We start from the raw sequence: 56288 nt of genomic DNA, 5'->3' as shown, positions 1-56288 counted from the left end.
ATGAGGGCGCTGAGAGTGCGGAACAGCCGCAGACCCTCGAACCTGATCCGGGTGATGCCGGCGTAGGGAGTCGAGACTCGTCCCCTCCTACGTGTGGGAGGTTCCACAGATGCGTGCACTGCGCACCACCGCCATCCTGGCGGTCGCCACGTCCACCCTCGCCCTTGCGGCGTGCTCGTCCGATGACGGCGACGCCGCCGAGCCGACCGGGCAGCCCAGCGATGCCCCCACCGATTCCTCCAGCAGCTCCGAGTCGCCCTCCGCCGATGCCTCGGCCGTCACCGTCGTGACGCACGACAGCTTCGCGGTTCCAGACGACGTCTTGGCCGCGTTCGAGGAGGAGTCCGGTCTCGAGGTCACGTTCGTGCAGCCCGGCGACGCCGGCGTGCTCGTCAACCAGCTGATCCTCACCAAGGACGCGCCGCTGGGAGACGTCGTGTTCGGGGTCGACAACACCTTTGCGTCGCGAGCGATCGACGAGGGTGTGTTCGCCGACTACGAGTCCGGCGCCCCGGCGGCCTCGGACGCCTCCGAGTACGCGGTCGCAGGCTCGCAGGCGCTCACCGCGATCGACTACTCCGATGTCTGCCTCAACTACGACATCGGCTGGTTCGAGGAGTCGGGCCTCGAGGTCCCCGCGGGACTCGGGTTCCTCGCCGACCCGCAGTACAACGGCGTCATGTCGGTCACGAACCCCGCGACCTCGTCGCCCGGCTTGGCGTTCCTGCTCGCGACGGTCTCCGAGTTCGGCGAGGACGGCTGGGAGGACTACTGGCGCGCGCTGACGGACAACGACCTGCGGGTGACGTCGTCCTGGTCCGACACCTACTTCGTCGACTTCTCCGCTCCCAACTATGGAGGCGACTACCCGGTGGTGCTGAGCTACGCGTCCTCACCTCCGTCCGAGGTGATCGACGGCGAGCCCACCACCGCGGCGCTGCTCGACACGTGCTTCCGTCAGGTCGAGTACGCGGGCGTCCTCGAGGGCGCGGCCAACCCGGAGGGCGGCCAGGCCGTTGTCGACTGGATGCTCTCGGACGAGTTCCAGGCGTCCGTTCCCGAGAATATGTACGTCTACCCCGTGTCGACGCAGGTCGAGGTTCCCGCCGAGTGGGCCGAGTTCGCGCCTCTCGCCGACGACCCCCACACGATGGACCCCGAGACGATCTCGGCGAACCGGGACGCCTGGATCGACGCCTGGACCGCGATCGTCATCGACTAGCCCAGGCACGAGGAACGCGTTGAGGGCCGCCCGGCTCCACCACTCGCTGAGGTGGTGGGCGCTCGCTGCGGTGCCCCTCGCGTTCCTCGGCCTGTTCTTCCTGTGGCCGCTCGTCGCCGTCCTGGGCCGCGGGCTGTTCGACGGCGGCTTCGACCTGGGCGGCCTTGCCGACGTGGTCGCGTCATCGCGGACGGCCGATGCGGTGGTCACCACGCTCGCACTTGCGGCGGCCGGAACGGCGGGGTCCCTCGCGCTGGGCCTTCCGGGCGCGTACGCCCTCTACCGGCTGCGGTGGCCCGGTCAGCGGGCGGTGCGGGCCATGGCCGCCGTGCCGTTCGTGCTCCCTACCGTGGTGGTCGCCGCCGCCTTCACGGCGCTGTTGGGGCGTTCCGGACCGCTGGGAGGGCTGGGAATCGACCAGTCGGCGACCGCGATCGCCGCGGCCCTCGTGTTCTACAACGTCGCGGTGGTGATCCGCGTCGTCGGCGGCACCTGGGCGGGCCTGGACCCCTCGACGGCCGATGCGGCCCGCACCTTGGGCGCCGACCGTCGCCGCGCGTTCGCTCACGTCACCCTGCCCGCCCTCGCCCCGGCCATCGGCTCTGCTGCGGCAGTGGTGTTCCTGTTCTGCGCCACCTCCTTCGGGGTCGTGCTGGTGCTCGGCGGCACTCGCGTGCGCACCGTCGAGACCGAGATCTACCTGCAGGTGAACCAGTTCCTCGACCTGCGCGCCGCGGCGGTGCTGTCGCTGCTGCAGCTCATGTTCGTCGCCCTCGCGCTTGGCGGCGCCGAGTGGGCGAGGCGCCGCCGCGAGCGCTCGCTGGGCACGCGCCGGCTCGACGGCACCCGCTCGCCGGGGGGCCGCGACCGCTGGGTGGTGGCGGGGATCCTGGCGGTGCTCGCGGCGGTGCTCGCCACGCCCATGTGGGCGCTGGTCGAGCGGTCCCTGCGCACCGCCGATGGCTACGGACTCGACCACTACGCGGCGCTGCTGACCGAGTCGGGCCTCGGCGGGCTTCCGGTGCCGATGTGGCAGGCAGCCGTCAACTCCATGGTGGCGGCGTCTGTCGCCACGGCGATCGCCACCGGGCTGGGACTCATCGTCGCCGCGCTCCTGACACGGCGCACGGGGCGGTCCACGCTGCTCGACTCCGTGGTGATGCTTCCGCTCGGCGTGAGTGCGGTGGTGGTGGGCCTGGGAATGCTGCTGACGCTGAACCGCTCCGTGCTGGGGGTCGACCTGCGCGGCTCGTGGTGGCTCGTGCCGATCGCCCAGGCGGTCGTCGCCCTGCCGCTCGTGGCGCGCACCCTGGTGCCCGCCTCCCGCGGAATCTCCCCGCAGATGCGGGCGGCGGCCGGGACCCTGGGCGCCTCTCCGTGGCGGGTGTGGCGCACCGTGGATTGGCCGCTGCTCACAAGACCATTCGGGCTGGCTGCAGGATTCGGCTTCGCGATCGCCCTGGGGGAGTTCGGTGCCACGACCTTCGTGGCCCGCCCGGACCACCCCACGCTCACCACGGCGATCTATCGCCTGCTGGGCCGCCCAGGGATCGAGAGCATCGGCATGGCGTTCGCGGCCGCGGTGGTGCTCGCGGCCATGACCGCAGCCGTCATGATGGCGTCGGAGGGTCTGCGGACCCAGGTGGGAGCGGACCTGTGACAGGACTCGACGTGAGGGACGTGACCGTGACGTACCCGGGGCGACCGCCGGTGGTGGCGGTCGACTCTGTGTCGCTGACGGTCGAACGCGGAGAGATCCTCGCGCTGCTCGGCCCATCCGGATGCGGCAAGTCCTCATTGCTGGGCGCGATCATCGGCACCGTGCCTCCCGCATCGGGCGCCGTGCACTGGGAAGGCGAGGACCTCACCGCCATGCCGGTGCACCGCCGCCAGTTCGGCATGGTGTTCCAGGACGGCCAGCTGTTCCCCCACCGCACGGTGGCCGGCAACGTCTCGTTCGGACTCGAGATGCAGCGCACCCCTGCCGCCGAGCGTGAGGAACGAGTCGCCGGGCTGCTCGAGATGGTGGGCCTCACCGGTTACGAGGAGCGACCAGTCACCGATCTCTCGGGAGGCCAGCGACAGCGCGTGGCCCTCGCCCGATCCCTCGCCCCACGCCCACGGCTGCTCGCGCTGGACGAGCCGCTCTCGTCCCTCGACGCGAGCCTCAGGGCGCGACTGGCGGGCGAGGTCAAGAGCATCCTGCTTGCGGCCGGCACCACAGCAATCCTCGTCACCCATGACCCAGACGAGGCGGCGTCCATCGCGCACCGTGTGGTCCAGATGGAGGATGGGCGACTCCTGTAGGCCGGTCGGCCCATCCCGTCCTACACCCGGCACCCGGCACCCGGCCCGAGCGAACACCGCACTCGGATCATCTGCGACTCGGGCGGTCCGCGGGTGCTCAGCGATGGCGAGCGCGCTCAGTCGATCCGAGTCCCGTGTACGCGCCTCAGCAGTCGCAAGCGATGCGCTGGCCACCGACGGCGGCCGGAGCCGTGAGCGGATCGGGGGCGCGAGTCGCGTCCACTTCCACGCGCCGACCCTCGACCTCGATGACCCGGTCGACCGGGAGCCCCTCGCGAGCCCAGTACTCGAACCCGCCGATCATCTCCTTCACGGGGTAGCCGAGCCCGGCGACCATCAGTCCGGCACGCGTCGCGCCGTTGCACCCCGGCCCCCAGCAGTACACGACGATCTCACTGCCGGGCGCGGCGACCTCGGGAATGCGCGCCGCGAGCTGCGCCTTGGGAATATGGTGGGCGCCACGGGCGTGCCCCTGGTCCCAGGCCGCCTGGTCGCGCGTGTCCACCAGCACGAGCCGCGCATCGGCCGCCTCGAGCGCGGCGTGGACATCGGACGGATCGGTCTCGAAGGCGAGCTTGGCCGCGAAGTGCGCGGCCGCATCGGCGGGTGTCGTCATGGTCAGGAGGCTACGCGCAGGCCTGCGGGCCAGTCGAGCAGTGCCTGGCACCTCGGCGCACAGGGTGATCCGACGGCAATGTTGAGTGTCACCGACTCAACTTTGAGCCCTGCGGCTTGACACCTCGCGCGTCACGTGGATACTTGAGCGTAGGCGGCTCAAGTTGCGGGCCGGCAGACGTCGCGATCGGAACGATCGCACAAGAAGGAGGACACCAATGTCACGAGCAGTAGGCATCGACCTGGGCACCACGAACTCCGTGGTGACCGTCCTGGAGGGTGGCGAGCCCACCGTCATCGCCAACGCCGAGGGCGCACGCACCACCCCGTCGGTGGTGGCGTTCTCGAAGACGGGCGAGGTGCTGGTCGGCGAGATCGCCAAGCGCCAGGCCGTCACCAACGTGGACCGCACCATCGCGTCCGTGAAGCGCCACATGGGCACCGACTGGTCGCACGAGATCGACGGCAAGAAGTACAACGCACAGGAGATCTCCGCGCGCATTCTCGGCAAGCTCAAGCGCGACGCCGAGGAGTACCTGGGCGAGAAGGTCACCGAGGCCGTCATCACCGTCCCCGCCTACTTCAACGACGCCGAGCGCCAGGCCACCAAGGACGCCGGCGAGATCGCGGGCCTCAAGGTCCAGCGCATCGTCAACGAGCCCACCGCCGCCGCGCTCGCCTACGGGCTCGACCGCGGCAAGGAGGATGAGCTCATCCTGGTCTTCGACCTGGGTGGCGGCACGTTCGACGTGTCCCTCCTCGAGGTCGGCAAGGACGAGGACGAGTTCTCCACGATCCAGGTGCGCTCCACCGCCGGTGACAACCGCCTGGGCGGCGACGACTGGGACCAGCGCATCGTCGACTTCCTCATCAAGGAGGTCAAGAACTCCGAGGGCATCGACCTGGCCAAGGACAAGTCCGCGGTGCAGCGCCTGCGCGAGGCAGCCGAGCAGGCCAAGAAGGAACTCTCGAGCGCGACCAGCACCAACATCTCGCTGCAGTACCTGTCGATCGGAGAGAACGGGCCCGTCCACCTGGACACCCGTCTCACCCGCGCGCAGTTCCAGGAGATGACCAAGGACCTCCTCGAGCGCACCAAGGCACCCTTCAACCAGGTCATCAAGGACGCCGGCATCAAGCTGTCCGAGATCGACCACGTGGTGCTCGTGGGCGGCTCGACCCGCATGCCCGCGGTGACCGAGGTCGTCAAGGAGCTTACCGGTGGCCAGGAGCCCAACAAGGGCGTCAACCCCGATGAGGTGGTCGCCGTGGGCGCCGCACTGCAGGCCGGCGTCATCTCCGGCGAGCGCAAGGACGTGCTGCTCATCGACGTCACCCCGCTGAGCCTCGGCATCGAGACCAAGGGCGGCGTGATGACCACGCTCATCGAGCGCAACACGGCCATCCCCACCAAGTCGTCGGAGGTCTTCTCGACCGCCGAGGACAACCAGCCTTCCGTGCTGGTGCAGGTATACCAGGGTGAGCGTCAGTTCGCGCGGGACAACAAGATGCTCGGCACGTTCGAGCTGGGCGGCATCGCTCCGGCCCCGCGCGGCGTGCCCCAGATCGAGGTCACGTTCGACATCGACGCCAACGGCATCGTGCACGTGGGCGCCAAGGACCGCGGCACCGGCAAGGAGCAGTCGATCACGGTGACCGGCGGCTCGGCCCTGTCCAAGGAAGACATCGAGCAGATGGTCAAGGACGCCGAGGAGCACGCGGAGGAGGACAAGAAGCGCCGCGAGGACGCCGAGACGCGCAACAACGCGGAGACCTTCGCGTACTCGACGGAGAAGATTCTGTCCGAGAACGAGGACAAGGTTCCCGCCGAGACCGCGGACGAGGTCAAGACCGCGATCGCCGACGTCAAGACGGCGCTCGAGGGCGACGACGTGGCCGACATCAAGGCCAAGCACGACGTGCTCGTCGAGAAGGCGCAGAAGATCGGCGAGGCGGTCTACGCCGCCCAGCAGTCTGAAGGCGCCGAGGGTGCCGAGGGCGCACCGGCCGGCGACGGCCAGGAGACCACGCCCGACGCCGACGACGACGTCGTTGACGCCGAGATCGTCGACGACGAAGACGACAAGAAGTAGCACCGCCACCCGGCGGGCGTGGGGCTGCACGCCCCACGCCCGCCGCCGCGGCCGCTCACGGAGGCTCACATGACTGACAACAACCAGACACCCGACGAGAACCCCCGGCCCGATCAGGGGGGCGACAACGACCCGCTGGCCGATGCGGAGGCGATCGTCAACGAGGCGGCCGCCGGCATGAACGACGGCGAGTATGGGGATGCCGACGCGGACGAGCAGGGCGCGGCCGATGCGATCGATCGCGCCCAGCAGATGGCCGCGGAGCACCTTGCGGACCTGCAGCGACTCCAGGCGGAGTACGTGAACTACCGCAAGCGCGTGGACCGCGACCGTGAAGCCGCCGGCGACGTCGCCACCGCGAAGGTGGTGGAGGCGCTGATTCCTGCACTCGACGACATCGTGGCCGCGCGTGAGCACGGCGACCTCGAAGAGGGGCCGTTCAAGGCCATCGCCGCCAAGGTCGAGGAGGCGCTCGGCCGCTTCGGCTGGTCGACGTATGGCGCGGCCGGCGAGGAGTTCAGCCCGCAGCTCCACGAGGCGCTGATGTCTCAGCCCTCCGCTGACGTCGAGGTCCCGACGGTCCAGCACGTGGCCCAGCCGGGCCACCGCATCGGCGAACGAGTGGTGCGCCCCGCGCGCGTCATCGTGTCGCAGCCCGAGTAAGGTCCAAGCGAGCCGAGAGGAGGCGGGCAGTGACGAGTCAGGACTGGTTCAGCAAGGACTTCTACGCGGCGCTGGGCGTCTCCAAAGATGCGAGCGCGGACGAGATCAAGAAGGCGTACCGCAAGCTCGCACGCGACCTCCATCCGGACCGGCACCTCGGCGACACGACGTCGGAGGAGCGCTTCAAGGAGGTCGGCGAAGCGTACGGCGTGCTGTCCGACCCCCAGCAGCGCCAGCAGTATGACGCCGTGCGGGCGATGGGCGGCGGAGGGCCGAGGTTTCAGGCCGGAGGCCCGGGCGGCGCGGGCTTCGAGGACGTCTTCTCTGGCATGTTCGGCGGGGGCGCCGGTGGGCCGGGGGCGCCCGGCGCCGGCGGGCCGCAGTACCGCGCACAGGGCTTCGAAGACATGTTGGGCAACCTGTTCGGCGGCGGCTTCCAGCGCGGGCCGGTCAAAGGCACGGACATCGCGGCCGCGACCGAGGTCTCGTTCCGCCAGGCCGCCGAGGGAGCGACCATCACGCTGCGCACGGCGACCGGCGACATCACCACCCGACTTCCCGTGGGGGTTCGCGACGGCCAGAAGATCCGGCTGCGAGGCAAGGGCCGGCCCAGCGCGAACGGCGGACCGCCCGGCGATCTGCTGCTCACGGTCCGCGTCGCCAAGCACCCCGTGTACTCCGCTGACGGGCGCAACCTGCGGATCGCCGTGCCCGTCACCTACGACGAGGCCGTGCTCGGCGCGACGGTCGAGGTGCCCACGCTGGACGGCGGCCGCGTCAAGGTCAAGATTCCCGCAGGCACCCCCAGCGGCAAGACGCTGCGACTCAAGGGACGCGGGCTCCAGGCGAAGGAGGGCGCTGGCGACCTGCTCGTGACGGTCGAGGTCGCGGTGCCGAGCCGCCTCACCCGCAAGGCCAAGGAGGTGCTGCAGGCATTCGCACTGGAGACCGCCAAGGACGACCCGCGCAAGGACCTCTACCGCGACGCGGTGAAGTAGACCGGCCGATGCGCGCATCGGCGATAGATTGATCGCACCGCAGGTGCGGCCAGGGAAGGAGGCGCCGTGGACACTCCCGATGTCGACGAGCCCGTCTTCCTGATCTCGGCCGCAGCCGAGCTCGCGGGCATGCACGCGCAGACGCTCCGGCAGTACGACCGCTTGGGGCTCGTGATCCCGCGGCGACGCCCCGGCGGCGGCAGGCGGTACTCCCTGCGCGACGTGGCCACGCTGCGTCAGATCCAGCGCATGAGCCAGGACGAGGGCATCAACCTCGAGGGCATCAAGCGCATCCTCGCGCTGCAGAAGCGCGTGGACCGGCTCGAGACCGAGGTCGAGAAGCTGCGACCACGCGCCGACACCGGATCGCGAGTCTTCGCGTCCGGCCCCACCGGCTCCGTGGTGATCGTCGAGCGCGGCAGGCGCGCCCGCAAGGACGAGGGGCGTTCGCTCGTCCTGTGGCGCTCTGCGTCGCGCCACGCGCAGGATTGAGTCGCTCGCGCGTGACGGCTCTGTGGCTGGCCCCTTGACGGCTGACCGTCGCCGGTCGAGCATGAGCCCATGGCCGATTCAGAGTCCCCCCACACCCACCATGCGCCCGACTACATCGAGATCCCCGCGACCGACCTCCACGCCTCCGAACGCTTCTACGAGGCGGCATTCGGATGGCGGATGGTGCCGTACGGCCCCGGCTACCGCGGAATCGTCGCGGCTGACGGCCGGGAGTGCGGCGGACTGTCGGAGGTAGGGGTCGTCCAGCCCGGCGGAGTGCTCGTCGTGATGTTCTCACGCGATCTCGAGGCCTCGCTCGGCTCGGTCCGTGCCGCGGGTGGCGCCATCACCCGCGAGCCGTTCGACTTCCCCGGCGGGCGCCGGTTCCACTTCACGGACCCCAGCGGCCTCGAGCTCGCGGTGTGGGCCCTTCCCTGACCGGCGCATCGGCCCTCACGCCCACGGCGAACAGCCGCGCAGTTGTCACAGGACGGACCTAGTCTGTCGCCATGGCGAATGACAACGCAGTAGAGGCCCAAGGCCTCGTCAAGAGCTTCAAGGACACGAAGGCCCTGCGAGGCGTCGACCTCACGGTGCCGCGCGGCACCGTGCTCGGAGTGCTCGGCCCCAATGGCGCCGGCAAGACCACCGCGGTCCGCATTCTTGCGACGCTGCTGCACGCGGACGGTGGAAGCGCCCGAGTGGCGGGCTTCGATGCCGAGCGTCAGCCGGCCGAGGTCCGCAAGCGCATCGGCCTCACCGGGCAGTACGCCTCGGTGGACGAGGAGCTCACGGGTCGCGAGAATCTGCTGATGATCGCGGCGCTGCTGAACATGCGCAGTGCCGATGCCAAGGCTCGCGCGAAGGACCTGCTGTCATGGTTCGACCTCACCGAGGCTGCCGACCGCACCCTCAAGACCTACTCCGGCGGCATGCGGCGGCGCCTGGACCTGGCGGCGTCGCTCACCGGGCACCCCGAGGTGGTGTTCCTCGACGAGCCGACCACGGGCCTCGACCCCGCCAAACGCGAGGACATGTGGGACGTGGTGCGGGACATCGTGGCCCAGGGCACGTCCGTGCTCCTCACCACCCAGTATCTCGAAGAGGCCGATGCCCTGGCGGACGACATCGTGGTGATCAACCACGGTCAGGTGATCGCGCATGACACGGCGCACCACCTCAAGCGCGTGGTCGGCTCGCAGACGCTCCGCGTGCGACCTGCGGACGCCACCGATGCCCAGGCCGTGCGCGCCCTGCTGGCCGGGGTCGCCGCCGACGGTGCGCCGATCGACGAGCACCGGCCAGGTGAGTACTCGGTGCCCGTCGTCGACGACGGCGCCCTGGCCGATGTGGTCGCACGGCTGCGTGGCGATGGCATCCCCGTGACGGAGCTGTCTCTGCAGCTGCCGAGCCTCGACGAGGTGTTCTTCACCCTCACGGGAGAGCGACAGCGAGTGCCCAGCGAGGCGCACGGCAGCGAGGAGACGGCATGACCACCGAGAGCGTGACGCGTGCCGTCGACATCATCCCCCGCGGCCCCATCGACGTGTTCCGGCACTCGTGGGTGCTCGCCAAGCGGTCGCTCGTCAAGACGTGGCGAACACCGGAGGGCCTGATCGACGTCACCCTGTCGCCCATCATGTTCACCCTGCTGTTCACGTACATCTTCGGAGGAGCGATCGCGGGCTCCGCAAGCGACTACCTGGTGTTCCTGATCCCGGGCATCATCGGGCAGAACATCGCCTTCGCATCCGTCGGCATCGGCATCCAGTTGAACTCGGACATGGCGAAGGGCATCTTCGACAGGTTCCGCGCCCTGCCGATCTCGCGGATCGCTCCCCTGCTCGGCGCAGCGCTCGGCGACGTGGTGCGGTACGTGCTGCTCATCACGATCATGGTCGGCACCGGCTACGTGTTGGGCTATCGCATCGCCACCGACATCGTGAGCTTCCTGGCCGGCTGCCTGCTCGCGATCCTGTTCGCCCTGTGCCTCGCGTGGGCACCCATGCTGGTGGGGCTCATCGCACGGTCGGAGAGATCGGTCCAGGGAATAGTGTTCATGACGCTGTTCCCATTGACATTCGCGTCGAGCGCCTTCGTCGACCCGTCCACCATGCCGGGCTGGCTCGAGGCGTTCTCCAACGCCAACCCGCTCACGCACTTGATCGAGTCGCTGCGCGCACTCTGGGGCGGCATGGGCGAGTGGCAGACCCACGTCGCGTGGACCCTGGCCTGGTGCGTGGGACTCGTCGTCGTGTTCGCGCCGCTCGCGATCCGCGCCTACAACAGGCGGGCGTAGACCCTCCCCCTGAAACGGGGAGAGGGTCTGGCACCGCCCTCAGCGCGGTGCCAGACCCTCGTCCGGGGTTGCGTTCCTACCGCTGCAGCGACTCCACGAGCTCGCATGCATACGTATGGGTACCGGGGAGAGACTCGATCCACACGCGCGGTGGCTGACGCATCAGACTGTCGACCTTCATGGCCGTAGCCCGGTCAGACAGATGGTCCCGCAAGGACGCGAGGCCCGCACCGAGCGTCTCGCCGCGCTCAACGAGCACCGCGTAGAGTCCGTCGCCCAGCCGTGCCATCGGGTGGCCCTCGCCATAGGCGCCGCGAAGAGCGGCACCCGTCGCAGCATTGCGCGCCATGCGCTGCCACGGATCAGTGCTCTCGACGGAGACGTCGACCATCACGAGAGCATAGGTTTCGCCCACCGCCTGCGAGAGGCGCGCTGCGGCGCCGTACACCTCTGCGAGTCGCTGCGAGAGGTACTCAGCGGTGCCCAGGCCAGACTCCGCATCCGTCATCGTCGGTACGTCCATGGTGGGGATGGTCCCTGCGGTCCATCCCTCGCACAAGGCGCGGATGGAGCGGATCGGCGCTGACTCGAAGCCAGCGGCGCGGAACAGCACGGCCATGTCGTCGATCGCCTCGGTGATGCCGACGCCGGCGGCGGAGCGCGCCTGGCCAAGTCGGTAGGCAGCGGGAGCCGTGTCGAGACGAGCCTCGAGGGCCTCGACGAGCGCCTCGGTCGCAGGGGTGTACCAGTCCCCAGGGCGCAACCACACCGAGTCGATGCTCGCGCTCTCCCACCGCTGCAGGAGCGCGGGCGCACCTGGCACGGGGAGTTGGGTATCACTGCTCATGCTGGATGAGACGCGCGTGCGGCGCCACTATGACGCGAAAGTCTGGAGAAACTTCCGTCCCGTTCGCGGCGAATGTGACCTATTGCCCTTCCCACCTCTTGCTTTGCGCACCTACTTACAGGGAACATAGATCCACGTTCCTCGGAGTTGCCGTGGAAGGGGCCCCTGTAGATGACATCTGAGGCGATCGCGCTGTGGACGGAAACGTCCAGCGATCCCGAGCTGATCGCCGGCGTGCGTGCCGGCGACTCGGCGGCCTTTGGCGTGCTCTACGAGCGGCATGCGGACGCGGCTCGGAAGGTCGCGTATCAATATACGAACTCCCCGAGCGACGTCGACGATGTCGTGTCGGAGGCGTTCTCACGGGTGCTGCGCGCCCTGCAGCGAGGCGACGGCCCGGACCTTGCCTTCCGCGCCTACCTCTTCACCATCGTGCGGCGCACCGGCATGGACATCATCGACAAGGGCATCCGCACCAAGCCCCGCGATGACATGTCGCCCTACGAGTCCGCCATCGGGTACGGGCCCTCGTCCGATGAGCCCGCGCTGGACGGCTTTGAGCACGGCATGGTGGCCGATGCGTTCAAGTCCCTGCCCGAACGCTGGCAGGCGGTGCTCTGGTACACCGAAGTCGAGAAGAAGAACCCCAAGGAGATCGCCCCGCTGCTCGGGCTCAGCGCGAACGGCGTGGCGGCGCTCGCGTACCGCGCGCGGGAGGCGCTGCGACAGGCCTATCTCCAGCAGCACCTGAACAGCTCGGAGTCCGCAGACTGCCTCGAGGCCAACACGCAGCTGGGCGCCTACGTGCGCGGCGGCCTCTCCAAGCGTGAGCACTCGCGCGTCGACATCCATGTGCGCAACTGCGAGCGCTGCGCCGCACTGGTCGCCGAACTCGAAGACGTGAACCGCGGAATGCGGGGAATCATCGCACCGCTGTTCATGGGCGTCCTCGGTGCGGGAGCACTTGACGGCGGCATGCCCATCGGCGGCGCGCTGGGGCCTCAAGGCGCTGCGGCGGTGGGCGCAAGCGGTGCGGGTGGCGCAGGCGCCGCGGGAACGGGTGCCGCAAGCGCGGGTGGCGCTGCCGCCAGCGCGGGCGGAATCGCCGGCCTCATCGGCGTCGTCTCGCACCTTGCGCTTCCCGCTGCGGCGGTCGTCGCTGCCACAGCGCTCGCGATCAGCGGTGCCAGCATCGTGGGGTGGCTGACGCCCGGAGACGGACTCGACCGCGCGGAGGGCCCCGTGGCCCCGGGGGCCTCGCCGTCGTCGTCACCGTCACCAGCCACAGAGCCCAGCTCGGGCCCGTCCCTGTCGCCGGAGCCCTCCCCGGAAACCAGCGCCACGCCGTCGCCAGCGCCCTCGACGGAGGCCCTTCCGATCGTCGTCGACGGCACCTCGGGGATGGATGGCGGCTCCAGCGGGGAGCTCACGGGGCGCGAGCTTCCAGGCGACTCCGACTCGGCCGGCGGCGAGACAGGCGGCGAGACAGGCGGAGCCACTGGTGGCTCGGGCGGAGGCAATGGCACGGGAGGCTCCGGGGGAGATAGCGAGGGGCCCAAGGATCCGACCGACCCGGACCCCACTGATCCGACCGATCCCACGGATCCCAGGGACCCCACGGACCCCACGGTGGTGCCCGCCAACCTGAGGCTCTCGGCGGGAGCGCTCGACTACCTGGAGATCACTCGTTCGTCTCCTCAGGTGTCGATGACCGTGTCAAACACCGGAGCCGGCTCCGCGACTGATCTCGAGGCGACCATTCAGCTCCCGACTGGCCTGGCTTTCGCGTCACCGCCGGGGGGCGACAGCGGGATGGCGCTCAATAGCGCGCAGCGGATCGAGGCGCTGCTCGCGTTCGCCGAGTCTTCGGTGCTCTCGAACGCTGGCTGGGAGTGCGACGTCGACAACGATCGTGCGATCGCGACCTGTGTGCACGACGACCTCGGGCCGAACGAGGACGCCTCCTTGACCTTGCCCCTTGCCCTCCCCGAAGGCCCGCTCGCACCTGGATCGAAGACGCGCTTCCACGTGTCCGGCGGCACGCACGAGTACTCGTATGAGGTCGAGACCGCGATCGCCGAGTCCGAGGAGGATCTGGATCCGATCTTCACGGGTGACGGCGGTCTCGCGGTTGCCACGGTGGGCTCCCCACTGCTGGGCTGCAACCTGGAGAGCGCCTCGTGCCGGCAGGCGATGTTCGCCAACTCGGCCAACCCCACGGGCGGCAACTCCAACAACAACTCCTTCGTGATGGAGAACCTGAACCGCGCTGACGGTGAGACCGTCTCTGCGACCACGTTGCTCGACATTCCGGCCGAGGCCGAGGTTGTGTACGCCAGTCTCGAGTGGTCAGCCAACCGGGCGGCCGGCGACGCGTGGACCACGGATCTCGCACAGGCTCGTCTGCGTGCCCCCGGAACGGATGCCTACACGTCGATCACAGCGGACGAGGTCATGGACGGATCGTCGCCGCTCCCTGACCGCCGTCACTATTACCAGTCACGGGCCGACGTCACGGACCTGGTAGCCGAGCATGGCGCTGGCTCCTGGGCAGTCGCAGACATCGCCACTGCGGCCACGCGGCTCGACAACGACCGGACCTACTACGCAGGCTTCGCTCTCTCGGTGGTCTATCGCCATGCCGACCTCCCTGACTCCCGGATCGCCCTCTTCGCGGGCCGCGAGTGGGTCTCGGGAAACTCCTCCCCTGAGTTCGTGTTCGCCACCAATGTCGACGCGGACGTGAACGTCGACTGGGTCACGTGGGAGGCGGACCGCGCACTCAGCGGCGACACCCTCGAGCTCGACGGCGATCCGTTGACGCCTGTGCGCTGGAACGGCGTCGAACGCGTCACAGCGACCGAGTCGCTCAGGGCTGCCTGGTCTGCCAACGCGGCGGACTCGACGGCTCACGGCTCGGACTTCGCCAACAGCCTTGGCGTCGACGCCAAGGACTTCGACGAGGTGGGCGAGTTGAGGCCCGGGCTCCACACTCTGACCGCAAAGTCCGTGGGCGACCGATACCTGGTGGGATCAATCGCGGTCACCATCTCTTACGAGGGTGCAGACGGTGACGACGACCTCGGCGAGATCATCGTCGACGACTAGCGGGCCGCGTCGGCGCTCCAGTCCATGTCGAGTTGGCGGGCGGTGCGGTGGGCCATCGGCTCTCCAAGCAGGCGCGCCACGATGTGCAGCGCCATGTGCATTCCGGACGTGAGACCGCCACTCGTGACGACGCCGCCGTCGTCCACCCAGCGCACGCCATCGCGCGCATCGGCCACTCCCGCGGCGCGCAGCGCGTCGACGTCCTCCCAGTGCGTGGTCGCTGGCACCCCGTCGAGGAATCCGTGGTGGGCCAGCAAGAACGCACCGGTGCACACCGAGGTCGTGAGCGCCGCCTCGCTGACCAGCGTCCGCAGTGACGACCCGAGGCGTGTCTCGCCGAGCGCCGAGTCGATGTCGATCGTGCCGGGGACCACGACCACGTCGTAGTCACGCGCCTCGTCAGCGTCGCTCAAGGCGGTGAGCGTCATCCCGCCGTATGCGACCACGTCGCGCCCGCCAGGGCTCACGAGCTCGACGGTGAACGCCGGCTCCAGGCCGTCCCGCTCAGCGAGACGGGAGGCCGTGAGGAAGACCTCGTACGGACCGCCCGCGTCGATGATGTCAAAGCCGTCGAAGACGAGGATGCCGATGCGTGCCGTCATGGGCACTACCGTAGCGGGCGCAAGGACCCGGTCGAAACGCTACGAGATGGACGGCGAGTGATGCTCCTGCTCACCTCACGACGTCACCGGAGGTGCGCGGGCGCACCACCAGCCACAGGCTCGCGTGGGCGACGGTGAGCGCGCCGATCATCACAATGGCCATCGACGTCGCGGAGGCTCCCATGAGTCCGACCACGGGAGAGATGAGTCCGGCGACGCCGAAGTTCATCGCACCGATCAGGGATGCGGCGGTGCCGGCCTCAGACCCGTGCTTCTCCAACGCCATGACCTGAACCGACGGCATGATGAAGCCGAGCGGAGACACCACGAAGAAGAGCGGGATGATGATGCCGAGCAGTCCCGACTCGAGCTGTGCGAACACCAGCAGCGACACCGCGCCGGTGCTCATCACGAGGATTCCTGCCGTAGCCACGGCGCGGGGCGCGACTACTCGCATCAGTCGCGCTGCGAACTGCGTGCCCGCCACCACGCCGATGGAGTTGAGTCCGAACACCACTCCGTACTGCTGCGCAGTGAGGCCGAACTGATCCTGGAGCACGAACGACGAGGCTGAGAGGTAGGAGAAGAGCGTGGTGAAGGTCATCGCTCCCACGACTGCGACGCCGACGAACGCTCCGTCGCTCAGCAGCCGGCGGTACCGCGCTCGCATCGCGGCAAGACCCGCGCCTCCGCGCTGCCCAGCGGGACGCGTCTCGCGCAGCTTCAGGCCCGCGATCGTCGCGATCAGCACGCCGTACAGCGCGAGCACCACGAAGATCTCGCGCCAGTCCACCACCCGCAGCAGCTGAGAACCGATCACCGGCGCGAGCACTGGCGCCAGGCCGGTGACGAGCGCCATACGCGACAGCATGCGGATGAGCCGCTGACCATTGAACAGGTCGCGCACGATCGCCATGGCGACAACCGCGCCACCGGCGGCGCCGATGCCCTGCAGCGTGCGCCCCACGAGAACCCACTCGACGGTGGGCGCGAACACCACGAAGATGCTGGCCAGGATATGGACCACGGTGGCGATCATCAGCGGCACCTTGCGCCCAAAGGCGTCGCTCAGCGGTCCGACGACGAGCTGGCCTACGCCGAAGCCGATCGTGGTCGCCGTGAGGGTCAGCTGGATGGCGGCATCGCTCGCGGCCAGATCCCGCGCCACCTCAGGGAACGCGGGAAGGTACAGGTCGATGGTGAACGGGCCGAGCGCGACGAGCGCGCCCAGAATCAGGATGTACGCGATGCGCTCACGGCGCGCGAGGGTGTCGCCGAAGGAGGGTACGACGGCCCGGGGCGGGGCGGTGTCAATGCGCGAGGTCACAGCAGAGTTCTTTTCGTGAGTGGGGCGGCTATGCCGAGTTCATCGAACGGATCGCGATCAGAGCACGAGCTCGATCAGCGGGACACGTGGGTCAACACCGTCGATGCCAGTGTATTCCCTACCGCCTGGTAAGTCGAGCTCGCTGGCACATGGCTATGGCCCCGTGGCACGACGCGAGCGATCCGAGTGGATCGCCGCCCCGGCGTACCACGGGGCCATTGCCCCGAACTGCGGGTCCTACTTCTTGGTGGCCTGTGCGTTGACCTCGTACGACGTGTTGGTCGCCTCGAAGAAGTTCACCAACTGGAGGGTGTCGTTTGCGGTCGCCATCCACTTGGCCGGGTTCGACACGTTGTAGTACGGCTCGAACCCCAGCTCCTCGAGGCGGCGGTCGGCCAGGTAGCGGACGTACTGGTTCACGTAGTCCGAGTTGAGGCCGAGGATGCCCTTGGGAAGGAGGTCGCGGTTGTACGCCTCCTCCATCTCGACCGCGTCGATGATCATCTGGCGAATCTCGTCGGCGAAGTCCGGGTCCTGGAGGTCCTCGTTCTCCTCGAGCACCGTGAGGATGAGGTTGATGCCGAACTGGAGGTGCAGCGATTCGTCGCGGATCACCCAGTCCATGAGCGAGCCGAAGTTGCGCAGCAGGTTCCGCTGGCGGAACGACAGCGCGACCATGAAGCCGGAGTAGAACCAGATCCCCTCGAGGATGATGTTGTACGCGACGAGGTTGCGGACGAAGTCCTTCTTGCCCTCGGTGGTGGAGATGTCGAGGGTCTCCTCCGTCATGCGGCGGATGAAGTTGACCTCGAACTCCTCCTTGGCGGCCATCGACGGCACGTCCACGTGGGAGTTGTACGCCTCATCCCGGTCCAGCGGGAACGTCTCGAGGACGTACTCGAAGGACATGCAGTGGTTGGCCTCCTCCCACATCTGCTTCGCGAGGTACAGGTGACACTCGGGAGCATTGATGTACGGGTAGACGCCGAACGCGAGGGCCTTGTTGACCAGCAGTTCGTTCGGGTTGAAGTACGACATCAGGAAGGTGACGGCGTGCTTCTCTTCTTCCGTCATCTTCTTGAAGTCGGCGAGGTCCTCGCCGAGCTGGATCTCGTTGGGGAACCACGTGTTCGCGACGGCCTGGTTGTACAGGTCCATCGCCCACGGGTACGTGATGGGCTTGAGCAGCAGTCCGTCTTGGATGCCGGTGCCGAGAATGGCCATGATTCAGTTCCTCTCTGCCAGCGCTACTGGCAGGACTCGCACTGGAGCGCTTCCATCGGGTCCACGGGGCAGGCGACACCGCCCACCACCTCCGCGTCTCCGATCGAAGTCGCCACTGTGCTTCCAGTGACATGCAGGCTTTCAGTGACATCAAGCACCGTCGAACCCTCAGGTGCACGCGCAGCACCCGTCTCGACGGCACCGGTGGCAGTCGGCGTCTCCGCCGGCTCTGGCAGGGACGTCGGCGGAACCTCAGGCTGCTCCACCGGTGCGGGAGAGAACGCCTGGGATGCGACCGCCGACAACACCGAGGCGGGTGCCGTGGAGATGGACGCCGTGGACGTGCGCGGCTCGGTCGCGGTGACCGCGGGCGCCGCCTTGGCGGCCGCCGCCCCGAAGCCCTTCTTGGCTGGTGCTGCCGCCGAAGCGGACGCCACCACCTCGGCCGGAGCCTCGGTCGCGGCGACCGCGGATGCGGCCTCGGCGGCCGACGCGGTCGCCTCCGTCGCCTTGGACGCCCCACCGAAGCCCTTGCGAGCACCGAAGCCGCGACGCGACGGACCGCCGGTAGCGCCACTGGATCCGCTGGAGCCGGCCTTGTTCATCTTCTCGGTCTTGTTCACGCGCACCGTCGACTGCTCGGCCGTGTGGCGCGGCTTCATGTGGAGGTAGTACGTCGTCTTCACGCCGCGCTTCCACGCCGCCGAGTACAGCTCCATCATGTTCTCCACGTCGCGGTCGGCGAGGTAGATGTTGCGGCTGATCGCCTGGTCGATCCACTTCTGGGCGCGAGCCGCGACCTCGATGAACGCATAGGGCGAGAGCTGGAAGGAGGTCTTGTAGACGTCCTTCAGGTGATCAGGAGCGTCCTCGAGCTGTGACAGGTCGCCCTGCACCTCGAGGAGCTGGTCGCGCAGCTGCTCCCACAGCCCGAGCTCCTGCAGGTCCCGGACGAGGTTGCGGTTGACCTCGAGGAACTTCCCCGACGAGGTCGCACGGGAGAAGATCTGCGAGAACTGCGGGTCGAAGCCGGGGGTGGTGCCGGCGACCAGGCCGATCGATGCCGTGGGGGCGACGGCCATCAGAGTGGCGTTGCGGATGCCGCCCTTGACCTTCTCGCGAAGAGTGTCCCAGTCCTGACGAGTGGTGCGGTTGACCTCGATCGCGACGCCGCGGTCTGCCTCGGCCTCGGCGATGGTGTCGAACGGCACCTTGCCCTGCGACCAGCCGGAGCCCTCGAAGTTCGCGTAGGAGCCGCGCTCCCGGGCGAGATCGGCGGAGGCGTCGATCGCGTGGAACGACACGAACTCCATGATCTCGTCGATGAGGTCGTACGCCTCCTCGGACTCGTACGCGAGTCCCAGGCGCTCGGTCAGGTCGGTGAAGCCCATGACGCCCAGGCCCACGGCACGATTCTCGCGGTTCGCGAACTCCGACTCGGGCACGGAGGACAGCGTGATGTCCACGAGATTGTCGAGCTGGCGCACGGCCAGGCGAGTCGACTTCTCCATGCGGTCCCAGTCGATCGCACCGTCGATCAGGTGCTCCGACAGGTTGACCGATGCAAGGTTGCAGACGGCGATGTTCTCGCGGTCCTGGGGGAGGCAGATCTCGGTGCACAGGTTCGAGAGGTGAATGGTGCCTGTGTTGGTGTTGAGGGCACGGTTGTTGATCGTGTCCTTCCACGTCAGCCACGGGTGCGAGGTGGTCTGCAGCATGATGAGGATCGACTTGTACTGCTCGCGCGCCTTCATCTTCTTGAAGCTGCGGATCTTGCCGGCCTCGGCGAGTGCCACGAGCTCCGCATAGCGTGCGGAGAATGCCGACCCGGTGAGCTCGACCAGGTCCGGGGCCTCGGCGGGGTCGAACAGGTACCAGTCGTCGTTCGCCTCGACGCGCTTCATGAACTCATCGGAGATCCACACGGCGGTGTTCGCCGTGCGGGTGCGGCGGTAGGGGTCACCGGAGTTCTGGCGCAGGTCCAGGAACTGGGCGAAGTCCATGTGCCAGTTCTCCATGTAGAAGCACAGCGCACCGAACTTCTTGCCGCCACGCGACACGGCCCGCAGGGTCGAGTCGATGGTGTGCATGAACGGGATGGGGCCGGTGGAGGTGGTGTTATTCGACCGGATAGGCGAGCCCTCCGAGCGCAGCTTCGTGACCGACAGGCCGATGCCACCCGTGCCCTTGGTGAGCCACATGACGTCGCGCACGCTCTTGGCGATGTGCTCGATGTCATCTTCCATCTGCATGACGAAGCAGTTGGAGAGCTGGGGGTACGAGGTGCCGGCGTTCACCAGCGTGGATCCGGCGGGGAGGTAGTCCAGGCGCGAGATCTTCTCGTAGAACTTGATGGCCATCTCGGTGGGGTTCGCCTCGTTCAGCGACAGCCCCATCGACACGCGCATCCAGAAGTACTGAGGCACCTCGAGCGCCTTGCCGTGGCGGTCCGTGATCATGTAGCGGTTGCGCATGGTCACCGTGCCGATGTACTTCAGGAGGTCGTCGCGCTCGTGGTCGAGTGCGGCGGCAAGCGCGTCGAGGTCGAAGTGCGACGCGAGACGGGTGTCCAGCAGGCCCTCCTCCACGGCGTCGCGCACGTAGCCCGGGAACCGCGCCTGGTGCAGCAGCGCCAGCTCGAGGTTGGACTCGTAGCCGCCGAGCACACGCTTGTAGATGACCTTGCGCAGCAGGCGCGCCGCGACGGTGTCGAAGTACGGGTCGTCCTTGACGTTCTGGACGGCCACGCCGATCGCGGCCTCGTCGAGCTGCTCGGTGGTGATGCCGTCGAACAGCGTGATCGCGAGCTCGCTGGCGATCTGCGTCGTGATCGAGATCTGGTCCGGCAGGCCCTCCGCGGCGCGCTCGATCGCCTTGTTGATGCGGTCGGCGTTGTAGGGCTCACGCGTGCCGTCCCGCTTGGTGACGTGGATGCCGTTGCGGGCCGGGTTGGCCTCCGCGACCGCCTCTGCCACTGCGTCGCCATTGACGCCGGACTGGGCGGTGTTCTCCGTGATGGTCACGATTCTCCCCTTGCTTTCGAGCTTCTTAAGTTCGAGCTGTAGTGCGGCCTGCGGCCTCGTTGAGTGGTGCTGACGATGTGGTGCTGGGGCCGGGGCGGGATCCCCCGCGAGGGACCCCGTCAAGAGCGCGAAGCGTGTGACGACAGTAACCCGAATTACATCGGTGTGCAACAAGATATAGGGGTGAGTCGGGGTGATTGACACCACATCTTGTGGTCGTGTGGATAACCCTGTGCAAAGCCTGTGGACAGCGCGGCGTGTCGTCCACAGGAACCCAACGTGCCTGGGGACGGCGCCTCATCTGCGTGCGCTGTGCCACCCCCACAGCGTCTCACCGGGGTCTGACATTGCCGCCGGGGCACGGCCAAAGGAAAGGCCGCGCTGGGACGCGGCGGAACGCCGCGCGTCTAGAGGTCGACGATCCCGTACAGGCGGTCGCCCGCGTCGCCGAGCCCGGGCACGATGTAGCCCATCTCGTTCAGACGCTCGTCGACCTGCGCCACCACGACCTTGACGTCGGCGCGGTCCCCCAGCGACACGCGCACGTGCTCGATCCCCTCGGGCGCGGCCAGCAGGCACACGCACGTCACGTCCGTCGCGCCGCGCTCGAGCGCGTACTCGATGGCCGCCACCAGCGAACCGCCGGTCGCCAGCATCGGGTCGATGAGGAACACCTGGCGGCCCGTGAGATCGTCCGGAAGCCGGTTCGCGTACGTGATCGCCTCGAGGGTCTCCTCGTCGCGTTTGAGCCCCAGGAAGCCCACCTCTGCACTCGGGATCAGCCGGGTCATGCCGTCGAGCATCCCCAGGCCGGCGCGGAGGATCGGCACGATCAGCGGCGCGGGGTCCGCGATCTTGGTGCCCGTGGTCGACGTGAGCGGCGTCTCCACGTCGCACTCCGTCACTCGCACATGCCGCGTCGCCTCATAGGCGAGCAGGGTCACCAGCTCGTCGACCAGCAGCCGGAACGTCGGCGACGGGGTGCGCTTGTCCCGGAGTACGGTGACCTTGTGGCGAATGAGCGGGTGGTCGGCGACGTGGAGCTGCATGGCTCGACTTTACCGGGCCGCGCGGCGCTTCCACCCAGCGGACGGCGGCCGATGCGCGGGTAGCCTGGCACCGTGAGCGACCGGGAGCGTGCGGGCTGGAGTGAAGCGATGGGCGAGGCGCTCGCGCTCGCCGAGCGCGCATCGGCCGCCGGAGACGTGCCCGTCGGAGCCGTCGTGCTCGACGAGGCGGACTCCGTCATCGGCCGAGGCTTCAATCGCCGCGAGGACGCTCACGACCCGACGGCGCACGCTGAGGTGGTGGCGCTGCGTGAGGCGGCAGCGGCGCGCGGAACCTGGCGCCTCGACGGTTGCACCCTGGTGGTCACGCTCGAGCCGTGCGTGATGTGCGCGGGTGCCGTGCTCGCCGCGCGGATCCCCCGCCTGGTGATCGGCGCCTGGGACGCGAAGGCCGGAGCGACGGGTTCCCAGTGGGACCTGGTCCGCGACGCCCGCATCGGTGCCAAGGTCGAGGTGATCTCGGGCGTGCGGGCGGCGGAGAGCTCGTCGCTGTTGTCCGCGTTCTTCGAAGCCAGACGCTGACTCCGCAGCCGGCCGATGCGCGATTTGGGTCCGGGGCCCTGCGCCAGGTATCCTCGGCGGCGGTGACGTGTCCGAGCGGCCGAAGGTGCAGCACTCGAAATGCTGTGTACGGTAACCCCGTACCGTGGGTTCAAATCCCACCGTCACCGCCACGTAGTTGGGCCCGTTCTCTCTGGTGAAACAGTGAGAACGGGCCTTTTCTGCGTTCAGGGCGAAGGGTCGCAGTAACAACTCTCGGCGAGACCCTTTGGCGCCCCAAAGTCACCTCATGTCCCAAAGCACGACGTCGGTAGTAACGGGCATGCTGCCTGCGACGATGACAGGCTGGCCCAGCTTGATGGACTCGAGGACGTTCTCTGCCAGGGCTGCGCACGTCTTCACCGTGAACCACCGTTGACGCGTCCTTGGGGTGAGTCGGCGGGACTGGGATGCGAAACACGGTGATGGGGACGTCGTTCTCGTCGTAGCGCTGGGTCGGCTCAGTCGATGCCCAGGCCTGGACGGTGAGCTGCGTGTTCATGGGTGCGCCCTTCGGTCTCGGTCAGCAGCGCCGTGGTGGTGCTGTCCGGCCGTGCCGCCCGCACCGACGCTGCCGATGCCTGGGCCGCCCCAGTATTGGCCGACCGGCGGAGCAGGCGAGAAGGCAACAACCCCGTCGCCGTGCTCGTCTGGGCGACCGCGACAGGGTTGGTTTCGGGATCTACGCCGCCTGGCGCGGGAGCCCAACCGTAGGCCAGCTCCCGAGATCACTCGTCCGACTGCGAAAGCAGCGCCTGGATGTCCTCGACGGACGCATAGAGGCCAGGATCCTCCGGCTCGCATCCCGCTCCGCCCAGCGTCACACCATGGATCTGCAGGCCAGCCGAGGAGAACTCGTACACGCCGCCTCCACTGTCGCCCAAGCACGTGTTGGACGCCGACTGGGGCAGCAAGCACATCGGGTTGCCCGGCAGACGACCCGCGGCACGGGCGGCGTCCACCAACTCTTCACACGCCACTCCCGGCTGCGGCCGCAGGGGCAAGATTTTGGCTTCGCACGGCCTGCTTCCCAAGGCCGAGGAACGGCCCCACCCTGTCGCGAGCAACTGGCCATGCGGCTCGTGCGGCGAAAGCGTGCCGACCTCGTCTTCGATGGGTGCATCTAGCGTCAATTGGGTCAACTCCTGTGCGTCAGTGTGACCCATGGCTACGGCGCGCACTCCCCGTCGTGCCCCGGGGCCCTCACAGAGATTGCGCGCCCCCACCACCACGTCTGGTGCGGCGCCGTCCACGATGCAGGGGGTAGCGGTGACGACCAGGTCTGGGGCGACCAGCAAGCCCGCACAGTAGGCGTGGTCCCACACGCGACTGTCCGGGGCAGACGCGTTCACGATAGCGACGAAGGCAGACCCCGGCAGGTCGGTCGACGCAGGCGCCGGGCTGCAAGCTATCAGGTCCAGTGCAAGCAGGGCGACTGCGCCCGATCTAGCATGCATCGCCCGATACCAGTGCATAGACCACACCGACATGCTCGACGTAAGTCTCCCCGCCCACCTCATACCTCACGGTCGTGCCATCCAGCTCGGCCTCGGCACCCACTGTGCCCGGGTCCACTTCGATGACGAGCAGCGCAGTCGCGCCCGCCGGAATCTCGGCATCATCGGCGGACACCATGACCGCCATCGTCTCAGTGGCGCCCACCTCTCCCGGCCACCACCACGAGGCGGGCACCGCTCCCACATCCTCAACGTCTGCGGCAACGTAGTCACTGATGACGGCGTCGCCCTGCACAGGGCCTTCCACGCCCGTGACCTGGACGGAACGGTCATCTGTGCTCACCAGCGGCTCAGAGAAGTACTTCAGACCCTCGTGACCCGCTTGAGAGCAGACCCGCACCTCGCCCGGCTCGACTCTCGGTCCCACCAACGGGCCATCGTCACTCACCGAGCAGGCCGCCAGGCCGAGCAGCGCCGCCAACACGACAGGAACCGCGACGACCCGTTCCGCGGCCCGATTCACGGTTTAACGACGAGCTGATACGCACTCGACGTGGTGGCGTGACCGCCGGTGCCGCAGATGTTGCCGCCGCCGCTTCCCATGATGACCTGGAGGCGCCCGCGGGTGTTCCAGCCCGTCTGGGCCGTGATGCCGACCCCATAGAAGCTCGCCGCCGCATTCCACGTCACCTGCTTCGAGTTGTCCTTCACAAGAATGTCTCCCGCTGCATACCGTCGGCAGTACTTCGCGGTCGGCGGAGTCGTGTTGACCGTTGCGTTCCCACCCTTCCATTCGTCAGCGCGCACGAAGGGAGATCCGCAGACCTGCGAGTCACGCACGCCTTCTCGACATAGGAGGTCTCGGCCTGGGCGGGCGAATCCGCGTCCACAGCGCTCACAGCGTTCGGGTCCATGTTCACGGCTTCGCCGACGTCGAGCTCGGCAAGGACCTCGTTCGCCGGCCAGGCGAACACGGTCACATCACCCGGGTCGGAGGCACCGCTCTCAATCGCCAGTTCACCCTCCAAGACTCTGGGTCGTCGATCTCGTCCGGGGGCACCGCGCCTCATCGGAACGGGCGACGAGCATGAGCGCGGCGACGCTCGAAACCGAGCGCGTCCGGACGCCCTCGAGCACGGTGATGTTCATTTCTTCCCCCTTGTTGAGACCCAGAATGGCAAGGCCGCTTCCGGACTGATCTGAATGTAGGGCGCTGCATTCCTTCGCACAAGGGCCGAGTCGGTACCCCTTCAACAGCGCCGTGGTGGTGCTGTTCTGCCGCACCGGCATTGCCGGTACCTGAGTCTTCCCAGTGCTGATCAGCCTGGAGAGCAGACAGGCAAGCAACAACCCCGTCGCGGTGCTCGGAAGAGCGACCGCGATCGCGTATGTCAGTGGAAGTGATGCTGGGCATCCCCAAGCGGATGGATGTCATCGACGGTGCCGGCGAGCAGGTCGCGCATCTCCACTCGCCCCCGTTCACCGTCATCAAGGACAAGGTGAACGTCGCCTTCGCCTCGGGTGAGGAGTTGCAGCTCCAGGGCACCATCATCGAGAACGACTACGCCGTCCGCGACTCGCACGGGAACCTGCGCATCCACATCACTCAGAAGTGGGTGACGGTGCGGGACCGTGACACGGTCGACGTCGCGGACGGCCAACGACCCGAAGTGGCGTTCGCTCTGGCGTGGGCGATCGACCGCTGGGTCGAGCGAGACTGAAGTCGCGCTCTCGGGCCACCGCGCACGCTTGCAGAGAGCGGGAGCGTCAGCCCTCTGGTGACGCTTCGGCGGAGGGCGACGGCGAGGGACTCGCCTCGGCAAGCGGGTTCTCCGGCAGAGTGCGGGGAGCCGGGCGTGCGGTGATCACGTTCACCGGCAGGCACTCCCCTCGCGATGACAGCGCGATCGTGGGGTCGAGCTCCGGAGCGTCCAACGGGCGCACCTGCGGCTCCTCGCCGAACTGCTGCCCCAGCACGAGGTCGAGCGTGATGTCGGGGCGGTTGTCGAGCACCAGCTCGACGTCGTCGAAGTGCGCCGCGAGCGTGTACGCGTGCTGCAGCCCCTCCTGGCCGTAGAGGATGCGCACGGAGCCGCTGAAGTCCTGCGTCCAGTTCGTGGCGCCGACGACCAGGAAGCCACGACCCTCGAGGGTCTCGCCCGTCGAGCCCGCCAGCCCAGAGATGCCGGCGCCGTTGTTCACCCGGACCACCACCTCGCCGGGCGGCAGGGGCATCGCGCGGGACGGCGCACACGCGAGCGTGATGTCGGACTCGAACTCGCCCGCAGGGGTGGTGAAGGCCCGGTCGAACGGCCCTTCGACATCGCCGCGGTAGATCGCGAACGAGGCGAAGGCGACGGTGACCAGAGCGATCATCGCGATGCCGAACACCACGAACTGCCGCTCTCGCCGATGCCGACGCACGGCCTTGCGGCGAGTGGCGTCGCCGCCGGACTGCGCATGGTTCACGGGCATCCACCTCGACATGGGCACGGACTCTTGGCGGAGGATAGGGGATTCGAACCCCTGAGGGCTTGCACCCAACACGCTTTCCAAGCGTGCGCCATAGGCCACTAGGCGAATCCTCCAAGCCCGACGATGGTACCCGAGCATCGGCGGTCCACCTAAACAGCGTCTGCGGCTAGACTATCTGCGACCCCTCACGTGGCGTCATCTCGCTGAACTCCCCCAGGGCAGGAATGCAGCAAGGGCAGGCGGGCTCTGTCGGGTGCGTGGGGGGTCCTTTCATGCCCGGGGCCGCTTGGCGGCCCGGACCGTGGAGGGCCGATGCGCGTGTCACCGCGCGCCACTAGAGTGCGTGGAGTGAGCACCGCCCTGTATCGCCGCTACCGCCCCGACTCCTTCGCCGACGTCGTGGGGCAGGAGCACGTCACCACGCCGCTCATGCAGGCCCTGCGTGCGGACAAGGTCAACCACGCCTACCTGTTCTCCGGCCCGCGCGGGTGCGGCAAGACCACCTCGGCGCGCATCCTTGCCCGGTGCCTCAACTGCGAGCAGGGCCCCACGGACACCCCCTGCGGCACGTGTGACTCGTGCGTGGGCCTCGCTCGCGGGGGCGCTGGCTCCGTCGACGTGGTCGAGATCGACGCCGCATCCCACAACGGTGTCGATGATGCTCGTGAGCTGCGCGAGCGCGCGGCCTTCGCTCCCGCACGCGACCGCTACAAGATCTTCATCCTCGACGAGGCGCACATGGTGACCACGCAGGGCTTCAACGCTCTGCTCAAGCTGGTCGAGGAGCCACCGCCTCACGTCCGGTTCGTGTTCGCGACGACGGAGCCCGACAAGGTGATCGGCACCATCAGGTCGCGGACCCACCACTACCCCTTCAGGCTCGTCCCGCCGTCGGTGCTCACCGGCTACCTCGGCGAACTGTGCGAGGCAGAGGCGGTGCAGGTCGAGTCGGGAGTGCTGCCACTCGTCGTGCGTGCCGGCGGCGGCTCGGTCCGCGATTCGATGTCCGTGCTCGACCAGCTGATGGCGGGCTCAGGCGAGGGCGGCGTCACCTACGAGCGAGCCATCGCGCTGCTCGGCTTCACCGACGCAACGCTGCTGGATGACGCGATCGACGCGATCGCCGCCGGCGACGGCGCCTCGCTGTTCGACGTCGTCGACCGCGTCATCGGGACGGGTCACGAGCCGCGCCGGTTCGTCGAGGACCTGCTCGAGCGGCTGCGCGACCTCATCCTGCTGTGCGCAGCCGGGTCCGACGGCGTGAAGTCGCTGGGCGAGGTGCCGTCCGACCAACTCGAGCGCATGAAGGACCAGGCCCGCCGTCTAGGACTCGCTCGGGGCTCGCGCGCCGGCGATCTCGTCAACGATGCCCTCACCCACATGATCGGCGCCACCTCGCCGCGGCTGCACCTCGAACTGCTGTGCGCCCGTCTGATCGCGGCTCACAGCGCCAATGGTGCTCCCGTAGCCGCCGAACCGTCCGGCGCCGCAGCGTCATCTCAGGGCGCCCGCGACCAGTCCTCCCCCGGCACCGCGCCGGCCCTCGAGACGCCGGCAGCCGCCAGCGATCCTTCCGCGGGCAGCGCCGCGAAGGCGCGAGCCGCCGTGGCGGCTGCGCGAGAGCAGTCGAGCGGGCCGTCCGCACCCTCGTCCCCGACCGCGACCGTCGACACTCCAGCGCCCGCTGACGCGTCGGCGCCCGTGGAAGCGACACAGCCTGCGGACGCGGCAACGCCTGCGGATACGCCCGAACCGAACGTCGGAAGCATCGAGCCCGCGCCCAAGCACCCCGCGCCCCGCCAGGGGGAGCCGGCTGCCCCGCCCGAACCAGCCGCACCCGCGCCCCTCCGCGCCTCGACCGGCGACGTCGCCGGCGGAGCCGAGGACACCGAGCTGGTGCGTCGGCGCTGGGCGGAGGTTCTGGGGACCCTCGAGCGCCGCAGGGTGACGTGGTCGATGGTCAGCCAGAGCGCGCAGGTGGCCTCCGTCGAGGGCGGCGTGCTCACGCTCGCTTTCGACAATCCCGCACTCGCGGGCCGGTTCGCCGGAAGCACCCACGCCGAGAACGTCGCGCTGGCGGTGCGGGAGACGCTCGGCCTGAATGTGCGCATCGAGTCCGTCACTGACACGAACGCGCGGCCGGCGCCCGTCGCGCCGGCGAGTGCGCCGCCTGCGTCCGCTCATGCCGCCTCCCCGGCAGCAGTGGCATCGGCGCCCGCTCCCGCGAGCCCCACGACTGCAGCCGATGGTCATGGCGCCGGTGGCCCCTCGGCCGCCAGCCCTCCCACCGACGACGCACCTCCGCCATGGGACGAGGATGAGGAACAGGTCTCTCCCGATGACGAGGCCGCCCCTAACTCTCAGCTGACGGGGGCCGACGTCGTCAAGCAGATGCTCGGCGGCACCATCATCAAGGACTAGACGAAGCGTCCGCTCCCTCGTGTCCGTGCTGAGATCCGACCTTGCCCGGCCCGCACACGAGGTCGCCCTCACTCTGCTGGGCGCGCGACTGACCCACACCACCTCCGCGGGCGCGGTCACGGTCGAGATCACCGAGGTCGAGGCCTACTCAGGCGCGATGGACCCTGCGTCACATGCGCACCGGGGGCGGACGGCTCGCAACGAGGTGATGTTCGGCGAGGCCGGCCACCTGTACGTGTACCTCTCGTACGGCATGCACTGGTGCGCCAATATCGTCACGGGCGCCCCCGGCCATGCCAGCGGAGTGCTGCTGCGCGCCGGGCTGGTCGTGGAGGGCATCGACCTGGCCCGGGAGCGCCGCGGGAGCGCGGTACCCGACCGCAACCTGGCCCGCGGGCCCGCCTGCCTGACCCAGGCGCTCGGCATCGACATCGCGCTCAGCGCAGCCGACGTCCTCGCCGGCCCTCCCCTCACGCTCGAGTCCGGCCGCGACGTCGACGCGCCGTCGATCGCCACCGGTCCACGCGTCGGAGTGCGACAGGCAGCGGACGTGCCGTGGAGGTTCTGGATCGCGCACGACCCCACCGTGTCGACCTACAAGCGCAACCCCAGGGCCGAGCCGCCCGCACCTCACCCGTGAGCTGGTGCGCCCCGCGCGACGCGCGCGCCCCCGCATCCTCGGTCCGGACATCGGCCGTACTCTTGACCGCATGTATGACGGCGCAGTCCAGGATCTGATCGACGAGCTCGGGCACCTCCCCGGGATCGGGCCCAAGAGCGCCCAGCGCATCGCGTTCCACATCCTCGCGACGGACGCCACTGACGTGCAGCGGCTTGCGGAGGCGATCACCACGGTCAAGGAGCGCGTGCGGTTCTGCGACACCTGCGGAAACGTCGCGGAGTCCGAGCAGTGCCGGATCTGCGCGGACACCCGGCGACTCGACGACGTCCTGTGCGTGGTCGAGGAGCCCAAGGACGTCGTGGCGATCGAGCGCACCCGCGAGTACCGGGGCCGCTATCACGTGCTCGGCGGCGCGATCGACCCGATGAACGGCGTCGGCCCGGACGACCTCCGGATCCGCCAGCTCCTGACACGCCTGGGCGACGGCGCGATCGAGGAGGTCATCATCGCGACCGACCCCAACATCGAGGGCGAGGCGACGGCCACGTATCTGACTCGCATGCTCGTCCCCATGGGCGTGGGGGTGTCGCGCCTCGCGTCAGGACTGCCCGTGGGCGGCGACCTGGAGTACGCCGACGAGGTCACGCTCGGACGCGCCTTCGAGGGGCGACGCCGCGTCACCTGAGCCGCGCATCGGCCGGCCGAGGCCAGCCACGGACCGTTTGCCTGAGGATCAGTGCAGAAGCACCGTGCGCGGCCTGTGCACTGACGCTCGGGCGAGCATCAGTGCACAGGCGACGGCCGATGCGGTCGCGCGCTAAGCGACCCGCGTACCGGTGCGGAGCTTCTTGTAGGGCACGCGCAGCCGCCGAATCACGACGACTGTCGAGCCCATCAACAGGGCGCCGATGACCGCGAGTCCCAGCCACGGAGCGCGGTCGAGATTGGCGCGCTGCTGCTCATACGCCGCAGAGCGCGCCTCCTGCTCGGCCCACTCGGCTTCCATCTCCTCTTGCGTCTGCTCTTCGACCGCCTGTCCATCGCCGAACAGTTGAGCGCACTCGTCGAACGGCTCGTAGTCGTTGACGTCCTCGAGGGGCCCGAGCCGGGCTCCCGCGACCAGCGAGTGCATCGTGGCGAAGGCCCCGGGAGCCGCGCGCCCGTCCCTCTCGTAGGTCTCGGGGTCCACGATGGGCGCGGTCTCGCCGATCATCACCACCGGGTTGAGCAGCAGGATCCAGGCGATCTTCTGGGTCTGCGTGACGCCGTAGGTCCACTCCTGGTCAACGCACTGGTAGTCGTTCGGGTCGAGCGCGGTGTAGTCACCCGTCATGTACGCGTCGTCGAGCGCCTCCGACTGCTCGGGGGTCAGGGTCTCCCAGTCGATGTACCGATCGCTCTGCGTGACCGTGTCCGTCACCACGGTTCCCACCAATGCGTAGACCACGAGGGTGCCGATCGCGAAGAACCCCGTCGTGAGGTGCGCGAGGGACACGGACGCCACTGCCCTGGCAGCGATGGAGGACCAGGCGAGGCCCACCGCGGTGAACGCGAGGACCACGAAGAGGATCGCGAGCACTGTCAGCGCGAGCTCGTCGATTCGCCATCCGGACTTCAGGTAGGCGAACACCAGGAACGGCGAGAGCGCGAGCAGCGCGGCCACCGACACCAGCCAGGAGGACAGCAGCTTGCCGATGGCGATGTCGCCAGCGGTCAGGTGCGTCATCTGCAGTGGCGCGAGCACTCCCTCGCCGGAGTCGCCGTTGATGGCGGTCGCGGACAGAGATGGCGCGATGAGGGTGCCGATGCCAAGAATCAAGATCAGCGCCAACTCGAGGTTGGTCGACGACAGTTCGGAGGGCGACAGCACCGCAGACAGGATGCAGATTCCCACCGCGATCGCGAACACGATGCCGTAGAAGACGTACCCCTTGGTGCTGGGGCGGCGGCGGCGCAGCTCGATACGGGTCACAAGCCGGACACCCCGGAACGTGGGGAGCCACGGATTGCCCCTGCGGGCGGGCGGCGAGACGGGCACGTCACTCAGTGGCGTGGCTCGGTACTGCTCCTCGACATCGGTGCTCATCGCCGCTCCTCATTCATCGCCATGTACGTCTGCTCAAGGGCCGATCCCACAGGTCCGAACCGGTGCACCTCAACCCCGCGTCCGACCAGCCACCCCAGTGCCCGCGCCGCATTCGCCTCGTCTGCGATGCGCGTGATCGCTCCGGTCTCGGTGGGCTCGAAGTCGACGCCGCCCTCGATCAGCGCCGCGCGGAGCGCAGCAGGATCGAGCGCATCGATGCGGTACTTGAGCCGAGCGTCAGCGACCATCGCGGCCGCGTCCGCGCCGAGAGTGCGGCCCTTCGACATGAAGATGGCGTCATCGACCATGGCGTCGAGCTCGGCGAGCACATGACTCGAGACCAACACCGCGCGACCCTCGGCAGCCAGCTCGCGGACCAGCAGCCGGAGGTCCACCCGTGACCGCGGGTCGAGGCCGTTGGCCGGCTCGTCCAGCAGCAGCACCTGGGGGTCATGGACCAGGGCGCGGGCGAGCGACAGCCGCTGCTTCTGACCGCGGGACAGGACTCGAGCTGGCCGGTTGGCGAACTCTCCCAGGTGCACGCGCTCCAGAAGGGCGGCGCCTCTGGAGCGGGCGGCGGTCCGAGGGATCCGGTAGGCCTCTCCCATCAGGGTCAGCGTCTGCAGGCAGGTGAGGTTGTCCCACGACCCGAGTTGGTCTGGCATCCAGCCGATGGCGGCGCGCACGGCGGCGGCGTCGGTCCGTGGGTCGGCTCCTGCCACCGTGATCTCGCCGGCATCGGGCCGCAGCAGCCCCGAAAGCATCAGCATCAGGGTGGTCTTGCCACACCCGTTGGGTCCGATGAGTGCGGTCACCTTGCCGTGGGACACCGAAAGATTCGCGGCCTCGACCGCACGAACCGATCCGAAGGACCGCTCCACTCCTCGCGCCGTGATGGCCCCCGTGATCGGAGGCGCCTCGTCCATGATGGTCATTCCACTCCTTGAGCAGTTGGGATGGCGCTTCGACGCGCCGCGTGCCATCGGGACCACCCTGGCACAGCCCGTCACCTGCGGATATGAGGGAAACCCCTGATTCTTGGCGTGTCGGGAACCTCAAGGCGGCAACGACGCCGGATACTAGTGAGCGAACTCACTGTTTCCACCGCGCTATCGATTCGAGGAGCCGCCATGCCCCGTCCCGCAAGCGACAAGCGCGAGCGCCTCACGCAGGCTGCGATCAGTCTCGCCCGCACTCATGGACTGGAGGCCACCACCCTGGCCGCGATCGCGACCGAGGCCGGCGTTGCCCAGGGCTCCGTCTACTACTACTTCAAGACCAAGGCGGACATCGCCCAAGCCGTGGCGGACGGTGTGGCCGAGTCCCTCGCGTCAGCACGAACCGGGCTCGGACCCGAGCCCACCGACGCCCTCGTCGGCTTCCTTGGTGCGTACGTGGACGACTCCGCCGCCATCTGTGCGCACGGATCTCTGCTCGCCACCGCATCGGCCGGGACCGGCAGCGACCGCGCGCACCGGGAGGCCATCGACTGGCTCGCCGCGCGCTTCGAAGAGCTGGGCTTCGCCGCCGAGGCCGCCCATGCCCGTGCTGTCCACCTCCTCGCGGGCATTGAGGGTGGGGCCGCATTGGCGCGTGCATTGGATGACCCGTCGCCGCTCGAGAGGGAGGCCACTCACCTGGGGCGCTGGGTGGCGAACGCCTCCGCCTGACCGGGCTCAGTCAGGCAGCGGTCGCGCGAGCGCCTCGGACCAGATGCGCCGCTCGAGGTCGTATGCGGGCGCCGTGCGCCGCCGGCCGTCCGCGCCGTACACGATGGCGCGGTGGTCGGGCGCATGGCGAGGGGCGTCGAGAGCGCCGTCGCGCACCAGCGCGAGCCAGTCCGCGTGCACCGCGTCCGCGAGCGCCTGCGGTGGGTCCTCACCCACGGCGTGCGGCACGCCCTCGGCATCCAGGATGTCGAAGCCGAACGGCACGTCGACGCAGTGTGCCGCGCCGGTGGCGGCATCGGAGCGCGACTCCCAGCGAAAGTCGTAGGCCCATGTGGGCCCGTCACCGCGCAGCGCGGCCCAGCCGGCCGTGGGCGCACGGAAGATCGCGTCTGACAGCACCTGCCCCAGCGCCCACTCCGCGCCGCGGTCGGGTTCTCGCGCGGCCATGGCGAAGGCCAGGTCCCGCGGGACGCCGGCGTCGCGGAGGAGCTCGACAGCGTCCACCTCTGGCCGGCCTGATGTCGCTCCGACGAGCGCCTCGTTGAACTCGTGAGCAGTCGAGCCGATCAGGAGGGGCTTGCCGGCGCCCACGCCCGCACGGATCCCCTCTGTCACCGACTGGGGCACCAGATCGCCATCCACGACCGGAGCGAAGGGAAGGGGCTCTGCCGAACGGGGCAGCAGGACGGCGATCGGATCGGCCGGCTGCGGATTCGCCGCGCCGAGGGCGCGGAACACCGTGACCTCGTCGACCGTGCTGATCCCCGCCACGTCCGGCGAGACGCCGAGCGATCGCGCCACCGCCTGCCCGGCCCGGCGCGCGCGGTCCAGGGTCGGCGACGCATCCGCCGGAGAGATCGCCATCGCCCGGGCGAACAGGTGCTCGGCGGCGGGAAGAGTGAGCAGCCGCATCACGGCGGCAGCACCGGCGCTCTGGCCGGCGATGGTGACGCGGCTCGGATCGCCACCGAAAGCGGCCACGTTGCGCTGGATCCACTCGAGGCCCGCGATCCAGTCGAGCACCCCACGGTGGGGGGCGGCATCCTCCATCCAACCGAAGCCCTCGAACCCCAAGCGGTACGACAGCGTCGCGGTGACCACGCCGTCACGCGCAAAGGACTCCCCCACGTACCAGGGGCTGGCCGGGGACCCGGCGACGAAGCCGCCGCCGTGGATCCACACCAGCACCGGGAGCCCGGCCGACGGCGACGGGTCGGGAGTCGTGATGTTGACGGACAGCACGTCCTCGCCGGAGATGGACGGCTCGGGGATGCGTGGCGGGTCATACGGGGACTCGCGTTGCGGCGTCGGCCCGAAGTCGCCCGCGTCCCGCACTCCGTCCCACCCCGGCGCGGGGACAGGTGCGGCGAAGCGCAGGCTGCCCACGGGCGGTGCCGCATACGGAATGCCCCTGAACGTGGCATACCGTGCGGTGACTCCCCGCGCGTCCGTGCGAGAGCGCCAGCGGCCGCGCAGTCGACCGGCGGTGGTGGTCACGATCGGATCGTCGGTGAGGCGCACGCGCTCATGCTATCCGCGAGTCCCGCTTGCGCATCGGCCGGCCGGACACTGTGCCTCATCACGCCCTCCGACAGTACGAACCCACCGGTGCAGCGACACGCCGCTGCCACCGATCGTGGAGCCGTTCCTCACGGCGTGTCGGGATGCTGGGGGTTCGTACTGTCGCGGAGGCGTGCACGAATAGGCGAATGCCCGCCGCTTCACTAGAATGAGGCCCCGTGCCCGGGCACGGGCATCCCACACTGACACTCCTGGAGTTCCCGCATGCCTCTCGTGGTGCAGAAGTACGGAGGATCCTCCGTCTCGGACGCCGATGCGCTCAAGCGCGTCGCGCGCCGCATCGTGGAGACGCGCCGCGCGGGCAACGACGTCGTGGTCGCCGTGTCCGCGATGGGCGACACCACTGACGAACTGATCGACCTCGCCAACGCGGTGAGCACCGACCCCGCCCCCCGTGAGATGGACATCCTCCTGACCGCCGGGGAGCGCATCTCGATGGCGCTGCTGGCGATGGCGATCCGCGAGATGGGCGTGGGAGCTCAGGCGTTCACCGGGCCTCAGGCCGGGGTCATCACCACCGAGCACCACGGCCGCGCCCGCATCATCGACGTCGCGCCCGGCCGCCTGCAGAAGGCGGTCGATGACGGGGACGTCGCGATCGTCGCCGGCTTCCAGGGGCTGCACCCGGACACCCAGGACGTCACCACGCTCGGCAGGGGCGGCTCCGACACCACCGCCGTGGCCCTCGCCGCCGCGCTCGGCGCGGACGTGTGCGAGATCTACACCGACGTCGACGGCGTGTTCACCGCAGACCCGCGCATCGTGCCATCCGCCCGCAAGCTCGACCGCGTCTCGTACGACGAGATGCTCGACCTGGCCGCCTCTGGCGCCAAGGTCCTCATGCCGCGGTGCGTCGAGTACGCGCGGCGATTCGACGTGCCGATCCACGTGCGCTCGTCCTTCTCAGGCCTTGAGGGGACCTGGGTGACGGGGGACACTGACGAAGGAGACGAGATGGAAGACCCGATCATCGCAGGCGTCGCACACGACCGCTCCGAGGCCAAGATCACGGTCATCGGAGTGCCGGACGTGCCCGGCTCCGCCGCGCGCCTGTTCGAGGCCGTGGCGCGCGCCGACGTCAACATCGACATGATCGTCCAGAACGTCTCGGCGATCGTCACGGGCGTCACCGACATCTCCTTCACGCTTCCCGCCGAGTCGATCCCGCGTGCGACCAGCGCGATCGAGGCCGACCGCGACGCCATCGGCTACGCCGAGCTGCGCACCGACGACACCATCGGCAAGATCTCACTGATCGGAGCGGGCATGCGGTCCAACTCCGGCGTCAGTGCCAAGTTCTTCGCGGCTCTGAGGGACGCGGGCGTCAACATCGAGATGATCTCGACCTCCGACATCCGCATCTCCGTGGTGACCCGCTCCGAGACTCTCGACGACGCCGTGCGCGCCGTCCACACCGCATTCGAACTGGACTCGACCGACGGCGAAGCCGTGGTCTACGGAGGGAGCGGACGATGACCCTGACCATTGCCATCGTGGGCGCCACCGGACAGGTGGGCACCGTCATGCGCGAGCTCGTGGCCGAGCGCTTCCCCGAGGCGACGGTGCGCCTGTTCGCGTCGTCCCGCTCGGCGGGCAAGGTCCTCGAGCACCGCGGCAAGGACGTCACCGTCGAGGACATCGCCTCGGGCGACTACGCCGGCATCGACATCGCGATCTTCTCCGCGGGCGGCGGTCCCTCGAAGGAGTACGCGCCCCGGTTCGCCGCGGCGGGCGCCGTCGTGGTGGACAACTCGAGCGCCTGGCGCATGGACCCCGAGGTGCCGCTGGTGGTCTCCGAGGTCAACCCCGAGGCGCTGAACGACATCCCCAAGGGAATCGTCGCCAACCCCAACTGCACCACCATGGCCGCCATGCCCACCCTCAAGGCGCTGCACGCCGAGGCTGGCCTGGTGCGCCTGATCGTCTCGACCTACCAGGCCGTCTCCGGCTCTGGAGTCGCCGGCGTCGAGGAGCTGGGCTCGCAGGTGCGCGCGGTCGCGGACAAGGCCGATGCGCTGGCGAGGGATGGGCGCTCCGTGGACTTCCCCGCGCCCTCGGTCTACACCGACACCATCGCGTTCAACGTGCTGCCGCTCGCGGGCGGCCTTCTGGACGACGGCTCGAACGAGACCGTGGAGGAGCGCAAGCTCGTCGACGAGTCGCGCAAGATCCTCGGGCTCCCCGAACTGCGGGTGAGCGGCACCTGCGTGCGGGTGCCGGTGTACTCCGGCCACTCGCTGTCCGTGAACGCCGAGTTCTCGTCTCCCCTGTCACCCGAGCGGGCATACGAGGTGCTCAACGGTGCGCCCGGCGTGGTCGTCGACGAGGTGCCCACGCCCCTCAAGGCCGCCGGCGCGGACCCGACCTACGTGGGCCGCATCCGCCAGGACCACGGAGTCGATGACGGCCGTGGGCTCGCACTGTTCATCGTGGGCGACAACCTGCGCAAGGGCGCCGCGCTCAACGCGGTGCAGATCGCGGAGCTGCTCGCGGCACGCTTGACTGCCGACAAGCCCTGACGCTAGACGATCACCCAGGCCATCGCGCCGATGATCGCCAGGCAGACGGCCGCGATCGGCAGCGCCCGCGTCAGCACCTGACCCTCGCGGCCGGACAGCCCGACGGTGGCGGCCGCAGCGACCACGTTGTGAGGGCAGATGAGATTGCCGATGGCGGCACCTGCGCCCTGCGCACCCATCAGCGGCACGGGATCGAGGCCTGCCGAGCGCGCGGTCTGGTCCTGGAACTCGGTGAACAGGATGTTCGACGCGGTCGCCGACCCGGTCATGAAGGTGCCCAGGGCCCCCACGAACGGGGACAGCACCGGCCAGGCCGCGCCGGCTCCTGCGGCCGCCACCGCGAGCTGCGTGGTCATGCCGGACTCGGACATGGTGAACGCGACCGTCACCATCGCGACCAGCGCGACGAACACCGGGATCACCTGGTAGGTGGCCTTCTCGAATGCGAGCCCGACGTCTCTCGCCGCCGAGTGCTGCCATAGCGCGCCCGCCACGAAGGACAGAAGGAGCAGCAGCCCCGGGTGGTACAGCGGCTGGATGCTCTCCGAGAAGTGTCCGAACAGCTCCCAGCGCACCTCCCACGACTGAGCCGCCTCGCGCACCGGCGCGACGAGGCGCGTGACCAGCACCAACGCGACGAGCACCAGGTACGGAGCGGTCGCCGCGAGCACGCTCATGCGAGGCTCGCGGCGCACGGTGCGGACGGGCATCGACTGGCCGCCCCGCGCATCGGCCGCACGCAGCTCCTCGGAGCGCTCGATCGCCTCCTCGGCACTCTCGCGGACCCGCTCCTCGGCGGCGATCTCGTCGTCGTCGAGAGGAGGACCCGACCCGGTCGCATCCGCGCGCATGCGTCGGTTGACGGCCCACCGCACAGCGAGGATGAACACCACCGCGCCGCCGATCGCTCCCACGAGCGACGGCAGCTCCGGCCCCACGAACCGCGCGATCAGCAGGTTCGGCGCGAAGAACGCGGCGTACGCGACGGCCATCCACGTCCAGGGCGGGCCCGCCGTCGGCAGCAGGGTGCCCACGAGTCGGGCAACCACGAACGCCAGCACGAGCCCGACGACGGCCATGTATGGCGCGACGGCCCATGACAGCTCGCGAGGTCCGTAGTCGACGATCGCGAGCTGCGCGAGAGTGGGGGTTCCCACCGCAGCGAACGGCACCGCAGAGGCGTGCCCCACCATGGCCGCCACCACGGCCGTCACGGGCTTGAAGCCCGCCGCGACGAGGAAGGGCGCCGCGAGCGCCACCGGGGTGCCGAATCCCGCCGCGCCTTCGATGAGCAGGCAGAAGAACCACACGATCAGCAGCGCCGCGACGCGCGGGTCCGGGGTGATCCGCGCCAGCCCCGCCTCCAACGTGGCGGTCGCCCCCGTGCGCTGCTGCAGGTGATGGATGCCGAGCGCCGGGCCGATGATCAGCATCACGGTGAACGCCACCCATGCCGCGCGCGCGAGCACCCCGATGACTCCCTCGAGCGGGTCGAACAGGCCGTCCTGCCCGAACTCGAAGGCCGTCAGGGCGAGGATGATCGCGCCGAAGGCCGCCGTCGCGCCCGCGAGCGAGGCCGACCACTTGGCGCCGACCATCAGGATCAGGATCGCGGCGACCGGCAGCGCTGCGAGTGCGGTCAGCACCTCGACCTCGCACCTGTGCGACTGGCTGTCATGCTCCCAGGGTGCCAGACGAACGGCCGATGCGCGGGAGCGTCAGAAGGCTTCGCCCCCGGTGCGCGGTGGGGGACGAGTCAGCGCTCGCCGAGCGGATCTGCCAGCAGTGACGCGAACGCGAGCTCGGCCGCACCCACCATGAGCAGGTCATCTCGAAGGGCCGCGCGCTCGATGCGGAGGTCGTCGGCCAGCGGTGAGAAGGCATGTGCCGCGACGGCTGCTTCGAGCCGCTCCGTGCGCAGGGCGCCCAGCGTCCCCAGGAACCCGCCAAGGATGACGGACTCCGGGTTGAAGACCGAGACGAAGGAGGCGATGGCGCGCGCCAGGATGTCGACCTGGCGGTCGATCTCATCGCTGAGCGCCGGCGGAAGAACGCCCGCGAGCGCCGCGTCGAGGTCGTCGTGGTTGAGCGGCCTGTCCCCCGCCGCGGCCTCGAGCCGCTGCAGGTTGACCTCCGTCTCCAAGCATCCCGAGCGGCCGCAGTGACAGTCCTCCCCGCCAGGAGTGACGAGAGTGTGGCCGAGCTCGCCGGCGAAGCCGTCCGCACCTCTGAGCACGGCGCCGGCCACGAGCACGCCGCCGCCGATGCCCGAGGTCGAGCCGTTCAGGTAGATGAGGTCGGAGCGTTCGCGTCCGGCACCGAAGAGGGTCTCTGCGGCGAGCGCCGTGTTGGCGTCGTTGTCGACCGCTGCCGGAACGCCGAACGCCTCCGCGTATGCGGCCGCGACGGGCTCGTCCCTCCACAACAGGTGCGGCGCACGCGTGACGACGCCTTCGGAGGTGCGCACGAGTCCGGGCACCGCGAGCCCTACCCCCACGACGCGCAGGTCCACCGGGGCCCCCGCCGTCAGGTCCGCGACGGCCGTCCGCACACGATCCACACTGGCGTCAACGCTGGGGACGCCGGCGAGAGCGATGCGCCTGCGCCCATGGACCACGCCGCCGAGCCCCACGAGGCCCACGAGGATCGCGTCGACGTCGGGGTTGACGGCGATGGCGGCGACGCGCGAGTCGGGGCGGATGATCGGGCTGGGACGGCCCACCGTGCCGGTGGCCGGGGCGGTCTCCTCGACGAGTCCCGCCGTTGCCAGGTCGGCCACGAGCGCACCGATCGTGGAGCGATTCAGTCCGGTCAGGCGGGTGAGCTCCGCCCGCGACGCCGAGCGTCGGTGGTGAACCAGCGACAGGAGGGTGGACAGATTGTGGCGGCGAGTCGACTCGTTGCGACTGCCCCGTCCGGCCGCGAGGGGGCGGGGTGGTGTCGCCTCGGTCATCTGCGCGCCTCCGTGTCGGTTCGATCGGGATCAGTCCGACCCACATTTTGACAGGTCCCCACCCCGCCGATTATGTTGGAGTCAACAACCTAACAGATCGACGATGATCGGAGCATCACCATGGCCCCCACCCCTACGCGCGAGGACAAGTTCTCGTTCGGCCTCTGGACCCTTGGATGGGAAGCACAGGACCCCTTCGGCCCTGCCACCCGCCCCCGCCTGGACACCGTTGAAGCCATCCACGGACTGGCCGAGGCCGGCGCCTGGGGCATCACCTTCCACGACGACGACGTCTTCCCGTTCGGCTCCTCGGACGCCGACCGCACCAAGGCGATCGACGACCTCAAGGGCGCATGCTCGGAGACGGGCATCGTCGTCGAGATGGTCACCACCAACCTCTTCTCGCACCCCGTCTTCAAGGACGGCGGCTTCACCTCGAACGACCGCGGCGTGCGTCGCTTCGCCATGCGTAAGGTGCTGCGCAACATCGACCTGGCCGCAGAGCTGGGTGCGAAGACCTTCGTGATGTGGGGCGGGCGCGAGGGCGCGGAGTACGACTCGGCCAAGGATGTGGGCGCCGCACTCGAGCGCTACCGCGAGGCTGTCAACGTGCTCGGCGACTACGTCACCGACAAGGGCTACGACATCAAGTTCGCGATCGAGCCCAAGCCCAACGAACCCCGCGGCGACATCCTGCTGCCCACGGTGGGTCACGCGCTCGCGTTCATCAACTCGCTCGAGCGTCCGGAACTCGTGGGCCTCAACCCCGAGGTGGGTCACGAGCAGATGGCCGGGCTGAACTTCACCGCCGGCATCGCCCAGGCGCTGTACCACGGCAAGCTGTTCCACATCGACCTGAACGGCCAGCGCGGCATCAAGTACGACCAGGACCTGGTGTTCGGTCACGGCGACCTGCACAACGCCTTCTCGCTGGTGGACCTGCTCGAGCACGGCGGCCCCAACGGCGGCCCGGGCTACGACGGTCCTCGTCACTTCGACTACAAGCCCTCGCGCACCGAGGACAAGAAGGGCGTCTGGGAGTCCGTGCGCGCCAACATGTCGATGTACCTCCTCCTCAAGGAGCGCGCAGCCGCGTTCCGTGCAGACCCCGAGGTGCAGGAGGCGCTCACCGAGGCGCGCGTGTACGAGCTCGGCCAGCCCACCATGGGCGAGGGCGAGACCTACGACGGCCTTCTCGCCGACCGTTCGGCATACGAGGACTTCAACGCCGACGAGTACTTCGGCGGCAAGGGCTTCGGCTTCGTCCGTCTGCAGCAGCTGGCCTCCGAGCACCTGATGGGCGCTCGCTGACCGCACGGTACGACGACCACCATGATTGACCGGTGCGCCCGCCCCCTCGCCCTGCGCGGCGGGGGCGGGCGCTCCGTCTTCTCTCCTCCCCGACGAAAGGACGCGCGATGACGCTCGTTGCCGGTATCGACTCCTCGACCCAGAGCTGCAAGGTGGTCGTCCGCGACCTCGATTCCGGGGATGTGGTGCGGTCAGGACGCGCCTCGCACCCCGACGGCACCGAGGTGCCGCCCGTCGCGTGGTGGGAGGCACTCAGGGCCGCACTGGACGATGCCGGTGGCCTTGACGACGTCGCCGCCCTCTCCGTGGGTGGTCAGCAGCACGGGATGGTCGCGCTCGACGCTGACGGCCGCGTCGTTCGGGATGCACTGCTGTGGAACGACACCCGCTCCGCGGGCGCGGCCAGGGACCTCATCTCCGAGTTCGGCGCCGCCGCCCTGGCGGATCGCACCGGCTTGGTCCCCGTCGCCTCCTTCACGTCGACCAAGCTGCGCTGGCTGCGCGACGCGGAGCCCGAGAACGCCGCCCGGGTCGCGGCGGTCGCGCTCCCCCACGATTGGCTCACGTGGCGTCTGCGCGGCTACGGCCCTGCAGAGGACAGCCCCTTGGGCCCGGTCCTCGACGAGCTGACGACGGACCGCTCTGACGCGTCCGGCACCGGTTACTGGAGCCCCGCGACCGGCGAGTACGATCGCGAGCTGTTGATCGCTGCACTCGGCCACGACGCAGTGCTGCCGCGCGTCCTCGGTCCCGGCGATGCCGCGGGTCGTGGGGTCGCGGGCTACTCCGCGACGGCCGATGCGGTCGTGGGCCCGGGCGCAGGAGATAACGCTGGAGCGGCGCTCGGACTGGGCGCGGGCGAGGGCGATGCCGTCGTGTCGATCGGCACCTCCGGCACCGTCTTCGCCGTGACCCCCGTCGCGGCCCGCGACGAGTCGGGTTCGGTGGCCGGCTTCGCCGACGCCTCTGGCGCGTATCTGCCGCTCGTGGCGACCCTCAACGCCGCTCGCGTGCTGGACGCGTTCGCCCGGGTGCTCGGCGTCGATCACGACGAGCTCGGCACGCTGGCGCTCGCCGCGGAGCCCGGCGCCGGCGGCGCCGTGCTGGTGCCGTACTTCGAAGGCGAGCGCACCCCCAACCTCCCCGACGCGACCGCGACCCTGTCCGGTCTCACGCTGGCCTCCACAACCCGTGAGAACCTCGCCCGTGCCTCGGTCGAAGGCATGCTGTGCGCCCTGGCCGACGGCGTCGACGCGGTGCGTCGTCAGGGGCTCGAGCCCAAGCGACTGATGCTGGTCGGCGGTGCCGCACAGAACCCCGCCGTCCAGGCCATCGCGGCCCAGGTGTTCGACGTTCCCGTGGAGATCCCCGAGCCGGCCGAGTACGTCGCGCTGGGGGCCGCGGTCCAGGCCGCGTGGGCACTCACGGGCGAGCGTCCTGCGTGGGAGGTGCGGACCGTCGCGACTCCCGCGCCCGACCACCGCCCCGTCATCCGCGAGCAGTACCGCGCGGCCACCGCTGCCTCCTGACTCCTCACTCCCCACACGCCCCATCCCCGCCTTAGCGCCCTATCGGGCGCTCAGTGTCGGGTGTGGGGCCTGCAGGGATCCTGACGGGCGCTGAATGTCGCGCCTCGACACGCAGCTTGCTCGCGCGGTCGACAGCGGCGCAGCCGTTCTCTTGCGGCCCGTAAGCCATGAGCCACATGAACGGCCTCACGAATGCGCACGAGAAGGTCCCGGTGAGCGCGAAACACGTGGAGCCGTCCGGGTGGGTGCTGAGCGCGAAGGAGCCCTCGCCAGCCGCGAGCCGCGCGCCGATGAGCGCCGCGCTCCACTGCAGTGCCTCTCCGGGGGTGGTGGGATCCGCGCCGCGCTCGCCCCCGTGGGAGAGCGCAAGGACGAAGCCGTCGCCCGGCGCCGGGACTGTGGTGGCGGCGTGGCGGCGAACGGGGCGTTCGGTCGCCCAGTCGCGGTAGGCGCGAGACATCGACCGGATCGCGTCGAGGCCGGATCGACCCACGGCGGCTCGGGACAGCACCTCTCGGATCTCACGCGTGGACTGACGGACCACGTCTCTGCGCAGACCGGCCAACCAGTCGATGTGCGTGTCCAGCAGCACCTGCCGACAGCGAGTCGCCTACGATGACGGCCGGCCCGCCCAGCTCGGCGATCAACGCCGGCACCTCGCCAGCAGTCGAGACGTCTCCGTAGGCCGTGAAGATCGTGTCGCTCTCTCCGTGCCCGCGCAGGTCCGTCGTGGCGACGGCGTCGCCTGCCGCGACGAGCCGGGCCTGCGCCGCAACTGTCGTCAACGACATGCCGAATCCGGCCCCAGAAACAGAGAAAGGCCCCTCCCGAAGGAGGGGCCTCACTGCGAATGGTCGGGGTGACAGGATTTGAACCTGCGACCTCGTCGTCCCGAACGACGCGCGCTACCAAGCTGCGCCACACCCCGGTTTTTCAGCCGTGTCAGGATACCTGATGCGCGGGTCATGAACCTAACTGGCCCCAGGCCCTTCCACCCCTCAGCGCCCGCGCGGCATCAGCGTGAGCATGGTGACCTCGGGTCGGCACGCGAGCCGCACCGGCGTGAACGGCGAGGTGCCGACCCCCGCCGAGACGTGCAGCCACACACTCTCCAAGCCCCCGGGCGCATCGGGCCTCGGCCCCGGCCAGCCGTGCAGACCGCTGGCACGCGACGTGTCGAGGTCGCAGTTGGTGACGAGAGCCCCGTAGCCCGGCACCGCCACCTGCCCGCCGTGCGTGTGGCCCGCCAGCAGCACGGATGCGCCGTCATGTCGGAGGGCCTCGAGCGCTCGTACGTAGGGAGCGTGCGTGACGCCGATGCGTACGGCACCGGCGGCGTCCACCGCTGCGGGCAGCGCGTCACGGCCGAGGTGCGGATCGTCGAGCCCCACGAGGGCGATGCGCTGACCACCGATCTCGAGCTCGCCGCGAGCATTGTTCAGGTTCAGCCACCCCGCCGCAGTGAAGCCGGCGGTGAGCGACGCGGTGTCGAGCGGCGTCGCGTCGCCCTCCATCTCCGTCGGGCGCCGCAGGTACGTCAGCGGATTCTTGAGCCGTGGCGCGAAGTAGTCGTTGGACCCGTGTACGAAGACACCGGGGAACTCCAGCAGCGGCGCGAGTGCGTGGAGGGCCGTCGGCACTGCATCCGGATGGGCCAGGTTGTCCCCGGTGTCCACCACCAGATCCGGCCGGTACCGCGCCAGCGAGCGCACCCACTCCGCCCGGTGCGTGCTCCCCGGGGTCAGGTGCAGGTCCGAGAGGTGCAGGATGCGAAGCGGACGAGACCCCGGTTCGAGCACGGGCGCCGACACCTGGCGCACCGCGTACGAGCGTGCCTCGAGAAGGCTCCACGCCAGCACGCCAGCACCCACGGACGCGACCGCACCGGCGGCCTTGACCCACGTCGTCACCGCGTCACTCAGTCGTCATCGTTGGGGTTGCCGCCACCGTTGCCGCCACCGTTGTTGCCGCCACCGCCGACGGGGTTGCCGTCCGCGTCGAAGCCGGGGCAGGGCTGGTTGGTGTCCTCGTTGAAGACGTCGTCACCGGTGCACTGCGGCTCCCAACCGTTGGGCGGGTTCGACTCGAACTCCGCGGGCGGCCAACTCGAGCCCCAGTAGTCGTCGGGAGCCGTGTTGCGATCCCACCCGGACGGCCAGTTGTACCACCAGTCCGGATACGAGTCCGTGGCGACATAGACCGTCAGGGTGCCGCCCGGCGTCATCGTGCTCCCGGCCTGGGGCGACTGTGCCGCAATGGTGCCCGCCTCGTACTCATTGGAGAACACCGGCTCCTCGGAGACCCGGAACAGGAATCCCGCGTCGGTGGCCATGAATCGCGCCGAGTCCTCACTGCGCCCTCGCACGTCCGGCACCCGTACTGGCACGCCGTTGAGGATGTCCGAGGTGACGTCGGGGAAGCCGAGCACCTCCGCGCCCTCGAGCGAGCGTTCCATGAACGCCTCCCACGTGGGCAGTGCGAGAGTCGAGCCGTAGAAGTACCGCGCCCAGGTGTCGCCGATGGTCATGTTCTGCTGCTTGACGTCCCGGTCCGGGTGTCCGAGCCAGAACACCGACACCAGCTGCGGCGTGAAGCCCGCGAACCAGGTGTGGGTGTTGTCCTGGGCCGTGCCGGTCTTGCCTGCGGACGGCCGTCCGGCCAGCTGGTTGGTGCGCCCCGACCCATCGGTCATGACCTCTTGCAGCGCGTAGGTGACACCGTTCGCGACATCGGCATCGATCGCCTGACGGCAGTCCTCCTGGGGCACCGGCACCTCCGTGCCGTCAGGCTGGGTGATGGACAGGATCGCGATGGGCTCGCAGTGGATGCCCTCGTTCGCAAACGTCTGCATCACCTCGGCCATGGCCAGCGGGGATCCGTTCTGGGTTCCCAACGTGACCGACGGGCGGAGTTCGAACGGCTGGCCGTCGGCACGCTCGAAGCCCAGGCTCTGCGCCATCGTTCTGACATCGCACAGGTCGAGCTGGCTCGACATCGCGACGTACGCAGTGTTCACCGAGTTCGCGGTCGCCTGCAGTACTGACTGCGACCGCGCCCCCGTGTTTCCGGTGTTTCCCGGCTTCCACTTGTTGCCGTAGAACAGGACGGGGCCTTCGCAGGAGTCGACCCAGTCACCGTCGTCGTACTCCTGGATGTAACCAGGCACGATCTGGCGCAGTGAGTGTCCAGAGTTGAGCCATTCCGCGAGAATGATGGGCTTGAAGGTGGAGCCCGGCGAGAAGCCTCGCGAGCCGCCCATCTTGCGGTCGACGGCGTAGTTGATGGACGTCGAGTTCTCGGCCTCGGCGGCGGGATCGAACTCGCGGTTCTGCGCCATGGACAGCACCTGGCCGGTCTCCGGGTCGAGAGCGACCATTGCCATCGCGAAGCCCGTCGGGTCGTCCGGGGGGAGCGTGTTGCGCAGCTCCTCGTTCGCGATGCGCTGCTTCTTCACGTCGAGAGTGGTGACGATGTTCAGTCCGCCGGTGAGGAGCAGGTCGTAGCCCGACTGGCCATCGGCGTTGAACACCTCATCGAAACGGATGATCTTGGTCACGTAGTCGCAGAAGAACGGGGCATCCTGGGCCGCAGCGCAGGAGAACTTGGGCTGCGAGACGTTCAGCGTCTCCTCGACGGGGATCGCCTCGTACTCGTCGTACTCCGCCTCGGTGAGCATCCCCTGCTCCCGCATCACGTACAGCACGGTGTCGCGGCGCTCTTCAGCGTTCTCGTAGTTGTCGACGGGCCCATCGTCGCCCTGGAAGACGCGTGTGGGGTCGTGCTTCGTCGGGTTCTGGGTGATGCCGGCGATCGTGGCCGCCTCGATAGCGGTGAGCTCTTTCGCAGGCTTGGAGAAGAAGTACTGCGCGGCCGCCTCGACGCCGTAGATGTTGCTGCCGAACTGCGCGATGTTGAGGTACTGCTGGAGCACCTCTTCCTTTCCGCAATCCACGGCAGGGTTCTCGCCCGTGCAGTCGGTTCCGAGCTGGTTGTTGAGGTTCTCCTCGAACGCGAGCGCGAGGCGCCATTCGCGGATCTTGCGCGCCATGGACACCTCGGTCGCCTCCGCGAGGGCCTGTTCCTGCGCCTCCTGATCGTCCTCGTTCAGCGCCGCCTGCAGCAGCGTGTTCTTCACGAGCTGCTGCGTCAGGGTCGAGGCGCCAGGATTCTCGGGAGTGGTGAGGTTGCGGTACGCGGCGGCAACGATGCCCTCGCCATCCACGCCGTTGTGCGCCCAGAAACGCTTGTCCTCGATCGCCACCACGGCCTTCTGCATCCACGGCGAGATCTCTTCGAGAGGCACCACGACGCGGTTCTGGGAGTAGAACGTCGCGAGCAGGGTCTCGCCGTCGCGGGCGTAGATGTTGGACTGCTGGGGCAGGCGCGGGTTCGCCAAGTCGTCAGGGAGATCCTCGAAGAGCTCAGCCGACCCGTTGGCCGCAGAGCCGGCGACCGTCGCCACGGGGAGCGCGATGCCGGCGATGAGGAAGCCGCCGATCACGGAGAACGCGATGAACATGAGGAGCGCGGCAAGCAGCTGCACCAGTGTCACCTGGCCGTCACGGCGCGCTCGACTCGAAGAAAGGATTCCCATATACCAACCTTACGTCCCGCGTGCGAGGCGCACACGTCCCATGGTCAACGCTCCACATGCCCCAAGCGTTGCGGGCGGGGCGCGTTAGTCTCATCACATGACTGCATGGGAATACGCGACCGTACCGCTGATCGACCACGTGACCAAGCAAATCCTGGATCAGTGGGGGGAGGACGGCTGGGAACTGGTGCAGGTCGTCACCGGTCCCACGGGCGGCCTCGTCGCGTACCTGAAGCGCCCCAAGCCATGACCGCATCGGCGCGCATGAGGGAGCTGGGGCTCACGCTCCCGTCGGTGGCGACGCCGGTGGGCACCTACACGCCCGCGCGCCGCATCGGCGACCTCGTCTATACGTCTGGCCAGCTTCCCCTCGTGGACGGCGCGCTCGTCGCGACGGGGCTCGTCGGCCAGCGCGCCGGCGACGTGGGCCCGGAGCGCGCCGTGGAGTGCGCCCGCGCCGCAGTGCTGAACGCGCTCGCCGCCGTCGCCTCGGTGACGGACGGCATCGATTCCGTCCTGGGCATTGTGAAGATGACGGGGTTCGTGGCCTCCGCGCCGGGATTCACCGGTCAGCCCGCGGTCCTCAACGGAGCGAGTGCGATCCTCGCGGAGGTCTTCGGCGACCAGGGCCGCCATGCGAGATCTGCCGTGGGCGTCGCGGCGCTGCCACTCGGAGCGCCCGTCGAGATCGAGCTCATCGCGGAGCTGCGCGCGCTGTAGCGACGAACGCCAGGTCAAGCGGCCTCAGCGCGAGCGGGCACGCAGCCGCTCGGGCTCGAAGACCTCGACGGAACCGATGTGCACGTCGATCCAGCCGCGCGACGCGAAGTCGGCCAGCGCCTTGTTCACGGTCTCTCGCGAGGCGCCCACCAGCTGCGCGAGCTCCTCCTGCGTGAGTCCGTGGCGCACCGTGACGTGTCCGCGCTCCATGCGGCCGAACCGGTGGCCCAGGTCGAGGATCGCCTTGGCGACGCGACCAGGCACGTCGGAGAACACCAGGTCGGCCATCGTGTTGGAGATGCGGCGGATGCGCTGCGCCAGGGCGCGCATCAGGTGGCGAGACATCTCGAGATGATCGTCAAGCCACACGTCGAGGACGTCTTTGGGAAGCTCATAGACCACCGACTCCTCGACGGCGTGCGCGCGGGACAGCCGGGGACCGGGGTCGAAGACGGACAGCTCGCCCAGCATGTCGCCCACGCCGAGAAGGCCCAAGAGGTTCTCGCGGCCGTCACGCGCGGTGCGCGCCATCTTGACCTTGCCCTTGACGATCACGTAGAGCGCGTGACCATCGTCCCCCTCATTGAAGATCACATCGCCCTTGGCGAGCTCGAGCCGCTTCATCATCGTGATGAGCGAGCGTGCGGAGGCGCCGTCCATGCCGCCGAACAGCGGCGAGCTGCGCAGCAGCTGCTCCTCGCGGGGGGACTCACCCATGAGCGCCCCCACGGGTACGCGCGTCGACGCTGCGGGCGTCGCCCAGTGCTCTCACCATCTGCGCTGTCACCGTCTCCAGGTTCTCGCTGACACGTTCTTCGTAAGACTGTAGCCGGGCATCGAGCGAAGCCAGTGCCTCGACGCTCCTGGGAGTCGCAGACTCGGCGTCCGGCCAGATGGCATGGGACAGCTCCGGAGGCGTCGGCGCATCCGCAGCGAGAGCCTCCCAGGCCTCGTCCAACCCCAAGGTCTCGAGCTCGTGGACGTCGGCGAGCCGGGCGACCGAGAGGTCCATGCGGGCGCGCACCAGCCTGCGCCACCAGCGCACGCGGGCAAGCTCGCGGCGCATCTCGCGGCGCCGATGCCTGAGTTGGGCGACCTGCGGGTCTGCGTCGACGTGTGGCACGCGCACCTCCCAGGACCTCGTGGGTCGGCGCTGAGACGCTCCGACACGTTACCTATCGGCGTACGCGATGGGCGTCTTGAGCGTCGCCTAGGGTGAGTGCATGGCCTCTCGCACCCCTGTCACCGTGGCCAGCGCTGGCATGACCACGCCTCCGGTGGCCCTGACGAGGCGCGCCCGCACCATCAACCGTGCGCTGGCCGAGGTCTACCCCGACGCGCACTGCGAGCTCGACTACCGGACGCCGTTCCAGCTGCTGGTCGCCACCGTGCTGAGCGCACAATGCACCGATGTGCGAGTGAACCAGGTCACCCCCGCACTGTTCGCGCGCTATGGCGACCCGGCAGCCCTCGCCTCGGCGGACCGCACCGAGCTCGAGGAGCTGATCCGTCCCACCGGCTTCTACCGAGCGAAGGCAGAATCCCTGGTGGGACTCAGCCGAGACATCGTCGAGCGGTACGACGGCGAGGTGCCGGGACGACTCAGCGACCTCACCACCCTGCGGGGCGTGGGGCGGAAGACCGCGAACGTGGTGCTCGGCAACGCCTTCGGCGTCCCTGGCATCACCGTCGACACGCACATGGGCCGGCTCGCCCGGCGGCTGGGCCTCACGGTGAACGAGGACCCGGTGGCAGTGGAGCGCGACCTGATGGCGCTCCTCGAGCGGAGCGAGTGGACGCTGTGGTCGCACCGGGTGATCTTCCATGGACGGCGACGCTGCAAGGCGCGAAAGCCCGAGTGCGGCGCCTGCGAGATCGCGGCGCTGTGCCCCACGGCCCCGGGAACCCCCGTGCGCGAGGCGCTCCCGGCGCACTAGCGGGCGGGTTCCTTGTTCTCCGCGTCGGGAGCAGGCGGCTTGGGCTGCGGAGGGTCGAATCGATAGCCCACGTTGCGGACGGTGCCGATGAGGTGCTCGTGCTCCGGGCCGAGCTTGGCCCGCAGACGCCGCACATGGACGTCGACCGTGCGGGTTCCGCCGTAGTAGTCGAAGCCCCAGACCTCTTGAAGCAGCTGGTCACGGGTGTACACCCGGCCGGGGTGCTGCATCAGGTACTTCAAGAGCTCGAACTCCTTGTAGGTGAGGTCGAGCGGGACGCCCTTGAGCCGGGCCGTGTACCCGCCCACATCCACGATCAGGTCACCGGAGCTGAACTCGGCCGCCTTATCGAGGGGATCCTCACGGCCTGCGCGACTGACGAGCAGCCGGACACGCGCCTCGACCTCCGGTGGCGACGCGTCCGTGAGGACCACGTCGTCGGCACCCCAGTCGGCGTTGACGATCGACATCCCGCCCTCACGCAGCACGAGCAGCAGCGGCACCGAGATGCCGGTGACCTGCACCAGCCGGCAGTTGTTGCGTGCCTCCGCGAGATCGTGCCGCCCATCGACGATGATCACGTCCGCATCCATGGCGTCGAGCATCGCGGAGGGTTCCGGCGGGAGCACGCGAATGCGGTGCGACAACAGCCCGAGTGCAGGCAGGACGCCAGCAGACCCGTCCTCAGACGGGGTGAGCACGAGCAGGTCTGCCATCGCCACCTCCGAAGGCCTTTACTGTAGCGGCGCGAACAGTGAGACACTAACGCCCATGAATCCGACCACCCGGGCGACGATCACTGCCGTCGCAGCGTCGGTGGTCGCCGCGACGGGCTACCTCGGGACGAGGTACCTCGCGCTGGGGATCCTGGTCGTCGTGATTGCAGCCGCGATCGGTTGGCCCCTGCTGACCCGCGTCTCCCGTCCCTGGGTCAGCACCGCCATCATCGTGCTGGGCGGAACCGTGGCCCTCGTGGCCGTGCTGCTGGGACGCAACGAGCCCTACCTGCGGTACATGGTGGTCGCCGTCGCGGCAATCACTATCGCCTCGCTCCTGGCCGAGGTGGTCTTCCCCTCGTCCCCCGGTCGCGCCGTCACCTCGGTGGCCGCCACCGCATCGGGCGGTGCCGTGGCCGCTTCGGGTGCGGCCTGGGTCGCCTCGAACCGCACGCCAGGCGCGGAGGAGCTGGTGGTGCTCGGTGCGGCGACGCTCGCCGTGGCCGCAATCGCGTCCGTCCTCACTCATCACGCGACGGTCAACACCGTCTTCGCGCTGGTGCTCGGCACCGGCGCCGGGTTCGGCATGGGCTACATCTTCGACTCGATCCCTTGGTACGGCGGAATCCTCGTGGGCCTAGCCTCCGGTGCCTCCGTGGTGCTGCTGGCCGAGCTGTACCGACGCGAGCCACGGCCCCGCAACCCGTGGGCAGGAATAGCTTCGGGTGTCACGCCTGTTCTCGTGGCCGGGGTGCTGGTATACCTCGGCGGGCGCCTGCTCGTCGGTTAGCCCCAGGAAGAAGGCCACACACGTGCTCGAGCGGATCCTGCTCATCGTCGGGCTGCTCGCGATCGCGAGCGCCGGCTACTGGTGGTGGCAGCGCAGGCAGGGGCGAGTCCGCGAGGTGCATCGGGAAGGCGCACTGTCGTCGGAGACGCTCGGAGCCAAGCGTGGCTACCGTGCCACGTTCGTGCAGTTCTCCACGCCCATGTGCGCAAAGTGCCCCGGCACCGCGCGCCTGCTGACGGAAGTCGCTGCTGGCCACCGTCAGGTGGTGCACCTGGAGATCGACGCCTCAGAGCGACTGGACCTTGCGCGCGAACTGTCCGTGATGCGCACGCCTACCACCCTGGTCCTCGACGGCGATGGCGTCGTGGTGGCGCGCATGGATGGACCGCCCACGCGAGAGCAGGCAGAGGCCGCCCTCGCGACGGTGCCGCCGTCACGCCCCGACTACTCGATCTAGCCCCGCCCTAGACTCCCCTCAGGAGGACTCATGACTCAGGACATTCGCATCGACCCGCGCGGGTACCGGTTCGGCGCCGCGGTCACGCTCGCCGTGGCCCTCGTCGCGCTCATCCTCGGTGCAGGAACCGCCGGCACCATCGCGATCGGCGTGCTCGCCCTCATGTTCCTCCCGGGCGCCACGGCCGGCCCGCAGGCCACCGTGCAGGCCTGGCTGTTCAAGCGCCTGATCCGCCCCCGCATCGGCCCTCCGGCGGAGACGGAGTCGTTCCGCCCTCCCCGCTTCGCGCAGCAGATGGGCCTCGCGATGGCGGGTGCCGCACTGGTGTTCGGGCTTGTCGACGTCGCTGCCGGCTTCTACGTCTTCACCGCGCTGGTCACGGTGGCGTCGTTCCTCAACGCCGTGTTCGGCTTCTGCCTCGGATGCGAGATCTACCTATTGTTCAAGCGCACGACCACGCGAGCCGCCTGATCCCGTCCAGCGGTTGACCCACGGCGCCGGACCCGTGGGTAGACTCGAGACACTATGACTGGCCTCGAAATCGTCTTCACTGCACTCGCGGTGCTGGGCTTCGGCGCGACCGCGTGGATCACCGCGGTCATCGCGTGGCGACTGCTGCGGAGCCCGCGCCGGTGACGTTCGTCATCCCGGACGACCTCGCCCCCGAGGCCTACCCGCTCGCGTGGCTCGTGGGCCGCTGGTCAGGCCACGGCGAAGTGGACTACCCCGGCATCCCCCGTGCGGAGATCGTGCAGGACGTGGTCTTCGATCACGACGGTGGGCCCTACCTGACGTACTCCTCGACGGTGCGGCTGCGCGGCATCGATGACCAGCATGGTCAGGTGTGGTCCGTCGAATCCGGCTTCTGGCGCGTCGCCCCCCAGCCGCCCGAGGGCGTGGTCCTCGAGGACTTCCAGCACCCGCTCGAGGTGGTGCTGTCAGACGCCTCGGGTCTGCTGACCTGCTACATGGGCGCCGTGGGCAACGGGCGCATCGACCTGGCCTCCCGGTTCGCCGCCGCCACCGAGTCCGGCCCGGAGGTGCGCGGCGCGACCCGCATGTACGGCAACGTCGCGGGCGAGCTGATGTGGGCGTGGGACCTTGCGGCGTTCGGCCAAGAGCTCCAGTCGTACATGTCTGCACGCCTCACCCGCGTCGAGGACGCGGCTGCGGCGGACGAGCCCGACGCGCCCGACACCACCGGCTCCTGAGCGTCTGCGGAATCCCTGATGGACGCCACACGTTCACCCGGCATGACTGCCTCACCTCTGCTCTCCCGCCACGGCGCCGTGGACGATTCCGGACCTGACGCAGGGGTCGCGTGGCACTACGGCGATCCTGTCGCCGAGCAGCGGGCGCTGGCCGCTGGCCGCGCCGTCGCCGATCAGTCGCATGTAGGCGTGGTCACTGTGACGGGCCCCGACCGCCTGACGTGGCTCGACTCGCTCTCCTCCCAGGCTCTGGGAGCCCTCGAGCCCGGCGTCTCGACGGAGCTGATGATCCTGTCCCCCCAGGGCCGCATCGAGCATGTGGCCGGCCTCGTCGACGACGGCGAGACCGCGTGGCTCCTCACGGAGACCGCGCCCGTGCTCGCGACCTACCTCGACCGCATGCGCTTCATGCTCCGCGTCGAGGTGGCCGATGCGACCGCTGAGTGGGCGGCGATCGGCGAGGCCGTGCGAGCACCGGCGGCGGAGGGCGAGCCCGTGACCTGGGTCGACCCGTGGCCGCACGTGTCTCCTGGCGGCACCACCTACGCGGCCGATCCGTCCGCTCCCCACCCCGGCGCGGACCGTGCATGGCGACTGGTCCTCGTGCCGCGCGCCACGCTCGAGTCCGAGATCGACGCACGGCTCGACGCGGGCTGGAGCCTCGTGGGCACCTGGGCGACAGAGGCGACCCGGATCGCCGCGCATCGGCCGCGTGCCGCCCGCGAGGTGGACGAGACCACCCTGCCGCACGAGCTCGACTGGCTGCGCACCGCGGTCCACCTCCACAAGGGCTGCTACCGCGGCCAGGAGACGGTCGCCAAGGTCCACAACGTGGGCCGTCCCCCGCGGCGCCTCACGATGCTGCACCTCGACGGCTCGGGCCACGGCCTGCCAGAACCCGGCGCTCCGGTGATGAACGGCGAGAAGACGGTGGGTCGTGTGACGTCGGTCGCGCGTCACCATGAGGACGGCCCGATCGCCCTCGCGATGCTCAAGCGTTCGGTGGATCCCTCGCTCGAGCTCATGGTGCCCTCGGACGGCGGCCCCCTGGCTGCGAGCCAGGAGCTCATCGTCAACGCCGATGGCTTCTCCGCCGATCGCCCAGACAAGCCCGGTCCCACCATGAAGGGCCTCCTCATGGGCAAGGGGTGCGCCGCCGACGGCGGCGACATGTCCTGACCCGTCCTGGGCGCACCGCAGGCGCGCCACCCTGCCGTGGGCGCCGGCCCGGGGTAGCGTGAACAGCGTGGAGATCTCGGTCACTGACCTGCGCTCGGGACTGCGCGCCGCCATCGACGCCGCCAAAGAAGGTGAGTCCGTCGTGATCACGGAGCGCGGTGTCCCCGTCGCGCGACTCACCGGCGTCGAGTCCGCTGACCTGCTGTCACGCCTCGAGGCCGAGGGACTCATCGCGCTTCCGGCAGCCTCCCGCGCCGTGCCCCGCCTGCCGCAGGCCGAGGCAGCCAAGGACGCGCTGTCGAGCCTGCTCGGCCGCATGCGGAGGTAGGGAGTGGCCCTCGTCTATCTCGACACCTCTGCTCTGGTGAAGCTGTGCGTGCTGGAGACCGGCACGCCGCTGGCGGTGGGCCTGTGGAAGCATGCCGACGCGCTGGTCACCTCCCGCATCGCCGATGCCGAGGTGCGGTCCGTGCTCGCCGCCGCCGAGCGCATCGGCCGCATCGACGCCGCCCCCGCCGCGCACGCGCGCGATCGGTGGAAGGAGTTGTGGCCCTCGCTCGCAAAAGTCGAGGTGACCGCGTCGCTGGCCACGCACGCAGGAGACCTCGCCGACCGCCGTCCGTTGCGCGCGGGCGATGCGCTTCACCTCGCGAGTGCGCTGCTGCTGGCCGACTCCAAGCCCGTGTTCGCGGCGTGGGACCGCAGGCTCGGGGCGGCGGCCCGCGCGGAGGGACTCACCGTTCTCCCGCCTACACTTGCCTGAGCCCACGACCCGCACCAGCGCCGGAGGACCGATGTTCGACTCTCTGCAGGCCATGATCGTCCTTGCCATCTCAGTCGCCGCGCTCGTCGCCGCCGTCTGGGCGCTCATCGACGCCTTCAAGTACCCCGACACCGCCTACGTGAATGCGGGCAAGAAGTCGAAGGTGCTCTGGCTGGTGATCCTGGGCGTCGCCGCGCTGGTGGCTTTCATCTCCCTGCCAAGGCCCCTGGGCGGCGGCGGCGGGATCATCGGCTTCCTCGGCATCGCTGCGGTCATCGCGGTCGTGTACTACTTCGTCGACGTGCGCCCCAAGGTGTCTGGGTTCAGCTCCGGTTCGGGCGGGCCCCGCCGCTCCGCCGGGGGCTGGTGACGGGACCCGTCCGATGCGGGCGGTCCTTCAGCGCGCCTCGCGCGCCTCGGTCACGGTCGAGGGTCAGGTCACGGCGGCCTTCGACCGCCAGGGCATCCTCGCTCTGGTCGGGGCGACCCACGACGACGGGCCCGAGCAGGTCGCGACGATCGCGCGCAAGATCGCAGAGCTGCGCATCCTCGATGACGAGCGCTCCGCCTCCGACGTCGATGCGCCCATCATCGTGGTCTCGCAGTTCACGCTCTACGCCGACGTGCGCAAGGGACGGCGGCCATCGTGGAACGGCGCCGCTCCCGGGCCGATCGCGGAGCCGCTGGTCGACGCGGTGGTCGAGGCGCTCCGCGAGCGCGGACTCAGCGTGGGCACTGGGGTGTTCGGCGCGATGATGGACGTCGAGCTCGTCAACGACGGTCCGATCACCATTCTCGTGGAGGCCTAGGATAGTCGGATGACCCTGGCGATCCGCGCCTACGAGCCCGCCGACTGGGAGGCGCTCTGCC

General features: G+C 69.2%; 56 protein-coding genes, 3 tRNA genes, 1 other RNA gene and 1 riboswitch (2 of these 61 only partly in view). Of the genes, 36 read left to right on the top strand and 24 right to left on the bottom strand.

The window, feature by feature from the left end; translation table 11 throughout:
• A riboswitch (TPP riboswitch) is annotated at positions 1–86 on the top strand (it extends 32 nt beyond the left edge of the window).
• 23 nt (positions 87–109) lie between these two features.
• The 3 genes from AOP72_RS01045 to AOP72_RS01035 are packed head-to-tail and all read left to right on the top strand — an operon-like array spanning position 110 to position 3529.
• On the top strand, positions 110–1222 hold the full coding sequence (locus AOP72_RS01045) for a thiamine ABC transporter substrate-binding protein (RefSeq protein WP_062136624.1): 1113 nt from the start codon (positions 110–112) through the stop codon (positions 1220–1222).
• 19 nt (positions 1223–1241) lie between these two features.
• Positions 1242–2882 (top strand): ABC transporter permease, encoded by a 1641-nt coding sequence (locus tag AOP72_RS01040; protein ID WP_062131170.1) that lies wholly within the window; start codon positions 1242–1244, stop codon positions 2880–2882.
• Positions 2879–3529, top strand: coding sequence for an ABC transporter ATP-binding protein (locus tag AOP72_RS01035; protein WP_062131167.1), 651 nt, complete (start codon positions 2879–2881; stop codon positions 3527–3529). The genes AOP72_RS01040 and AOP72_RS01035 overlap by 4 nt, the downstream gene beginning before the upstream one ends.
• Positions 3530–3674: 145 nt before the next feature.
• Here AOP72_RS01035 and AOP72_RS01030 read toward each other — a convergent pair whose 3' ends face one another.
• Positions 3675–4145 (bottom strand): rhodanese-like domain-containing protein, encoded by a 471-nt coding sequence (locus AOP72_RS01030; protein WP_062131164.1) that lies wholly within the window; start codon positions 4143–4145, stop codon positions 3675–3677.
• A 217-nt stretch (positions 4146–4362) separates the two neighbouring features.
• Between AOP72_RS01030 and dnaK the strand changes: the two genes are divergently transcribed.
• The 7 genes from dnaK to AOP72_RS00995 all read left to right on the top strand — a co-directional run bounded on the left by dnaK (position 4363) and on the right by AOP72_RS00995 (position 10689).
• Positions 4363–6237, top strand: coding sequence for a molecular chaperone DnaK (gene dnaK, locus AOP72_RS01025; RefSeq protein WP_062131161.1), 1875 nt, complete (start codon positions 4363–4365; stop codon positions 6235–6237).
• A gap of 69 nt (positions 6238–6306) precedes the next feature.
• Positions 6307–6900, top strand: a complete 594-nt coding sequence (locus AOP72_RS01020) for a nucleotide exchange factor GrpE (RefSeq protein WP_062131158.1) — start codon at positions 6307–6309, stop codon at positions 6898–6900.
• Positions 6901–6929: 29 nt separating this feature from the next.
• Positions 6930–7898: a DnaJ C-terminal domain-containing protein gene (locus tag AOP72_RS01015; protein ID WP_062131155.1), complete on the top strand. Its 969-nt coding sequence runs from the start codon at positions 6930–6932 to the stop codon at positions 7896–7898.
• Positions 7899–7964: 66 nt separating this feature from the next.
• Positions 7965–8390, top strand: a complete 426-nt coding sequence (locus AOP72_RS01010) for a heat shock protein transcriptional repressor HspR (RefSeq protein ID WP_062131152.1) — start codon at positions 7965–7967, stop codon at positions 8388–8390.
• Positions 8391–8459: 69 nt separating this feature from the next.
• Positions 8460–8828, top strand: a complete 369-nt coding sequence (locus AOP72_RS01005) for a VOC family protein (protein ID WP_062131149.1) — start codon at positions 8460–8462, stop codon at positions 8826–8828.
• A 71-nt stretch (positions 8829–8899) separates the two neighbouring features.
• The gene (locus AOP72_RS01000; protein WP_062131146.1) at positions 8900–9883 is read left to right on the top strand and encodes an ATP-binding cassette domain-containing protein; all 984 of its coding nucleotides are present in this window, start codon (positions 8900–8902) and stop codon (positions 9881–9883) included.
• Positions 9880–10689, top strand: coding sequence for an ABC transporter permease (locus tag AOP72_RS00995; RefSeq protein WP_062131143.1), 810 nt, complete (start codon positions 9880–9882; stop codon positions 10687–10689). Before AOP72_RS01000 ends, AOP72_RS00995 begins: the two co-directional genes overlap by 4 nt.
• Positions 10690–10765: 76 nt before the next feature.
• Here the strand turns inward: AOP72_RS00995 and AOP72_RS00990 are convergent, their stop codons facing one another.
• Entirely contained in the window at positions 10766–11536 is a 771-nt protein-coding gene (locus tag AOP72_RS00990; protein ID WP_152650201.1) for a hypothetical protein, read from the bottom strand.
• 171 nt (positions 11537–11707) lie between these two features.
• Between AOP72_RS00990 and AOP72_RS00985 the strand changes: the two genes are divergently transcribed.
• Positions 11708–14644, top strand: coding sequence for a sigma-70 family RNA polymerase sigma factor (locus AOP72_RS00985; protein WP_062131138.1), 2937 nt, complete (start codon positions 11708–11710; stop codon positions 14642–14644).
• Here the strand turns inward: AOP72_RS00985 and AOP72_RS00980 are convergent.
• The 5 genes from AOP72_RS00980 to upp all read right to left on the bottom strand — a co-directional run bounded on the left by AOP72_RS00980 (position 14641) and on the right by upp (position 21869).
• A complete protein-coding gene (locus AOP72_RS00980) occupies positions 14641–15246 on the bottom strand; it encodes a DJ-1/PfpI family protein (protein WP_062131135.1) in 606 nt (201 codons plus the stop codon). The genes AOP72_RS00985 and AOP72_RS00980 overlap by 4 nt on opposite strands.
• 70 nt (positions 15247–15316) lie before the next feature.
• The gene (locus tag AOP72_RS00975; RefSeq protein ID WP_084631079.1) at positions 15317–16573 is read right to left on the bottom strand and encodes a multidrug effflux MFS transporter; all 1257 of its coding nucleotides are present in this window, start codon (positions 16571–16573) and stop codon (positions 15317–15319) included.
• Between the two features lie 237 nt (positions 16574–16810).
• Positions 16811–17797 (bottom strand): ribonucleotide-diphosphate reductase subunit beta, encoded by a 987-nt coding sequence (locus AOP72_RS00970; protein ID WP_062131132.1) that lies wholly within the window; start codon positions 17795–17797, stop codon positions 16811–16813.
• Positions 17798–17820: 23 nt separating this feature from the next.
• The gene (locus AOP72_RS00965; protein ID WP_062136618.1) at positions 17821–20730 is read right to left on the bottom strand and encodes a ribonucleoside-diphosphate reductase subunit alpha; all 2910 of its coding nucleotides are present in this window, start codon (positions 20728–20730) and stop codon (positions 17821–17823) included.
• Positions 20731–21227: 497 nt separating this feature from the next.
• Positions 21228–21869 (bottom strand): uracil phosphoribosyltransferase, encoded by a 642-nt coding sequence (gene upp / locus AOP72_RS00960; RefSeq protein ID WP_062131129.1) that lies wholly within the window; start codon positions 21867–21869, stop codon positions 21228–21230.
• A gap of 72 nt (positions 21870–21941) precedes the next feature.
• Between upp and tadA the strand changes: the two genes are divergently transcribed.
• Positions 21942–22409 carry a tRNA adenosine(34) deaminase TadA gene (tadA, locus tag AOP72_RS00955; protein ID WP_439645533.1) on the top strand — a complete coding sequence of 156 codons (468 nt, stop codon included), beginning with the start codon at positions 21942–21944 and terminating at the stop codon, positions 22407–22409.
• 61 nt (positions 22410–22470) lie between these two features.
• A tRNA-Ser gene (locus AOP72_RS00950) sits at positions 22471–22561 on the top strand.
• Positions 22562–23155: 594 nt separating this feature from the next.
• Here the strand turns inward: AOP72_RS00950 and AOP72_RS13150 are convergent.
• Genes AOP72_RS13150 through AOP72_RS00935 form a run of 3 tightly spaced genes read right to left on the bottom strand, consistent with a single transcriptional unit; the run spans position 23156 to position 24724 of the window.
• Positions 23156–23884 (bottom strand): trypsin-like serine protease, encoded by a 729-nt coding sequence (locus tag AOP72_RS13150; protein ID WP_238581667.1) that lies wholly within the window; start codon positions 23882–23884, stop codon positions 23156–23158.
• Positions 23874–24407: a hypothetical protein gene (locus AOP72_RS00940; protein ID WP_062131120.1), complete on the bottom strand. Its 534-nt coding sequence runs from the start codon at positions 24405–24407 to the stop codon at positions 23874–23876. The genes AOP72_RS13150 and AOP72_RS00940 overlap by 11 nt, the downstream gene beginning before the upstream one ends.
• Positions 24404–24724: a hypothetical protein gene (locus tag AOP72_RS00935; protein WP_062131117.1), complete on the bottom strand. Its 321-nt coding sequence runs from the start codon at positions 24722–24724 to the stop codon at positions 24404–24406. The genes AOP72_RS00940 and AOP72_RS00935 overlap by 4 nt, the downstream gene beginning before the upstream one ends.
• A gap of 554 nt (positions 24725–25278) precedes the next feature.
• On the opposite strand from AOP72_RS00935, the gene AOP72_RS00925 reads away from it, so the two are divergent.
• On the top strand, positions 25279–25605 hold the full coding sequence (locus AOP72_RS00925; RefSeq protein ID WP_152650200.1) for an LURP-one-related/scramblase family protein: 327 nt from the start codon (positions 25279–25281) through the stop codon (positions 25603–25605).
• Positions 25606–25651: 46 nt separating this feature from the next.
• Here AOP72_RS00925 and AOP72_RS00920 read toward each other — a convergent pair whose 3' ends face one another.
• Together AOP72_RS00920 and AOP72_RS00915 are read right to left on the bottom strand one after the other, a co-directional pair.
• Positions 25652–26371, bottom strand: coding sequence for a LytR C-terminal domain-containing protein (locus tag AOP72_RS00920; RefSeq protein ID WP_062131106.1), 720 nt, complete (start codon positions 26369–26371; stop codon positions 25652–25654).
• A 13-nt stretch (positions 26372–26384) separates the two neighbouring features.
• Positions 26385–26472 (bottom strand) — tRNA-Ser (locus AOP72_RS00915).
• A gap of 63 nt (positions 26473–26535) precedes the next feature.
• On the opposite strand from AOP72_RS00915, the gene ffs reads away from it, so the two are divergent.
• The 4 genes from ffs to recR all read left to right on the top strand — a co-directional run bounded on the left by ffs (position 26536) and on the right by recR (position 30087).
• Positions 26536–26632, top strand: an RNA gene (gene ffs, locus AOP72_RS00910) — signal recognition particle sRNA small type.
• A gap of 75 nt (positions 26633–26707) precedes the next feature.
• Positions 26708–28780 (top strand): DNA polymerase III subunit gamma and tau, encoded by a 2073-nt coding sequence (locus AOP72_RS00905; RefSeq protein ID WP_062136616.1) that lies wholly within the window; start codon positions 26708–26710, stop codon positions 28778–28780.
• A gap of 19 nt (positions 28781–28799) precedes the next feature.
• Positions 28800–29420 carry a DNA-3-methyladenine glycosylase gene (locus AOP72_RS00900; protein WP_202965630.1) on the top strand — a complete coding sequence of 207 codons (621 nt, stop codon included), beginning with the start codon at positions 28800–28802 and terminating at the stop codon, positions 29418–29420.
• A 70-nt stretch (positions 29421–29490) separates the two neighbouring features.
• Complete coding sequence (gene recR / locus AOP72_RS00895; protein ID WP_062131102.1) at positions 29491–30087, top strand: recombination mediator RecR; 597 nt, start codon at positions 29491–29493, stop codon at positions 30085–30087.
• A 132-nt stretch (positions 30088–30219) separates the two neighbouring features.
• Here the strand turns inward: recR and AOP72_RS00890 are convergent, their stop codons facing one another.
• On the bottom strand, positions 30220–31488 hold the full coding sequence (locus tag AOP72_RS00890) for an ABC transporter permease (protein WP_062131099.1): 1269 nt from the start codon (positions 31486–31488) through the stop codon (positions 30220–30222).
• Complete coding sequence (locus AOP72_RS00885) at positions 31485–32423, bottom strand: ABC transporter ATP-binding protein (RefSeq protein WP_062131096.1); 939 nt, start codon at positions 32421–32423, stop codon at positions 31485–31487. Before AOP72_RS00885 ends, AOP72_RS00890 begins: the two co-directional genes overlap by 4 nt.
• 195 nt (positions 32424–32618) lie before the next feature.
• On the opposite strand from AOP72_RS00885, the gene AOP72_RS00880 reads away from it, so the two are divergent.
• Positions 32619–33158: a TetR/AcrR family transcriptional regulator gene (locus tag AOP72_RS00880; protein WP_062131093.1), complete on the top strand. Its 540-nt coding sequence runs from the start codon at positions 32619–32621 to the stop codon at positions 33156–33158.
• A gap of 6 nt (positions 33159–33164) precedes the next feature.
• On the opposite strand, the gene AOP72_RS00875 is transcribed toward AOP72_RS00880, so the two are convergent.
• A complete protein-coding gene (locus tag AOP72_RS00875; protein WP_062131090.1) occupies positions 33165–34679 on the bottom strand; it encodes a carboxylesterase/lipase family protein in 1515 nt (504 codons plus the stop codon).
• 264 nt (positions 34680–34943) lie between these two features.
• On the opposite strand from AOP72_RS00875, the gene AOP72_RS00870 reads away from it, so the two are divergent.
• Both AOP72_RS00870 and AOP72_RS00865 read left to right on the top strand, forming a co-directional pair.
• The gene (locus tag AOP72_RS00870) at positions 34944–36215 is read left to right on the top strand and encodes an aspartate kinase (protein WP_062131087.1); all 1272 of its coding nucleotides are present in this window, start codon (positions 34944–34946) and stop codon (positions 36213–36215) included.
• Positions 36212–37258, top strand: coding sequence for an aspartate-semialdehyde dehydrogenase (locus AOP72_RS00865; RefSeq protein WP_062131085.1), 1047 nt, complete (start codon positions 36212–36214; stop codon positions 37256–37258). The genes AOP72_RS00870 and AOP72_RS00865 overlap by 4 nt, the downstream gene beginning before the upstream one ends.
• Before the next feature lie 2 nt (positions 37259–37260).
• Here AOP72_RS00865 and AOP72_RS00860 read toward each other — a convergent pair whose 3' ends face one another.
• Together AOP72_RS00860 and AOP72_RS00855 are read right to left on the bottom strand one after the other, a co-directional pair.
• Positions 37261–38904 (bottom strand): L-lactate permease, encoded by a 1644-nt coding sequence (locus tag AOP72_RS00860; RefSeq protein WP_062131082.1) that lies wholly within the window; start codon positions 38902–38904, stop codon positions 37261–37263.
• A gap of 110 nt (positions 38905–39014) precedes the next feature.
• On the bottom strand, positions 39015–40211 hold the full coding sequence (locus AOP72_RS00855) for an ROK family protein (RefSeq protein WP_062131079.1): 1197 nt from the start codon (positions 40209–40211) through the stop codon (positions 39015–39017).
• A 120-nt stretch (positions 40212–40331) separates the two neighbouring features.
• On the opposite strand from AOP72_RS00855, the gene xylA reads away from it, so the two are divergent.
• Both xylA and xylB read left to right on the top strand, forming a co-directional pair.
• Positions 40332–41522, top strand: a complete 1191-nt coding sequence (gene xylA, locus AOP72_RS00850) for a xylose isomerase (RefSeq protein ID WP_062131076.1) — start codon at positions 40332–40334, stop codon at positions 41520–41522.
• A 107-nt stretch (positions 41523–41629) separates the two neighbouring features.
• Positions 41630–43051 carry a xylulokinase gene (gene xylB, locus AOP72_RS00845; RefSeq protein ID WP_062131073.1) on the top strand — a complete coding sequence of 474 codons (1422 nt, stop codon included), beginning with the start codon at positions 41630–41632 and terminating at the stop codon, positions 43049–43051.
• A gap of 31 nt (positions 43052–43082) precedes the next feature.
• On the opposite strand, the gene AOP72_RS00840 is transcribed toward xylB, so the two are convergent.
• The 4 genes from AOP72_RS00840 to AOP72_RS00820 all read right to left on the bottom strand — a co-directional run bounded on the left by AOP72_RS00840 (position 43083) and on the right by AOP72_RS00820 (position 47645).
• Positions 43083–43643: an SRPBCC family protein gene (locus AOP72_RS00840; RefSeq protein ID WP_152650199.1), complete on the bottom strand. Its 561-nt coding sequence runs from the start codon at positions 43641–43643 to the stop codon at positions 43083–43085.
• A 259-nt stretch (positions 43644–43902) separates the two neighbouring features.
• Positions 43903–43979: transfer RNA gene (locus AOP72_RS00830), tRNA-Pro, on the bottom strand.
• Between the two features lie 70 nt (positions 43980–44049).
• On the bottom strand, positions 44050–44961 hold the full coding sequence (locus tag AOP72_RS00825) for a metallophosphoesterase (protein WP_062131064.1): 912 nt from the start codon (positions 44959–44961) through the stop codon (positions 44050–44052).
• 8 nt (positions 44962–44969) lie between these two features.
• Positions 44970–47645: a transglycosylase domain-containing protein gene (locus tag AOP72_RS00820; protein WP_084631073.1), complete on the bottom strand. Its 2676-nt coding sequence runs from the start codon at positions 47643–47645 to the stop codon at positions 44970–44972.
• A gap of 97 nt (positions 47646–47742) precedes the next feature.
• Between AOP72_RS00820 and sp36 the strand changes: the two genes are divergently transcribed.
• Both sp36 and AOP72_RS00815 read left to right on the top strand, forming a co-directional pair.
• Entirely contained in the window at positions 47743–47895 is a 153-nt protein-coding gene (gene sp36, locus AOP72_RS13145) for a Sp36 family protein (protein ID WP_084631071.1), read from the top strand.
• On the top strand, positions 47892–48365 hold the full coding sequence (locus AOP72_RS00815) for a RidA family protein (RefSeq protein ID WP_062131060.1): 474 nt from the start codon (positions 47892–47894) through the stop codon (positions 48363–48365). The genes sp36 and AOP72_RS00815 overlap by 4 nt, the downstream gene beginning before the upstream one ends.
• 24 nt (positions 48366–48389) lie before the next feature.
• Here the strand turns inward: AOP72_RS00815 and AOP72_RS00810 are convergent, their stop codons facing one another.
• Positions 48390–49082: a Crp/Fnr family transcriptional regulator gene (locus tag AOP72_RS00810; protein ID WP_062136611.1), complete on the bottom strand. Its 693-nt coding sequence runs from the start codon at positions 49080–49082 to the stop codon at positions 48390–48392.
• Positions 49075–49488, bottom strand: coding sequence for a hypothetical protein (locus tag AOP72_RS00805; RefSeq protein ID WP_152650198.1), 414 nt, complete (start codon positions 49486–49488; stop codon positions 49075–49077). Before AOP72_RS00805 ends, AOP72_RS00810 begins: the two co-directional genes overlap by 8 nt.
• Positions 49489–49588: 100 nt before the next feature.
• Here AOP72_RS00805 and nth point away from each other — a divergent pair, with 100 nt between their 5' ends.
• A complete protein-coding gene (gene nth, locus AOP72_RS00800) occupies positions 49589–50302 on the top strand; it encodes an endonuclease III (RefSeq protein WP_062131056.1) in 714 nt (237 codons plus the stop codon).
• Here nth and AOP72_RS00795 read toward each other — a convergent pair.
• Positions 50299–51018: a winged helix family transcriptional regulator gene (locus AOP72_RS00795; RefSeq protein WP_062131054.1), complete on the bottom strand. Its 720-nt coding sequence runs from the start codon at positions 51016–51018 to the stop codon at positions 50299–50301. The genes nth and AOP72_RS00795 overlap by 4 nt on opposite strands.
• A 55-nt stretch (positions 51019–51073) precedes the next feature.
• Here AOP72_RS00795 and AOP72_RS00790 point away from each other — a divergent pair, with 55 nt between their 5' ends.
• The 10 genes from AOP72_RS00790 to AOP72_RS00745 all read left to right on the top strand — a co-directional run.
• Positions 51074–51808 (top strand): hypothetical protein, encoded by a 735-nt coding sequence (locus AOP72_RS00790; RefSeq protein WP_062131050.1) that lies wholly within the window; start codon positions 51074–51076, stop codon positions 51806–51808.
• A 22-nt stretch (positions 51809–51830) separates the two neighbouring features.
• Positions 51831–52265 carry a thioredoxin family protein gene (locus AOP72_RS00785; protein ID WP_202965629.1) on the top strand — a complete coding sequence of 145 codons (435 nt, stop codon included), beginning with the start codon at positions 51831–51833 and terminating at the stop codon, positions 52263–52265.
• 30 nt (positions 52266–52295) lie between these two features.
• Positions 52296–52736 carry a DUF4395 domain-containing protein gene (locus AOP72_RS00780; RefSeq protein ID WP_062131047.1) on the top strand — a complete coding sequence of 147 codons (441 nt, stop codon included), beginning with the start codon at positions 52296–52298 and terminating at the stop codon, positions 52734–52736.
• Positions 52737–52897: 161 nt separating this feature from the next.
• Positions 52898–53476: a heme-binding beta-barrel domain-containing protein gene (locus tag AOP72_RS00775; RefSeq protein WP_062131044.1), complete on the top strand. Its 579-nt coding sequence runs from the start codon at positions 52898–52900 to the stop codon at positions 53474–53476.
• Between the two features lie 42 nt (positions 53477–53518).
• Positions 53519–54655 (top strand): CAF17-like 4Fe-4S cluster assembly/insertion protein YgfZ, encoded by a 1137-nt coding sequence (gene ygfZ / locus AOP72_RS00770; RefSeq protein ID WP_062131041.1) that lies wholly within the window; start codon positions 53519–53521, stop codon positions 54653–54655.
• Positions 54656–54722: 67 nt separating this feature from the next.
• Positions 54723–54983: a type II toxin-antitoxin system Phd/YefM family antitoxin gene (locus AOP72_RS00765; RefSeq protein ID WP_062131038.1), complete on the top strand. Its 261-nt coding sequence runs from the start codon at positions 54723–54725 to the stop codon at positions 54981–54983.
• Between the two features lie 3 nt (positions 54984–54986).
• Positions 54987–55418 (top strand): type II toxin-antitoxin system VapC family toxin, encoded by a 432-nt coding sequence (locus AOP72_RS00760; RefSeq protein WP_062131035.1) that lies wholly within the window; start codon positions 54987–54989, stop codon positions 55416–55418.
• 31 nt (positions 55419–55449) lie between these two features.
• On the top strand, positions 55450–55788 hold the full coding sequence (locus tag AOP72_RS00755) for a DUF2516 family protein (RefSeq protein WP_062131033.1): 339 nt from the start codon (positions 55450–55452) through the stop codon (positions 55786–55788).
• 13 nt (positions 55789–55801) lie between these two features.
• Entirely contained in the window at positions 55802–56227 is a 426-nt protein-coding gene (dtd, locus tag AOP72_RS00750; protein WP_062131029.1) for a D-aminoacyl-tRNA deacylase, read from the top strand.
• A gap of 9 nt (positions 56228–56236) precedes the next feature.
• Positions 56237–56288 carry the start of a GNAT family N-acetyltransferase gene (locus AOP72_RS00745; RefSeq protein WP_062131026.1) on the top strand. It continues 419 nt past the right edge of the window, so only the first 52 of its 471 coding nucleotides appear in the window; its start codon is at positions 56237–56239; its stop codon lies beyond the right edge, outside the window.

It is taken from the genome of Demequina aestuarii (assembly GCF_000975095.1).
Lineage (GTDB): Bacteria > Actinomycetota > Actinomycetes > Actinomycetales > Demequinaceae > Demequina > Demequina aestuarii.
This window is presented reverse-complemented; position numbering and strand designations above follow the sequence as displayed.

Bases quoted from the DNA above. Each gene is read 5' to 3' on its own strand.
- AOP72_RS01045 (WP_062136624.1), top strand. From the start codon at position 110: ATGCGTGCACTGCGCACCACCGCCATCCTGGCGGTCGCCACGTCCACC.
- AOP72_RS01030 (WP_062131164.1), bottom strand. From the start codon at position 4,145: ATGACGACACCCGCCGATGCGGCCGCGCACTTCGCGGCCAAGCTCGCC.
- dnaK (WP_062131161.1), top strand. From the start codon at position 4,363: ATGTCACGAGCAGTAGGCATCGACCTGGGCACCACGAACTCCGTGGTG.
- AOP72_RS01020 (WP_062131158.1), top strand. From the start codon at position 6,307: ATGACTGACAACAACCAGACACCCGACGAGAACCCCCGGCCCGATCAG.
- AOP72_RS01005 (WP_062131149.1), top strand. From the start codon at position 8,460: ATGGCCGATTCAGAGTCCCCCCACACCCACCATGCGCCCGACTACATC.
- AOP72_RS01000 (WP_062131146.1), top strand. From the start codon at position 8,900: ATGGCGAATGACAACGCAGTAGAGGCCCAAGGCCTCGTCAAGAGCTTC.
- AOP72_RS00995 (WP_062131143.1), top strand. From the start codon at position 9,880: ATGACCACCGAGAGCGTGACGCGTGCCGTCGACATCATCCCCCGCGGC.
- AOP72_RS00990 (WP_152650201.1), bottom strand. From the start codon at position 11,536: ATGAGCAGTGATACCCAACTCCCCGTGCCAGGTGCGCCCGCGCTCCTG.
- AOP72_RS00985 (WP_062131138.1), top strand. From the start codon at position 11,708: ATGACATCTGAGGCGATCGCGCTGTGGACGGAAACGTCCAGCGATCCC.
- AOP72_RS00980 (WP_062131135.1), bottom strand. From the start codon at position 15,246: ATGACGGCACGCATCGGCATCCTCGTCTTCGACGGCTTTGACATCATC.
- AOP72_RS00970 (WP_062131132.1), bottom strand. From the start codon at position 17,797: ATGGCCATTCTCGGCACCGGCATCCAAGACGGACTGCTGCTCAAGCCC.
- upp (WP_062131129.1), bottom strand. From the start codon at position 21,869: ATGCAGCTCCACGTCGCCGACCACCCGCTCATTCGCCACAAGGTCACC.
- AOP72_RS13150 (WP_238581667.1), bottom strand. From the start codon at position 23,884: ATGCATGCTAGATCGGGCGCAGTCGCCCTGCTTGCACTGGACCTGATA.
- AOP72_RS00920 (WP_062131106.1), bottom strand. From the start codon at position 26,371: ATGTCGAGGTGGATGCCCGTGAACCATGCGCAGTCCGGCGGCGACGCC.
- recR (WP_062131102.1), top strand. From the start codon at position 29,491: ATGTATGACGGCGCAGTCCAGGATCTGATCGACGAGCTCGGGCACCTC.
- AOP72_RS00890 (WP_062131099.1), bottom strand. From the start codon at position 31,488: ATGAGCACCGATGTCGAGGAGCAGTACCGAGCCACGCCACTGAGTGAC.
- AOP72_RS00885 (WP_062131096.1), bottom strand. From the start codon at position 32,423: ATGACCATCATGGACGAGGCGCCTCCGATCACGGGGGCCATCACGGCG.
- AOP72_RS00880 (WP_062131093.1), top strand. From the start codon at position 32,619: ATGCCCCGTCCCGCAAGCGACAAGCGCGAGCGCCTCACGCAGGCTGCG.
- AOP72_RS00870 (WP_062131087.1), top strand. From the start codon at position 34,944: ATGCCTCTCGTGGTGCAGAAGTACGGAGGATCCTCCGTCTCGGACGCC.
- AOP72_RS00865 (WP_062131085.1), top strand. From the start codon at position 36,212: ATGACCCTGACCATTGCCATCGTGGGCGCCACCGGACAGGTGGGCACC.
- AOP72_RS00855 (WP_062131079.1), bottom strand. From the start codon at position 40,211: ATGACCGAGGCGACACCACCCCGCCCCCTCGCGGCCGGACGGGGCAGT.
- xylA (WP_062131076.1), top strand. From the start codon at position 40,332: ATGGCCCCCACCCCTACGCGCGAGGACAAGTTCTCGTTCGGCCTCTGG.
- xylB (WP_062131073.1), top strand. From the start codon at position 41,630: ATGACGCTCGTTGCCGGTATCGACTCCTCGACCCAGAGCTGCAAGGTG.
- AOP72_RS00820 (WP_084631073.1), bottom strand. From the start codon at position 47,645: ATGGGAATCCTTTCTTCGAGTCGAGCGCGCCGTGACGGCCAGGTGACA.
- sp36 (WP_084631071.1), top strand. From the start codon at position 47,743: ATGACTGCATGGGAATACGCGACCGTACCGCTGATCGACCACGTGACC.
- AOP72_RS00815 (WP_062131060.1), top strand. From the start codon at position 47,892: ATGACCGCATCGGCGCGCATGAGGGAGCTGGGGCTCACGCTCCCGTCG.
- AOP72_RS00810 (WP_062136611.1), bottom strand. From the start codon at position 49,082: ATGGGTGAGTCCCCCCGCGAGGAGCAGCTGCTGCGCAGCTCGCCGCTG.
- nth (WP_062131056.1), top strand. From the start codon at position 49,589: ATGGCCTCTCGCACCCCTGTCACCGTGGCCAGCGCTGGCATGACCACG.
- AOP72_RS00795 (WP_062131054.1), bottom strand. From the start codon at position 51,018: ATGGCAGACCTGCTCGTGCTCACCCCGTCTGAGGACGGGTCTGCTGGC.
- AOP72_RS00790 (WP_062131050.1), top strand. From the start codon at position 51,074: ATGAATCCGACCACCCGGGCGACGATCACTGCCGTCGCAGCGTCGGTG.
- AOP72_RS00780 (WP_062131047.1), top strand. From the start codon at position 52,296: ATGACTCAGGACATTCGCATCGACCCGCGCGGGTACCGGTTCGGCGCC.
- ygfZ (WP_062131041.1), top strand. From the start codon at position 53,519: ATGACTGCCTCACCTCTGCTCTCCCGCCACGGCGCCGTGGACGATTCC.
- AOP72_RS00755 (WP_062131033.1), top strand. From the start codon at position 55,450: ATGTTCGACTCTCTGCAGGCCATGATCGTCCTTGCCATCTCAGTCGCC.
- dtd (WP_062131029.1), top strand. From the start codon at position 55,802: ATGCGGGCGGTCCTTCAGCGCGCCTCGCGCGCCTCGGTCACGGTCGAG.